We start from the raw sequence: 57,671 nt of genomic DNA on the forward strand, positions 1-57,671 counted from the left end.
GAGCCAGGATCAAACTCTCCATGACTCATTGTCTTGCTGACTGTTTCTGTTTCCCTTGACGCATTCATGACGATATAGTTTTCAAGGACCGGGTCACATCTAAATACTTTAACACGTTCATAAATCTTTGTCAATAACGTGTTCTTTACTGACCGTTCTTGTCGAACGACGAAATATATCTTAACACCGAAAAAGAAAGAATACAAGCCCATCAACAAAATATGCACAAAGAGACGCGACCTCAGAATTAAGCGCGTGTCATTTATTGGGCGAGGCTATTTGATCGCCTTGCGTCTGAGGTCACGTCATACAGCCTCACCGTAACCGCTTCAGGGTTCTTGAGGTTTGGTTATCCGTTCAAGGTCTAATGCTTCATCTAACGTCTTGGCATCTAACAAGTGCTGTTCTGAAACAACTTGACGAACAGTTTTCCCCTCTTGGAAGGCCGTTTTGGCAACAATTGCCGCTTTGTCATACCCAATATAAGGATTCAGTGCTGTGGCCAATGCTGTATTCATCTCTACATAGCTGGTTATTTTTTCGACATTGGCCTCAAGCCCTTTAAGCGCCCGATCGTTGAAGGCATCGAGTCCATTGGCCATAATTTGAATAGCTTGCAGGAGATTATAAGCAACAACGGGCATCATAACGTTCAACTCCAATTGCGCTCCAGCCACGGCCTGTTGGATGGTCAGATCGTTTCCGATGGCCTGATAACAAATCATATTCATCATTTCTGCCATGACCGGATTGACCTTCCCAGGCATAATTGACGACCCTGGCTGCACAGGTGGCAATTTAAGTTCTCCAATACCCGTACGCGGCCCCGAGCTCAGCAACCGAAGGTCGTTAGCCAGTTTACCTACGGCTGTTGCTAAGCCGCGCACCAAGCCAGACACCTGTAAAATCGCATCCATATTTTGAATAAACGTAAACATATTGTCTGGTTGATGGAATGGCAATCCGGTTTTCTCCGCAACATAAGCCGTTGCCCGGGTTTTGTATTCGGGATGCGCGTTAATGCCAGTGCCCACAGCGTTACCGCCCAGACCTATGGCATATAAGGCAGATACTCCGTCTTCTAACGCCTGACGCCAATATTTTAGTGCCCCGGCATATCCGCCAATTTCTTGCCCAAGACGCATTGGTACCGCGTCTTGCAAGTGTGTCCGTCCGGATTTCACGATATTCATCCAGAGCGCCTTTTTCGATTCTAACGTTTCTTCTGCCCGGAGAATGGCTGGAATCAAATCATGGACGATGGCTTCTGCCCCGGCGATATGTATTGCAACGTGAATCGTATCATTGGTAGACTGAGCCATGTTGACGTGGTCATTGGGATGGACCAAGCTGACATCGCCTATTTCCCCTCCCATCATCTGTTGGGCACGGTGGGCAATAACTTCGTTCGCATTCATGTTTTGGGAGGTACCGGCCCCTGCTTGATATACATCCACAACAAATTGCGCATCCCAAAGTCCACTAGCCACTTCGTCTGCGGCTTTCATAATCGCAGCAGCCCGTTCCGGTGATAATTCTCCTAATTCGCTGTTAGCCCGCGCTGCCGCCCATTTAATAATGCCCTGCGCTCTAATAAAACGCCTTGGCAAGCGAAGGCCGCTAATCGGAAAGTTTTCAATCGCTCTTTGGGTTTGTGGTCCCCAATAAGCGTCTTTGGGAACACGAACGTCCCCGAGGGAATCATGGGATAGGCGGTACTCCTCCATCGATATCGGCTCCTTTTTCAACAACTGTGTATACTTTGATATTTTACAACGCCAACCTCGCAACCGCTAATCACCTATGACAAAAGGACCCCTTGAGGGTCCTTTTGTCACAACTTTCATCCATTTATAATTCCTGCTAGCCCTTAGGGTTACTTCATCGTTAACCGCCCTGGCCCAAAGCGCCAGTAGGAGCCGCCATATCATGACTTACGATTATGATTCCTGCGAGGTGCGTTTGGTAAGAGCCTCACTTAAAAGCCACCGCATCACCTCGGACGGAGGACGGTTTAGTTCGCGGGACAATTTCTGTACTTCTCGAATTTGCCACGTATACAGGTAATAGTCTGCCCGCTTTTGGTCTGCTGCGCCTTTCATTGTGGGGCCCTCCTTATGAGCGTCTTTGATTTAAAAACGCTCGACGGATAGATCAGGTTACACTTTATAACGTCTTTTTTATAGAGAACTCGGTGACGACTTCATGAACTGCTCCACAGCCTCCAATATCGGAAAAGAGGGCTGAGCGCCTTCCTTTGTGGTGGAGAGAGCCGCAGCCGCATTAGCATAGTGAATGGCATCCGATAAAACATCATGGACGTCTAAACGTGCGGCAAGTGCCCCTAAGAAAACATCCCCTGCCCCCACCGCGTCAATGGCCTGCACAGGCAATCCCGCTTCGTAAAAGACACCCCGCGACGTCGCCCATACCAGCCCTTGATCGCCTAATTTGACAATCCCTATTTGGGCACCAAATTCCCGCAACTTCCGGCTGGCTGCCTTAGCAGAGCGCACATCATCAACAGGGATCCCGGTCAACACCGAGGCCTCCGATTGATTAGGTGCAATGATATCGACTTTAAATAACGACGCTGGAAAATGGTCTGAGGCGGGTGCAGGATCCCATAAGACCTGCGCGCCTGCCCGTTTGGCCAACAACACCGCACGCTCAATAACATCCAAAGGAATCTCTGCTTGCATGACTAAAATGTCTCGCGCCGTCAAGAGACGTTCCAGGCTAGCTAATGCTGCGGTCCCCACTTCGTAGTTTGCCCCAGGGACAACCGTAATGGCATTTTGCCCGGTGGGCTCAACCGTTATGAGAGCGAGACCCGTGCTTGCGGTTTTACTCACGCCAATACTGCTGAGGTCTACGCCATCTTGTCGTAGAATGCGCAAAGCTTGGACGGCAAAGGCATCATCGCCTACCATCCCAACAAGACGCGTTGCGGCCCCCATACGCCGTGCGGCAAGTGCCTGGTTCGCCCCCTTGCCCCCTGGAGCTGTTAACAAACTTTTAGCAATTCGGGTCTCACCTGCCACCGGAATCTTGTCGATGCGTGCAACTAAATCCAAATTAATGCTTCCTAACACCAAGACACTCATAATGGTCTCTATCCTTTACTAAAAATTATCCCAATCACTTTCACATCTGACTCCACTATTTGGGTCCATGGTATCATGGATTCTAATGAGAAGGGCGATCACTTCCATCAAGGGAGGACGAATTTTGGATCTACGTGAATGGATTGGTACGCTGCCTGGCATATATGGCGTTTTTGCAAAAAATCTTGACACCGGTAAAGTGTTCACTTTCAATGATACCAAGGTTTTCCCTTCAGCGAGCACTATTAAGGTACCCATTTTGATTGAACTTTACCGACGTGTAGAGGAAGAGCATCTCAGCCTCGACCACCTTCTTGTGATGCGTCGAGAAGACCAAGTTGGGGGTTCAGGAGTTCTCAAGGATTTATCGCCAAACACTGAGTATTCATTGCGTGACTTAGCGACGCTTATGATTACCGTATCGGATAATACGGCGACAAATCTTCTCATTGATTTTCTGACGATCGAAGCTGTCAATATCACCTTACGGCGGCTTGGTGTAACCCATACCGAGTTAGTGCGCCGCTTGCAGCGCGTGCCGGCGGAACCCTTAGACACAGTAAACCACACGACCGCTCAAGACATGGGCCTGCTGATGGAAAAGCTTGCTACAGGAACGGCTATTTCGTTAGCCGCCTCAGAACAAATGGTTTCATTGCTTAAACGCTGTCAAGGGCCCATCAGTATTACCAAGCTTACAGCCGAATCGTCTTGGGTTGGCGATTCTCCCATCGTCATCGCCCATAAAACCGGCTCTCTAGCCCAAGCTAGCCACGACGTCGGCATCGTCTATAGCCCACACTTACGTTACGTTGCCGCGCTGTTAAGCCAAGGTCACCCATATCTCTCTCTATTGGCCAATATTCAACGCATTGGCGCCAAACTTAGTGTCGCACTGCGTTAATTGGCCACATGGCGCACAAGCCAACGTACAATATCATTGCGCGTGATAATACCCGTGAGTTTGTCATCATGCAACACAAACACCCGCCGAACATTCTGCCGCAGCATCAAATCGGCAATTTCCCCGACCGGTGTGTTGAGTTGCACTGTCACCGCCCCTTTGCTCATCATTTTCTCGACGGGAAGAACCAAAAGACGATGACTATCTTCGTGCCATACCGTTTCATCAATCACCACTTGCGTAGGGCCAAACAAGGAATGGTAGATCTTCTGCGCACGTTGCTGAATGGCCCGCAAAACGTCGCCCCCCGTAATCACGCCAATGAGATGCCCTTCTTTATCGACCACCGGCAGTCCACTGATAGTGTGTTCGCGTAACAGCTCGACAGCCTCTCCGATAGTGGCCGTGGCATCAATTTTTATGACGTCCGTCGTCATCAGTTCACGAGCAATCATCGCACGTCCCTCCTCTATAACCTAGCGTTGGCTCCTTTATTCTAACCAATGTGAGAGAAGTTGTCGTGAGCCGTTGGGCGACTCAATTTCCCCCCACACCAATGACATATTTTGTGCTTTAGGATTTGGTCAGGGGCCATATTTGTGTTGTATCATGGAGAGATGACCCTGGCGGTATGACATTTTGTGATGCAGAAAGTGGTGTAGGGTAAGTGTTTTCTCGAGATCCAGCAATACCTCGTGTGTATTACGTGCTATTAACCGGAAGATTTTTCAATCTCGTTGGCAATTCGCTGGTTTTCCCTTTTCTGACGATTTATTTAGCCGAGCGGCTTCATGCCCCTCTAAGCACTGTCGGACTGGTGATGACATTTTATGGTGGAGCCCAAGTGCTCTCGGTGCTTGTAGGTGGCGTTTGGAGCGATCGATTTGGGCGGCGACGCGTTATGCTGACATCACTCACGTTGGGCGCCGCTGTCACATTTTTTATCGGGACTCTCCATAGTACGTGGACCCTTATTACCCTACTCAGCCTGATGGGATTCTTTGTGCCTTTGTTTCAGCCTGCCTCTATGGCAATGGTTGGCGACATTGTTCCGCGAGAGCAACTCAATTATGCCTATAGCCTCATGCGAATGGCCTCAAATGCGGGCATTATTGTTGGCCCCATGCTGGGCGGGCTATTGGCTGATCATTCCTTTTTTTGGATTTTCGCTCTGGACGCATTATCTATGGTCGTTTTTGCCGTTGTGGTGTTTATCGCCATACCCGAAACGCGCCCAAAGCGTGCGGATATGCACGTTCCACGTAGGGGCCTGTCTGATATCCGCCAAGATCCAGCCTTTTTACGATTCTCCAGCTTGTGGGCTTTCACCGCCCTGGTCTATTCTCAATTGTTTATGGTCGTTCCAGCCTATTTGCACTTGAATCTTGGATACCCACCCAGTGTGTTTGGCTATCTCGCCGCCGAAAACGCGGTGTTTGTGGTCCTCTTGCAGATCCCTATTACCCGGATCACGCGTCACATTCCCCACCTCTCGCTTATGGCTGCGGGCGTTCTCTTTTATGCGTTGGGATTTGGAATCATGCTTTCAGGGCGGACATTTTGGGTCTTCGCCACAGCCGTCTTCATCATTACCTTAGGCGAAAACACCATCAACCCTGCAGCCTCGGCATGGGTAGCTGAACGAGCTCCCGAACAAATCAGGGGACGGTATATGGGATTTTTCAGTCTCGCAAACCGCGCCGGCGCCGCACTCGGCCCATTAGCAGGCGGACTGCTCCTTAGCCAAGGCGCTGTCTGGTGGCTCGTCACCACAAGCCTCATTGCCCTCGTAACGGCACAAGGATATTGGCGCTTTGGCCATCACCACTTCGCGAGCAGCCCTGCCGATTAAGACTCCACGGGGGGTTTACGAAAGCCCTCTCCGACCACTTCATGCACCGTGGCGACCACGACAAAAGCCTGAGGATCTATACTGTAAACTAACTCTTTTAAGGTACTCACTTCCCCCCGCGTAACAACGACATACAAAATTTCTCGGGGTTCTTTAGTATATTCTCCGTAAGCACCAATGCGGGTGACGCCTCGGTCCATGGTCGCCAACACGCGAGCTGCGATGGTATCTGGGTCACGGCTAACAATGGTGAAAGCTCGTGCATAGCTGACACCCTCTTGCACCACATCGATGGCCCGTGATGAAATGAATAACGCAATTAACGAATACATGGCCAGCGTCGGGTTAAAGATGACACCAAAGCCCGCAATCACAAAAAAGTCGACCGCTAACATGCCTTGCCCCATCGTTAGGGGGAGAAACCGAATCAGGAGACGAGCAATCACATCACTGCCACCGGTGGTACCGCGGCCGCGAAAAACCAGCCCCAGGCCAACCCCTGACAACAATCCCCCGTACACGGTAGCTAGCAAGATGTTATGGGTGACGGCACCGAAATGCATAATTCCTACCATCAAAGACAACATAAAGGTGCCAAAGACTGTCCGTAGCCCTACCCGGTTACCCCAAAGCTTTTTACTGAGCCAAAGCAATGGCACATTCAGAACCGTCAAGGTTACCCACAAGGGAATATGCAAAACGTACAGTAAAATAATACCAATACCCGATACCCCACCATCAGATATTTTAGCGGGCACGTAAAAACTGTTAATGCCGATTGCCGTGATGGCGGTGCCAACAACAATCATACCGTAATCGAAGACAACACTCTTCTTATTGTTCATGGTGTCCCTGCTTTAACGATCAATTGATTATCCGATAACGTCACCGACTGTATGACTAATTGCACAGGTAAATGGAGTTGCGAGATTTGAAAGATCTGCAAATCAGTTAGCAAAGGCAATGCAATGCCATCGATAGAAGTGGGATGAAAAAGAATCGCTGTTTTATCCGGTGACACCGTGAGCGTTCCTTGTGTATTTAACGGCAATACCACTCCGCCCAGGGACACTTTGCCTTGAATGGTCATCACCCCTGAAGCAATCGTGACAACAGGATCACGAATGGGTCCTTCTGTGGCCAAAAAAGCCCCCAGAGCCGGCCCATCTAGCACCACCGTGACCGACATGCGCCCGGGCTTCTTGACGACCAAAGCATTGCGCTCTAGGGCGGGCACTGAAACTTCGCCATTTTGCCAGTTAACGATAGCCTGATCGACTTTCAGACCGTCAAAGGTAACCCCTTTCGCATTGACATAAACATCTTGAAAACGTCCTTGCGCGATAATCCAAAAGGGCATCGCTGTTAGGGCGATGGATGGTGCCACCCCCCCGTCCGTGCGTGCAATGGCTGCCGCCGCTTTCCCAGACACCCAACGCGGCACACCCCATTGCAATCCCGCTAAGATAATTACCAAGGCGGCTAGGACCTGAATAAATCGACTCATCAGGCATTGTCCTCAGGCTGTAGAGCCCCTTTGGCCTCTTGTTGCAAAAAGGCCTCAATAAAACCATCCAACTCCCCATTCATCACGGTTTGAGCGTTGGGCACTTCATAGCGCGTCCGGTGATCGCGCACGACGCTGTATGGCTGAAAGACGTATGTGCGAATCTGCGATCCCCACCCAATTTCGGCGTGGTTGCCTCGCAACTCCGCCATGTGTTCCTCCCACTGCCGTTCTTGCAACTCCGCCAATTTCCCTCGTAGCATTTTCATAGCGGTTTCGCGATTCGAGTGTTGGGATCGTTCTGATTGGCATCCGACCACGATACCCGTAGGCAAATGGGTAATGCGGACGGCCGAATCCGTCTTATTAATATGCTGACCCCCAGCCCCCGAAGCCCGAAACGTATCCACCTTTAAGTCTTCCGGCCTAATCTCAATGGTTGCATCATTTTCAATGTCGGGCAAAACTTCCACCGATGCAAAAGACGTATGGCGCCGACCGGAAGCATCAAAAGGAGAAATGCGAATAAGGCGGTGCACTCCCCGCTCTGGCCGTAAAAAGCCAAAGGCATTTTCACCTTGAATCTCTAGACTGACACTTTTATATCCGGCTTCTTCGCCCTCTAGCGAGTCGATGATATCTGCTTTAAACCCATGTTTTTCCGCCCAGCGCACATACATGCGCAGCAGCATGGACACCCAGTCTTGCGCCTCTGTGCCGCCTGCGCCAGCATGCAAAGAAACAATCGCATTTTCTTGATCGTAAGGTCCTCGAAGAATTAAGGTCAACTCAAATGCCCGCAAATCATCCAAGAGGGTTTGGCCTTCTTTCGCCTGACCCTTGAGCACTTCCTGATCATTTTCTTCCAAGGCGAGATCAAGCATTTCATCCCACTCGCTCACCCGCCTCGACAGACTCTGGTACTGCTCCAAAGGGCCCTTCACGTGACGCAATTGTTTCGTCACCTGTTCGGCCCTTTGCGGGTCATTCCAGAAGTCTGGCGCCAGCATTACTTGTTCAAGTCGCTCACTTTCGACTTGCCGTTCTTCGAAGTCAAAGAGACCCCCTAATGCGATCAATAATTTGGTGGATCTCGTTGCGCATGAGTTCTAAATCATCCTGTAACACCGTATGTCCCCCTCGGCTATTGCGTTTCTTGGTCGGCTCCATGGCATTTCTTATATTTCTTGCCGCTACCACACCAGCAAGGATCGTTGCGCCCTAGTTGCCGGCCCTGTCCCTCTTTGGGCGGCTTAGTACCCTGTCCTCCCTGAATGACCTGAAATGGGCGATGAGGCTCTTGATCCGTAACGGTAGCCACAGGTTCCAAGGTCGGGATAGGCTGCTGCGGAGCCAGTTGCAAATGAAACATCATGCGAATGACCTCTTCACGAATGGCTCCCAGCATGTTCTGATACATGTCATATGCTTCTTTCTTATACTCCACCAATGGATCTTGCTGGCCATAAGCCCGAAGGCCTACTCCCTCACGCAAATTATCCATGGCGTCTAGATGTTCCATCCACTTGGAGTCTACAACACGCAACAGAATCATCCGTTCGAGTTCACGGACCGCTTCCTCACCAAATTCTTGTTCCTTTTGCTCATACGCCCGAGTACCCGCCTCGACCAGCACCTGCTGCATTTCTTCTCGCTCTTTGCCTTCTAAATCCTCGACACGCACCATGCCTTCAGGCAAAAAGATCTCATGCAAGCTGTCGAGCAACGGCTGCAGCTCCCATTCATCGGGGTGGAGATTGGCAGGACAATGTACTGCCAATGCGTCATCCACGAGCTCAGACAACATATGCATGATATCCTCTCGCAGGTTCTCCTTAGACAAAATATCTTTGCGTTGTTTGTAAATGACTTCCCGCTGCAAATTCATGACGTCGTCATACTGCAAGACTTGTTTCCGCGCATCAAAGTTGCGGGCTTCCACCTTTTTCTGAGCGGATTCGATCGCGCGCGATAACATGGGGCTCTCAATGGGTTCATCTTCTTCAACGCCCAACCGGTCCATCAAATTCGACAAAGTCTGGGCAGCAAATAAACGCAAGAAATCATCTTCCAAAGAGAGATAAAAGCGCGACGAGCCTGGGTCCCCTTGACGACCCGCACGTCCCCGCAACTGGTTATCAATGCGCCGACTCTCATGCCGCTCGGTACCGATGATATGCAAGCCACCCATCTCTGCGACGCCTTCGCCTAAAACAATATCCGTCCCACGGCCTGCCATATTGGTCGCAATCGTCACAGCCCCTGCTTGGCCCGCTTGAGCAATAATTTCTGCTTCTTGCTCATGATACTTGGCATTCAAGACTGTATGCGGCACGCCCTTAGCCTTAAGCATTTCGCTCAGACGCTCAGACTTTTCAATCGATACCGTGCCCACTAATATGGGACGCCGCTCTTTATATAACGCTTCAATTTCACGGACCACAGCCCGAAACTTTGCCGCCTCTGTTTTATAAACGACATCCGGAAAATCCTTTCGAATCAATGGCTTATTCGTGGGCACCACAATCACGTCCAGCCCGTAAATCTTCCGAAATTCTTCTTCTTCAGTAATAGCGGTTCCGGTCATACCGGACAGCTTGTGATACATCCGAAAATAATTTTGAAAGGTAATGGTGGCCAAAGTTTGGGTCTCATCCTGAATCGGTACCCCTTCTTTGGCCTCAATGGCTTGGTGAAGCCCATCAGAATAGCGCCGGCCAAACATCAATCGGCCGGTGAATTCGTCCACGATGATGACTTCCCCGTCTTTGACCACATAGTCGCGGTCGCGCTTCATGAGCGCCTTGGCCCGTAAAGCTTGATTGAGGTAATGTGACAGGTCAATATTGACGTCGTCATACAAGTTGGCAACCCCCAACATACGCTCAACCTTAGCCACCCCTTCTTCCGTGGGCGCCACCGCTTTAAGCTTTTCATCAATCGTGTAATCTTTCTCTTCCCGCAAGTTGGATGCAATGCGGGCAAACTGATAGTACAAGTCGGGGGATTTATCGGCCTGCCCCGAAATAATAAGCGGGGTCCGCGCCTCATCAATCAAGATCGAGTCCACCTCGTCGACGATGGCGTAATGTAACGGCCGTTGGACCATTTCATCTACCGTGCTCACCATGTTATCCCGCAAATAGTCAAAACCAAATTCATTATTCGTGCCGTAAGTAATATCCGCCGCATAGGCCTGACGCCTTTCATCTGGCTCCATGTCATGTTGGATAAGACCAACGGTCAATCCCAAGAACTGATACAACTGGCCCATCCACTGCGCATCACGTCGAGCTAGATAATCATTAACCGTCACCACATGCACGCCTTTTCCCGCAACGGCATTGAGGTAGGCTGCCAATGTTGCGACCAGCGTCTTGCCTTCACCGGTGCGCATCTCAGCAATACGACCATCATGCAACACCATGCCCCCAATAAGCTGGACATCGAAGTGCCGCATTTTCAATACCCGTTTAGAGCCTTCTCGCACCACGGCAAAGGCTTCTGGCAGGAGTTTGTCCAAACTTTCTCCACTGCTGGCCCGTTCCTTAAATTCCGCGGTTTTGGCACGCAATTGCTCGTCAGTCAACGCTGCTATTTCAGGCTCTAGGGCATTGACCTTTGCGACCACTCCTCGGTACCGGCGCACTTCCCGTTCGCTAAACCGGTTAACGAGGTTGGACAACATTTTTAACATCGGGTAATTTCCTCCATTCAACGTAAAAGGAACCGGTGACGGTTCCTACGTCGATACCTAATAATGAATTTTATCATGAAGGGATCTACCCTTCAACCCGACTGCCCATGCCCTTGACCCCCAGCATGTTCCGTCCCGGTGTGTTTCCACCGCTGCGCCACAGCTTCTTCTTGAGCTAAGTTGCGCCCTTGACACATCTCGATAAACTTTTCGACAACAGCTGGATCGAATTGCTCGCCCGACGCTTTCTCAATTTCGGCCATAGCCATCGCATGCGGCATGGCGCGGCGATATGGCCTATCCGTCGTCATCGCATCATATGCATCGACCACGGAGATAATCCGAGCTTCCACGGCGATTTCCGTACCTTCTAGATTATCAGGATAACCCCGTCCATCCCACCGTTCGTGATGTTGACGTACAAACTCTCGCGAACAGCCCGCAAGATGCACGGCTTCAAGAAGTTGGCTTCCAATCACCGGGTGCTCTTTCATCGTCAGTTGTTCTTCCCGGTTCAACCGTCCCGCCTTACGCAGAATGCTGTCGGGCGTTCCCAGTTTCCCAATGTCGTGCAATAAACCGGCTTCATGGACCACATCCACGCGGTCTTCTGCCAGCCCCATATACGATGCTAGCATCCCCGCGTAGTGACCTACCCGGACCGAATGACCATAGGTATAGGAATCGCGCATATTAAGCCCTTCCAGTATCATGTCAATACTGCGCTTATACATGTTGTTCACATGGCGGAGGAGGGCAAGAACGTAACGCAACGTCGCTAGCGGAACAATAAATATTAGTTCACCATAAGGACCTAAATCTTGATATACCGCTGCCATCCCATAAGCGACAGGAATCATGAGCAAAAAGGTTGGAGTCGACCATTTAAAATGGGCGCGTAACATTTCCCAGATAGGCCGATGAACTCGAAGCGAAACAGCGACCATAACTAAAACCCAGTTTAACAAAAACGCAACAATTGCCGCCACCGTCAAGGGAATGCTAATTTCGAAAAAACTCAGACGAAGCAGGGAACCCCCGAATCCATAGAAGACCGCACCGGCAGCCCAACCAGATATAGCAAATTGTGCTCTATTAAATAAAATTGACGGCCATCTAACCTTACCGGTCAGTTCCCAACCATCCATCGTGAAGAAAAATCCTAACCAAGCACCCGCAGCAGGTCCTAAGATAATGGCGGCAGCGACTAAGACTGGCAATTGAACTGAAATGCTCCCATTATCACGTAACATTTTTACCCCAAATATGGAAGCAACAAGAATCGATACTGCCAATACAAAATCTATAAAACTTAAAGCCGTAAAGAACCGATGTCCTGTAACAACTAATAATATTAATCCAACGAGGCTCACGCACCCTATATAGACTTGCAATTTCCGTGGATACATTTCTCTTCACATCCCCACCTTAAGTGACGTCCATCAAAATTATTCGACCACCATTTAATGAAAACTGTAACCCGAACCGACTACAATAACATCCACTAAACTGGATACTAAGTTACGGACCAGACCCTTCATTATGGCATTTACTCCTATCGTAATTGCCTGCATGTACCGTCGCTCGAGGTAAACATGACATCTGTTCGCTTGGTCTGTAATGTTGGTCGAAAGCTATTAAATTTTTTGCCCTGAGTAGAGAAGAATCCTCCTATTAACAGCATCCAACGTGGCGCGAATAACGGTATCTTCAACGGTGTCTCTTAGCACGCCACAACCTGCTAACATTTCTTCACCTGGGTCAGCGATAGTCACTACCATCACATCCACACCGCCCACGCGTGCTTGCTCAATCCCGTTGAAAGCCAGCTGCTCAAGCTGCGCCATTGCTTTATTGACGGCATCAACTGTGGCCATTGCGACAGCCATTGGGATAGTGGCCCCTTGCCCATTTCCTTCGTAAATTTGGCCACCACGCCCCAACCGACACTGAGCGACAATGCCTAGGGAACTATGGCCCACAGAAAATCCCGCAATGGTTAATCGCGACCCCGCACGCTCTAGCTCGTCTTCCGCCTGAATCTGCACCACCGTTACGGCGTCTTCGTCAATGTCTTCGAAGCCGTAATTCCGGAGCAGGGACACCACTTCCCGGATCACATGCCGCGGCGATTTTGTGCCGTCGCTTAAAAGCTGAATCCGGATTGCACCGTTCGCGTCTTGGTAGACGCTGGCGCTAGTAATATAGGGAATCCGGAGTATGACTTGTTCATATGTCGACAATGGTTCGGCCATAACTCCTCCTTGGGCTACGCTTAATAGAATACGACACATTACCGCATTTTTCCTCTTTTGTGCGAGAAACTTTTTCATTTTCCTGTAAAAAATTTTAGGGACCTTGCGAGGGCAAGGTCCCCTTCTAGCCCAAAGTCATTAAACGGGCTCTAAAAGTCCATAATCGCCGTCTCGGCGCCGATATAACACGTTAATGCTATCAGTTTCTGCATTGCTAAAAGCAAAAAAGTCGTGACCTAATAAATCCATCTGCAACAAGGCTTCATCCAATGTCATGGGTTTAACAGGAAATGTTTTACGCCGGACCAAATCTGGCGATTCCTGAGGCTCCTGCGTCCGCACGGTGGCCGCATCGTGAACGATTTTTTTCTTCTCACGCGTTTTAAACTTGCGATATTGGCGCTCCAATTTGTCCGTAACCAAATCAATCGACGCATACATGTCGCTACCGGATTCTTCTGCCCGCAAGATCATCCCGTGAATGGGAATTGTGACTTCGACAATGTGCCGACCTTTTTCTACACCAAGCACGACATGAGCTGTAACATCTTGTGGGTGAAGAAGCTTGTCCATTTTGCCAAGCTTCTTGTCAACGTAATCCTTCAGCGCATCCGTAATCTCCACGTTTTTACCGCGAACGATAACTTCCATCGCGCAACGCCCCTTTACGGCTTTATGCCAGTCTTGGTCCCGACTGGTAAGAATATTATAGCACGATGAGACAAAAGCCCCTAAACAAGAAAAAGCTGGGAACAATCCCAGCTACTTTCTTGTCGAGTCGATTCTTAGAGGCGAACGACGTTCGCAGCCTGTGGGCCGCGGTCACCCTCTACCACATCAAATTCGACACGCTCGCCTTCGTTGAGCGTACGGAAACCTTCGCCATTAATGGCCGTGTAATGCACAAACACGTCACCGCCGTCTTCACGCTCTAAGAAACCGTACCCTTTTTCTGCGCTAAACCATTTGACACGTCCGGTCATACTAAAATATGTCCCCTTTCTAAAAGCTACCCTAAAGTCCAGAGTAACCGAGACCAATATAGCATCCTCTGCCAAAAAAGTCAAACTATATCCGCAAGAGCCGGGAGAAAATTTTCCCCATCCTTGGGGAAAATTCCCTGTGGATTATGGGGATAAGTTTGTTGATAAAAGATTTATCAAGCCTTTGGGCTGGGGATATATCCTCCAAATCCTGCATCACTGATTTTTTCAGGATATGATACGTCGCAGGGCCCAACGTCATGACCGACACACGTATAACGGCCATTGCACGAAAGCAGCCTTCCTATACCCACATTATTTAAAATAAGTGTGGTTATGCGTGGAGAAAATATTCCGAAGACCTACGAATCATGAGCTGTACGGCGAGTAACGTCCATGGGGAACAAGGCTATCATTTACGAAAACAAAAAGAAGGGTATCAGACGTGCATCGTCTCCCTCCCTTGTTATCATACTGCCTAAAAGGCTAACGGACGTTGGTGCTTTAGGAATCTTTGTTGGTTTGAGTTGGATCATAGCCCCACTTTTGAATGAATAATGCGCGGTTCTTATTAAAGTACGTTCGGTGCTTCCGCTTAGCACTACGAATCTGATTCACCGTAGAACTCACCCAATGATGAAATACCGCGTCGCTATCAAACCACGTTCGCCAATGATCGCTAGCGCGAATGCGATGGAGCATGTCGTCATCTTCAAAATAGGCCGGCCAAAATGCCTCATCAAATTCCCCAATTTCATCAAACAAACGCCGGTCACATAAAAAAGCGCTCATGGCCAGTCGACGGGTGGGTGGAGCTGGCTCCACATGGGCAGGCCGCCCACTGACCAAGATAACGTTATCCCGTTGCAAATCCGCCACCAAGCGATCGATAAAGTCATGTCCTTGAAGTTGAATATCGTCATTGAGAACTAACACATACTCCGCGCCATCCGCTAACGCTTGCCGAATGCCCCAGTTCCAACTTCTAGCAACCCCCCAGTTATCTTCACGGTTGTCGCGCAGATACAATGGAAGGCCAGCGGGAAGACTCGCTAGAGTATCAACCAGATGCGTGGCCCCCATCGTCGGAATCGTCACTGCCACCGTCGCCAAATTAAAACTCCTCCTGACCTCTTCGCGCGTCTCTTTACCGCCTCAAGTCTTTGTGTACCGCAGGCGGCTTAATAATACCAGTCCAATGATAGTAGGCTTCGACCGGCACTAATATGAGGGTCATCAACCATGCCCACAAATACTCACGAGAATTATATTCACGATCCCCCAACCAATCGGCCAAACGCTTCGGCATCCCCAACGCTAATAGTAACAGTCCCGCTGCCAAGGACCAACTGCCCCACACTACACTTAGAAGGGCTAGCAATTCTCCAGTAATAATCAGCAATTCGGTGGGCTGAAAACGTGGGATATATTGGGGAGCAGTCTCAGGATGGTTGCGAAACAATAGACCCTCAAACCGTTTCCGATTAGCTTTCGCAAAGTAAAATCGCCAATTTTCTTGTCTGGGAGGATGAATCACGATAGATGTTGGGACAAAGACAATCTCGTATCCCGCGTCAAGCACCGAAAAGGCTAGGTCGGAGTCTTCACGGTATGGCGACTTAAATCCCCCCACCTCGGCAATAACTGAGCGACGATAAAACATATTAGCCGTCATAAATTGCCGCCCAAAACGATTGCGAACCTGATGCGTAAAAATGGTCGGCTTGCCTCCGCCGCTTTCTACAGCCCCTTCAACAGCCCCCACATCAGGAGACGAAAAGGCTTGCACGCCATTTTCTAACCAGTGCCTGTCAGGCACTGCATCCGCATCGGTAAAGGCCACAATCTCACCGATAGCCTCACGCCAGCCAGCATCCCGCGCTCGGCCTGGCCCTCCATGATTGACTTCCAACAACCGCAGGGGAAACGCCGTGAGACTTTCGTAGGCTAAAATGGTCGATCGAACATCATCCGAAGAGCCATCGTCTACAATAATCACTTCGATCGGCTGAAGACTATTCGCCGTAATCGCTTCAATCGTACGCCCCACCAAGTGGGCTTGATTATAGATTGGTATAACCACGCTCACCGCAATCATGCGTTAAAATTCCTCCATGTTCTTTTACGTTACGGGTTTGCACCATTGGCGTCAATAAGATAACGACCGTCGTCCCTGAAGTTGTCCTGAAATATTCAGGACCGTCTGTATCCTGATTAGTCCCCGTTATTTTGCCCCTCCTTCAATCGCTCTTCGGTACGTTATAATGAACGACGGGCATTAGTAGGACCATTCTTGATGAGCCTTTCTGTCAACTGAGGTGACTTTTTGTGGGACCACGGCAAATTATTCGCCGTCTTCGCCAGCGATTCGGCCAACAACAGTCTTTACGCTTCTCAACATTGGTTTTAGCCGCGGGGGGGATGGTCTCTAAGGTCCTTGGTCTCGCGCGCCAATGGCTCATGGCGTTGCTATTCGGCACCTCGGCAGCCACCGATAGTTGGCTTATGGCCAGCATCATTCCGGTGCTGCTCTTCGAGATTATCGGCGGTAGCTTTAATATCGTCATGATTCCCTTGCTATCAGGGGGCGTCACGGTGGAAGAAGGCAATGAATCTACCGACGTCTTCCTCAATGAGGCGTACTCGTGGATTCTCGTGATCAGTGCCCTCATGATTGTCCTGTTAGAGATTTTTTCTCCTCAGTTGGTCCATCTGATTGCTCCTGGTTTTCGACACCGCCGGTACCACCTCACCGTATTTCTTTTGCGGCTGATGTTGCCAGCTGGACCTTTTTTGGTGTTGGGGAATTTTATGAATGGCATTTTACAATCGAAAAAGTATTTTATAGCACCGGCCCTGACTCCTGTGATTATTAACGTCGTCCGCGTCGCAACAATTATTGGACTGGGCATGATCATGGGAATAACCGGAGTGGCGATAGGATTTACCCTCGCACAAATGACCCAATTAGCCTATTTAATTCCTGCCTTAAAGCGCCATCACATCGCATTAAAACTAAGCCTGACATGGCGTCATCCTTGGACTCGCCAATATCTAAAACTGGCGACCCCAACATTTCTGGCCCATTCGGTGCAAATCGCTGGAACCATTGTCGACCGCATTTTTGCCTCGACCTTAGCTGTGGGCCGTATCGCTGGACTAAACTTTGCCGAAGTGATTAGCCAATTACCGATTGGCTTGGCCATTACCCCAGTTATCGCCCCAATTTACACCCAGTTAGCAGAACTCTTCAATCGAGCGGGAAATTCGGCTGCGTATAGAGACCTTGTGCGGCAGGGTGTGCAAGTTACACTGTTGGTCGTCTCTCCCTTCTTCTTAGCATTTGTCTTACTCCGGGTTCCCATTGTTGAAATTTTGTACCAACATGGTCGGTTTAATGAGGCCTCAACGGCGCTGACGTCTCGCCTTCTTTTGTATTGGACCCTAGGCATTCCTGGTACAGCTTTTGGAATGCTGTTTTCGCGTATTGTATTATCGCAAAAGGCCACGCGGACATCGAGCGTAGCCAGCATCATCTCCATTATCTTTAACGTGTTTGGGGACTTTCTCTTAGTACGTCCATTAGGATCCGATGGTCTCGCATTAGCCACCTCAATCGCCGCCTACGTTCGCGCTGTCGTGCTCAGCATATGGCTAATGCGCCATCACCTCAATCCCTTCGAAGGCCAGACGCGATTTCTATTCAGTTGGGTAGGAGCACTTATGGGATTTGGTCTTTTCAACCAACTCGCCATTATAGGGATCCACTATAGCCATTTGGGGGAATGGTATTTGTTGCTCCCTGTCATCGCGGCCACTTTATTCATAGCCACAGCGCTCTATATTTTTGTATTAATCCGCTTAGGCGTTTGGCCCGTTACCCCTTCATTGTTATCGCGATTTGTTAAAAGGGCCCGGTCGGTAAAACCCTAAGAAGCAACAAAGCGGCACGCGTCCGCACAGAATAAAACGGCCGCTTGACCCCTTATCTGATAAAGAAAGACAAGAGCCAAGCGGTGAGCTTAACACAAAACCGCGCCAACTGCCTTGGATTCTAGCGAAAGGAAAGACTGGACCATGCGGTATTCGGCATACCATTGGCACCCTTGCCAGATCAGACGTGTACAGTGTGGGCCTGTCCGGCTCTTTAGCCTATCACGCCTGATAAGTGCGCCGGTTGGTGAGCTAAAAGACTTCTCACCGTGACTAGCGGACTGGCAGGGGAGCGGCCTGTCATTTCCACCCAAATCACGACATCGTGGCGGCATAACTCAAGAACATGGCTTTTGTCACGTCCGGAATCCGCAATAAGCAACCATGGATATTGACGCTGCAAACGGTCAAGAATGGCCACGGTTTGGTCCGTGGATCCGCCATCGGCAATAATCAGCTCCACGGTGTTCTGATCCCACATCTCAAGACGCCATAACCCCGTCAAATCGATGACGGCTTGTTCAATCAGATGTTCTTGATTCATCACGTGCAGTACGATGCTGACAGACAGCGCTTCCACTCCTGCCGGCTGCAAAACACGCGCATAGACCCATTCAAGCACCACAACAGCTCCGTACAGCGACAGAGCCAACCCAAGCGCTCCCCACCAGGTCACCGCGATTCCCCTTTCCACATTCTGTCCCATTATACGAACAGACTGCGGAAAAGATGACCAAAAGACTAATCTGCGGGCTTGACAGCCGCGCGGTCTAGAAGGGCATCAACACGGTTCAATTGTTCCCATGGCAAAGCCACATCAGTCCGGCCAAAATGACCATACGCTGCCGTCTGAAGGTAAATCGGCCTCCTCAGGTCAAGATCTTCGATAATACCGAGCGGTCGCAGGTCAAAAACCTCGCGGACAATTTTGGCTAGGGCCACGTCCTCTAAGCGTCCGGTTCCAAAGGTATCTACCATAACCGATATAGGTTCGGCGACACCAATCGCATAAGAAATTTGAATTTCGGCGCGCTCAGCCAATCCTGCCGCGACCAAGTTTTTAGCCACCCACCTTGCCGCATACGATGCCGATCGGTCGACCTTCGTGGGATCCTTGCCAGAAAATGCCCCACCTCCATGCCTCGCATAACCGCCATAGGTATCGACAATAATCTTCCGGCCTGTTAAGCCTGAATCTCCATGGGGCCCCCCTACCACGAACCGACCGGTTGGGTTAACCAATATCCGCGTGTTAGAGAGATCCCAGTGCGGAGCAATCACCGGCCGAATCACTTCCTCGATGACCGCTTCCTGAACCATTTCAAGCGTGGCAGACGCATGATGCTGGGTCGACACCAAAATCGTATCAATACCAATCGGCTTAGCGTTCTCATAGCGTACAGTCACTTGGGTTTTGCCATCAGGCCATAGAAATGGGACGGTTTCCGTCTTGCGGACCTGCGCCAGTCGATAGCTCAGCTGATGAGCCAACGAAATAGGTGCTGGCATAAACTCCGGGGTTTCATTGCAAGCATACCCAAAGACCATGCCTTGGTCTCCTGCCCCGATTAAGGCGCGAGCATCGGCTGAGCCTTGCCGCACTTCCAATGCCTCGTTGACGCCCATGGCGATATCCGCCGATTGCTCGTCAATCGACGTCAGAATCGATACTGTATCCGCATCAAATCCCATTTTGGCACGGGTATACCCAATATTGCGGATGGTGTCTCGCACCACCCGAGGAATATCGACGTACGTCACCGTAGAAATTTCCCCGACCACTAATGCTAGTCCGGTCGTAACAACCGTTTCCGCGGCAACGCGCGCAACGGGATCCTCCGCGAGAATCCGGTCTAATATGGCGTCTGAAATTTGATCGGCAATTTTGTCCGGATGCCCCTCCGTAACCGATTCAGACGTAAACAGAAAATTGTGCCCCAACTCATGCCCTCCTTGCAAATTCCCACAATAAACAAAAAGACCCCTTCCGAGAGAAGAGGCGCTACGCTGGTATTCTCTCATCCGTCCCCGTAAGTGAGGTCGGGATTGGCACCTTGGCATGGGTAGCCGGTTGCCGGGCTTCATCGGGCCTGTCCCTCCGCCGCTCTTGATAAGAGCTTCATGGTCAATTGTCTTCCCGAGTATATAGCGTTTCCCCAAACGCTGTCAACATCCACGACACGTGGTTTAAGCGGGTCTCCCCGGGGATGGTGCCAGCTCCCATCCCCGGCATCCGGCCTATAAATAGGCTAAACCGGGCGGTTCGTTAGAAATTTCTGCCTGGTTGCCTCTCCACCCCGAAGATGACGCTCGGCCTTATTCACTTCTAGGACTTTTTTCACTTCTGTGGCTAATGCTTGATTGACTTTAGGTAATCGTTCGGTGACATCCTTGTGGACCGTGCTTTTGGATACGCCAAAAACCTTTGCAGTATCACGAACGGTTGCGCCGTTATTCAGAATATAATTTCCGATGTCCACAACACGCTGCCAGATATGGTCCTTCACATTTCCGGCCCCTTTCTCCCCCCGAACTTGGTAGAGTATATGGGCCGCAAAAAAATAAATGCCAGAGCAAATAATCCTGCTCTGGCATTTCATGGGTTCACGAGGAAGGGTGCATAAAACCTTCCGGGTTGGTTGCCATAGACCCGTGAAATACTTGGAAGTCTAAGTGAGACCCCGGTTGGCGGCTATAAATACTGCTGCCCCCTACACTCCCTACGACTTGTCCTTGCTTAATCATCTGACCCGCCTTGACACTGGCGCTGCCCAAATGTCCATAGACCGTTTCATAGTCATTGCCATCCTTCACAGTCACGGACAGTCCTTGATGATCGACATTGTCGACTTGCGTGACCACTCCACCCCAAGCCGCATGCACGGGTGTCCCCGCTTTTGCGGAAACCGTTATGCCCGGATTGTAGTACCACTCATTGAGGGCGCCCGAATACTGCCATCCAAAGGGATTGGACACGGTGCCGTTAATCGGCATCAGCAACGGGGCCGTAGTGTCGTTAAGGGCGGGAGCCTGAGCTGCTTGATGTCCACGCGCACTGGGCACGTGATGCGCGACCGGCACGGTCACTGTATGCGATGACCGGTGTGTCAGTGCAAATGTTAGAATGCCTCCCCCCACTACTGCGACTCCCCCAATGATTCCGAACATGGTGAGACGACGATTCGCCATAGTGTCTGTTCCTCCACTTTCGTATGCGCTGCTGCGCCGAGGATATTCATATCCTCTTAATTCCAGTGTGCCCAGGAACTGGTAGTTCAAACACACTCAATAAGTCACGGTCACCAAAGGCGTACCTACATCAACCTGCTCTTCGTCCCAATAGGTGTTGTAGTTCGTCGCCACTTGCAAATTGACCGCGTGCCCCTGAAGAGAGTCGTGGGAATGAATGAACGCCGTGTATCCCGCGACCGACACGTACTGAGGGGTTTGAATGCCGTTGACACGCGATGCTCCGACTGCACGAAAGGCCTGATTAACCAAGGATTCTTCCTGGCTCACCGTCAAAGGGTGAGGTAAGGTCCCCTGCAAGGTTAGGGACAGATGAACCGCGCCATAAGGGGCCAGGATGCGCCGCACGAGAGCGGTGCTTTCACTTAACCCATGAAACCCTTGACTGCCTACCCGGTCAATAACGAGATAGGTCGCGCCAGAGGCCAGACGTTCCGCGATCAGTTCGGTCTTGAAACCGGCAATGGTTGCATGGATATCGGCCTTTTGATAGTCTGCGCCCTGGGTTTGTTGCACCGTACCCGTGACGTGACTCTGCGTCGCCAGTTTGTTGACCCACTGTCTTAATGACATTCCCCGTGCTGTCCCCGCCATTTCCACCCAGCCATTGATACTAAATCCCTGTGGAGTAGCCTTTGTCGCCTGAAATGCGGTCATAAGCGGCGAAATTACGGCAGCCCTTACACTCGCCCCCATCCACACAAGAATGGCAACCGCGAGGACCCATAATCCGTTTTTCACAATGGCTTTCATGTCTTGTCCCCCTATGAAGTGTTGTCTACCAGATTGTTCCACCCCAGGGGTCAGTTCATACATGACAGAAGATGACGACGAGGACAGATGCACGGAGGGAGAGTCGCCAGTACCGTCTTTCGTAGATAATCTCGGTAAATAAATAAGCCCTTGGTCCCCCACCCCCATAGGTCACCGCACGACATAGCACCTTGTTCAGCCGAAGACTGAAATGAGACGGGAATGCTCCTCAGCCCGGTCGTGTTTAATCCCCTGCCTTCATCCCTAGTACATAAAAAAGGACTCCGCAGAGGATGTCTGCAGAGTCCTTTTGGTCCACGTTGCTTAAGCCGATGTCATACCGCCCGCACTGTGCCCAGCCAGTTTTAGACGATTTTCTGCGCGCTGCAAAGCGCGCTTAGCCCGAATCAAGTCAATATCCGGTTTGGCTTGGGCAATCGTCTCGAGCGCTCGTTGACGAGCCAACTGGGCTCGTGCTACGTCAATTTCCGAAGCGCGTTCGGCCGAATCAGCCAACACAACCGTTGTGTCATTTCCCACTTCGAGAAAGCCCCCGCCGATTGTGAACTGTTCAACATTACCCGCTTCAGGGTAGACCGTGATGATGTGAGGCACCAACGGAGTGATAATTTGCATATGATGGGCTAAAATGCCAATTTCTCCCTCGGTCGACCGGACGATAATATACGTCACAGGCCCGTCAACCACGGTGCGTTCAGGTGTCACGATTTTCAAATGATACGGTGTCGCCATAATGTCCCCCCTGCCCTAAAGGGTCTTGGCTTTCTCGACGGCCTCATCAATAGACCCCACCATGTAAAACGCCATTTCAGGGAGATCGTCATGACGCCCTTCTAAGATTTCCTTGAAGCCCCGAACGCTTTCGCGAATCGGTACATACTTTCCGGGGGTTCCGGTAAATTGTTCCGCCACAAACATCGGTTGAGACAAGAACCGCTCTAATTTCCTAGCACGAGCGACAATCAGCTTGTCATCATCGCTCAGCTCATCCATCCCCAGAATGGCAATAATGTCCTGGAGTTCCTTATAGCGCTGAAGCACAGCCTGAACACCGCGGGCCACCGCGTAGTGCTCCTCACCGACCACCTGTGGGTCTAAAATCCGTGACGTTGACGCTAACGGATCCACAGCCGGGAAAATCCCCTTCTCAGAAATACGCCGCTCCAAGTTGGTCGTGGCATCCAAGTGCGCAAATGTCGTTGCTGGAGCCGGATCGGTATAGTCGTCGGCGGGCACATATACCGCTTGAATAGAGGTAATGGAGCCCTTCTTGGTTGAGGTAATCCGCTCCTCCAAATCACCGATGTCCGTCGCTAACACCGGTTGATATCCCACCGCTGAAGGCATACGGCCGAGTAATGCCGAAACCTCAGACCCCGCTTGAATAAAGCGGAAGATGTTGTCGACGAAGAACAGCACGTCACGGCCTTCTTGGTCACGGAAGTACTCGGCCATCGTCACGCCGGACAAAGCCACGCGCATACGCACCCCGGGGGGTTCATTCATTTGACCATAGACCAAGGCAGTTTTGTCGATAACCCCAGATTCAGACATTTCGAGGTACAAGTCATTGCCTTCACGCGTGCGCTCGCCGACCCCGGCAAACACCGAAAATCCGCCGTGCTCGGTCGCAATGTTGTGAATCAACTCCATAATCAACACCGTTTTGCCTACACCAGCACCGCCAAAGAGCCCCACTTTACCTCCCTTTGGATACGGAGCCATTAAATCAATGACCTTGATCCCGGTTTCAAAAATCTCTGTAGACACCGCCTGCTCCGTAAAGCTCGGCGCTGACCGGTGAATCGGCATCGTACTTTCAACTTGAACAGGACCTTTGCCGTCGATGGGCTGGCCCAACACGTTGAACATGCGCCCTAAGGTCACATTGCCGACCGGAACACTGATAGGGTGTCCCTCGTCAATGACCCGCATGCCCCGGACTAAGCCATCGGTGGACGCCATTGCGATGCAGCTGACTCGGTTATCACCAATTTGATGAACCACTTCCAAGGCCAAATCCACGGCATCCGAGCCTGCGGTCGTTTCTGAACCCTCTTTTGCGTCCGCTACCACATGTAACGCGTTATATATGGCCGGCATGTGGCCTTGGGGAAACTCCACTTCCACTACTGGCCCCAAAATCTCTACGACCTTGCCTTCGTGTGCTGCCACCCTTGATCCTCCTATTCCAATGCTTCGGCGCCGCTAACCAACTCGGCAATCTCCCGTGTAATTGCCGCCTGACGCAAGCGGTTCCGCATCAATATCATCTGGCGAATCAACTCATCCGCATTCTTGCTGGCGGAATCCATTGCCGTCATCCGCGCCCCGTGTTCACTTGCTTTAGACTCTAAAAGAGCGCTAAAGATGACGACTTCCACGTACCGCGGAAGCAAGTCGTTAAACACCGTTTCCGGATCTGGCTCGAATACGTAGCTGCGCTCTGCGCCAGACTCCTCCGCTGGCGGTTCTTCGACAGGCAATACCCTAAGGGTACGAACCTCGTGGGTCAGTGGATTGATGAATTTGGTATACGTCAGCCACACCTCATCGACCTCACCACCAAGGTACTGCTGCAAGATTTCCCGTGCGATCGCTTGGGCCTGATGTAATGTCGGGTCATCGCCTACTCCCAAAAACTCTTGCAAAATGGGAATGTTTCGGTGGGCTAGATAGTCGCGTCCCTTACGTCCAATGGCAAAGGCCGCGGCGTTCTTCCCTCCCACTTCCTGCATCTTGGCGACAGCCTGCCGCAAAACGTTCGCGTTATATGGTCCCGCAAGTCCCCGTGCTGAGGTGATAATCACAAATCCTTTGCGCTGCACGGTGCGTGGAGCCACGAGCTTTTGAGCTCCCCCTTTGCTGACGGCCCGCCGCGTCACGGCTTGAATCTGCTCGAAATAGTCCCGCGCCTTTTTGGCCCGCAACTCGGCTTTCCGGAGCTTGGCAGCGGCCACCATTTTCATCGCCCGGGTAATCTGCTGCGTATTCTTTACGCTTTTGATTCTACGATCGACTTCTTTCAGTCCGCCCGCTGCCATTTACAACACCGCCGTTTTCTTGAATTCCTCAATGGCGTCCGTTAACCGTTGCGTCGTTTGGTCCGTAAAAGCACGATCTTTGTGCAAGGCCTCGTAAATTTCGGGATGCTTCTCATGAAGGAACCGGTGCAAACCGGCTTCGAAACTGCTCACCGATTCAACCGGTACATCATCGAGAAATCCCTTAGTCACGGCAAAAATGGACACGACCTGCTCCTCAACCGACATGGGTGAGTATTGAGGTTGCTTCAAAATTTCAACGGTCCGATTGCCCCTGGCAATCCGTGCTTGCGTAGCCTTATCTAGGTCAGAGCCAAACTGTGCAAAAGCAGCAAGCTCCCGGTACTGCGCCAAGTCCAGACGCATCGTCCCTGCCACTTGTTTCATCGCTTTAATCTGCGCCGCTGATCCTACACGCGATACAGACGATCCCACGTTAACAGCTGGCCGCACCCCGGAGAAGAACAAGTCGCTCTCCAAGAAAATCTGCCCATCAGTAATCGAGATGACGTTCGTCGGAATATATGCGGAGATATCGCCCGCTAAGGTTTCAATAATGGGCAACGCCGTCAAGCTGCCGCCCCCGTTTTCCTTATTCAGGTTAGCTGCGCGTTCCAATAAACGCGAGTGGAGATAAAACACATCACCCGGATAGGCTTCGCGGCCCGGAGGGCGCCTGAGCAACAACGACATCGCCCGGTAAGCAACGGCGTGTTTCGACAAATCGTCATAAACGATTAGCACATCCTTGCCGTTGTCGCGGAACTCCTCCGCCATCGCACAACCTGCATAAGGAGCCAAGTATTGCAACGGCGCCGCTTCAGCGGCTGAGGCGTTCACCACAATGGTATACTCCATCGCGCCACGCTCTTCCAAATTGCGAACGAGACCGGCAATCGTCGATTCTTTTTGCCCAATGCCTACATAAACACACAAAACATCTTGGCCCTTCTGGTTCAGAATCGTGTCCACCGCAATGGCCGTTTTACCCGTCTGGCGGTCACCAATAATTAATTCGCGCTGGCCCCGACCAATGGGAATCATCGAGTCGATTGCCTTAATCCCCGTCTGCAAGGGCCGGTTGACCGGTTCGCGCATAATGATGCCCGGAGCGGGATATTCCACCGGTCGTTTACGATCCGTGTGAAGCGGACCTTTGCCATCGATAGGCATCCCTAGGGCATTGACGACGCGTCCAATAAGCGCCTCTCCCACGGGCACTTCCACCATTGTACCGGTCCGTTTGACCCGGTTGCCTTCTTTAATGCCCGTGTCACTGCCTAATATCACGCAGCCAACATTGTCTTCGGCTAAGTTCAAAGCCATTCCAAAGACGCCATTTTCAAATTCCAGCATTTCTCCGGCCATACAATTGGAGAGGCCATAGATCCTGCAGATACCATCACCGACACTCAAGACGACGCCAGATTCGGAAAGCTCGGTCGCCACATCGTATTTTTCTATTTCTTCTCTGAGAATGGCACTAATTTCTTCAGGTTTAATGCTCAACGACTAACCCTCCTCCGTTTCCACGCAGACGCGCACCCAGAAGCTCCATTCGCCGCCGAAGGCTTCCATCGAGCACACGATCCCCAATTCGAATGATCGCGCCCGCCATCAGAGCAGGATTTTCATGGGCGACAATGACCACATTCCGTCCAGTGGCCCTTCCCAGCTTTTCTGCAAACATTTGCTTTTGCTCCGCACTTAAGGCGCTCGCGGTCTCGACATGCGCTTCCAAGATACCGCGGCTATCCTCGACTAAGGCCGTAAACTCGTCATAGATCGCAGGTAGAAGCTCTTGACGGTCCTTATCTACAACCACGTTTAAAAAGTGGAGAATAACAGGGGACACACGGGAACCAAAGACTCTGTGCAATGTCTCCTTCTTGGCATGATGCGACACCTGCGGATGATGAAGAAACCCTTGGAGGTCAGGATGATCGTTCAACGTGTCCACGACTTCCCGAAACTCTGTATGCACCCGCTCAACGCTCTTGGTATCGTCAGCCAAGCCGAATAAGGCTCGAGCATAAGGTCGTGCAGCGCGCGCATCTATCATTGCAGCTGCCCCGCATCCTGAAGCACCTCATCAAGGTATCGCTCTTGGTCTTTGGCATCGAGATTCCGCTCCAAGAGTTTGCCCGTGGCATGCATTACTAGGCCCGCGACTTCCGACCGAATGGTTTGCAACGCATTGTCCCGCTCGCGCTGAATTTCTTCAAGGGCGGTACGTTGACGGTAACTTGCCTCGCGCTGAGCCGCTTCTACAATCTTTTTGGCTTCTTCTTCCCCTTCACGACGCGCCTGAGCAATCAAGGTCTTGGCATCTTCCCGCGCCTGCTTTAACAGAGATTCCCGCTCGCTGGCAAATTTCTCGGCTTCCTCTCGCAAAGCATCCGCATCATGAATTTGCTTGCCAATGTTTTCCCGGCGCTTTTGCATGGCTGCTAGAAGGGGCTTGTATACATACAGGCGCATGAGAATGAGCAAAATGACCCATTGCAGCACGCCAGCAATCATATTGCCCAATGTTAACGATGTGCTGGACACAGTTTAACTCCCCTTTTGTGGCAATCTCAGCGTTCCTACGGCTCCGGGACTAACCAATCTTGGTAAAGACGAACAGCACGAAGGTAATAACTGGCCATGCTTCCACCAAGGCCACACCAACCAATGCCCATGTCAAAAGACGACCTAGTGCTTCCGGCTGCCGCCCGACACCTTCGACCATCCGTCCCATAACCAAACCGTTACCAATACCCGCGCCGATGGCGCCACCTGCCGCTGCTAGTGCTCCAATGAACAACAAAATATCATGTGAACTCACGCGTTATTCCTCCTTGAGCTTTTTCCGCTGTAATCTTCTGTTTGTGTTCTTGCCTGGACTTAATGCTCGTTGCTCGCTTGAATACTCATATAAGCCACCATCAAAATCGTGAAAATCAACGCTTGAATCAAAGAAATCACCAGACTGAAAATGAGCCAGGCGGTTCCCACCACCACAACGACTATCCAGCCGGCCCAGTCGTGGGGTAAATTCGTCGTCATGCGGAGCACTAATTCTCCTGCCAAAATGTTTCCGAACAACCGAAAAGCCAAGCTCACCGGCATGACAAGCTGCTCAAGCGCATTGACGATAAAGCCAAATACCGGGATAGGCCGCCAAAACCAGCCGACCAAAAATCCTCCCAGGCCTTTGTATTTGATCCCAGACCATTGAATGAGAAGAAAGATCACAATCGCCAGCCCAGCAGGCATACTCAAAAAGGCCGTTGGCGAATGAATCCAGCGGGTCCCCCCGATTCCGGGCAAGGGCAATAACCCCACAATGTTGGCAACCACTAAAAGAAGGAACAGGGTTAGGGCTAACAACGTTAAATTGGGCGCCAACTCTTTGGGCGCCATCTGCTCCACTAACTCCTGAAAAGTTTCCAATGCACTTTCCAAGAGATTTTGTGCCCCGCTCGGCACAGCAGAGGTCACATTGCGCACGGCCGCTAAACCAAACGCAAGGACAACTAGCATGGCCAAAAGACCGGTGTAAAACGGCGGCCATTCAAATTGTGTCAATGAAAAAACCATCAATTCACCCCCTTGTGCCGCGACCTGAATATCGCCCAGATCAGATATATCGCATAAGGCACAAAGATCCCGAGCAACGACCAGCCTACACTGAGAGTCGTGTAATGCTGAATGACGTAAAAAAACACCCCAAGCAGTATCAACCGTGAAAAGAGCCGCAAATTAATGCTAGTCAACGCTGCACGCTGGTTTAACTTTGCCCAGAGCGGCAAGCGCAGGCCGAGCCCCACCAAGTCCACAATGCCGGGAAGTATCCCCGCTGCCATACTGAAGAAAATGATGCGATTTGGGACAAGCACTCCGATGAGCACGAGGCAACCCGCAAGGCTTAGAGACGCTGCAGCCGATCTCCGCCAGAGCATTGAAAATTCTTTCACTTTAGCAAGACCCGGGCCAAGCGATAAACTCCCCACATTCCAGATCCCATTCCGAGTAATACTCCTAGGATGGTAAACAGCGGACCTGTATGCAGCAGTCCATCCAGCCACCGACCAAGAAGCAGTCCGATGATTACGGCAGCGACCAGTTGAAGCGACAGAGTCATTGCAATACCCAGTCCACGGGTTGCGGTCAATGGACGTTTGCCATTCTTCTCTGATCCCGTCGTTATTCACCCTCTTCTCGATCATTCCCGTTGAAAGTTTGCCCATAATCGGCATAATTATGAAAACCTACCAGGCAGACTCCCAACATGTGCCTTGGCTGAAGAGATTGTTCCGCGCAAATCACTGCAGGGTCTCTACCGCCAATACGGACTGAATTTCGGGAAGTTCACGGCAGTCTGCACACTCGACAGATACCAACATGGGTATGAAGGTGAAAACCCTCACAATCGATAAGTATAGTCCAGGGCAAAAAACCCGTCAATAGACTCAGGCGGGCTATCTCCCCTTGAAACCCCATGGACCGACATCAATCCGGCACAGTCCCAAATTGACGGTCGCCGGCATCTCCTAATCCCGGAATAATATATCCGAGTTCGTTTAGACGCTCATCCAATTGAGCCGTATAGACCCGAACATCCGGATGACACTCTTCAAGCTTTTTGACACCCTCTGGGGCGCTGATAATACTAACAACACGGATGTTGCGAGCGCCTTCCGCCTTAAGATAGTCAAGAGCATCGACGGCCGATCCCCCCGTCGCTAGCATGGGGTCCAATAAAATGACCGGATGGTCGTGATACGATGCGGGAAAGTTGCTGTAATACCGAATAGGCTTCAAGGTGCGGTGGTCACGGTACATGCCCAAATGGGACACCACCGTGTCTGGTACAACATCACGAAAGCCTTCCACCATTCCGAGTCCCGCCCTAAGCACCGGAACGAGCACCAACATTTTCTGTACCCTATATCCTGTCGTTTCCGCCAAAGGTGTCCTCACCGATATGGGAGTCAGTTCCAAGTCCTGCAAGGCGGGAAATGCCAACAACCGCGTTAAGGCCGTCAAATGTTGCCGAAAAGCATCTGTTCCTGTCTCTTGGCGGCGCAAGATGGAAATATGGACTTTGACAAGTGGATGGTCCACAACAATCAGCATAAATGGCTCCTTCATGTCAGCACATACCACGTCACGCTAGCCTATATCATCCCAACATATCCGGCGTACGGGTACTGACCATAATCGGCGGCCCAGGCTAAGACCTGTGGCCGCCCCTATGAGGCGAGTCCTCGCGATTACATGCCAGGGTGCTCGATTTGTTCAATTTTCTGCAGACGACGAATATGGCGGCCGCCGTCAAAGGCCGTGGTTAGCCAAACGTCAAGCACTTCTTGCGCCAACTCAGGAGCAATCAGGCGTCCTCCCATCGTCAAAACGTTCGCGTCATTGTGCTGGCGTGACAGCCGCGCGGAGACCACATCATTGGCTACAGCAGCCCGTACGCCGGCGGTTTTATTGGCAACAATCGCCATCCCTAAACCACTGCCACAGATTAACAATCCGCGCTCGACGTCACCCGCCGCGACNACCTTATTCGCATAATCCGGGTAATCCACCGAATCCGGTCCAAATGTCCCGAAATCTTCAACATCCCAGCCTTGATCAATGAGGTGATTGACCAAAATTTCCTTTAACGGCCATCCTGCATGATCCGCTCCGACCGCAATCCGCATGCTTTATTCCCCCGTTTCTGCCTTGGCGCAATAATCCTGCCCGAGTTTCTCTTTAAGACGGGCAAGGAGACGATAAAGACGCCATGCTAAAGAATCATAATACACTTGGTTGGTACCTAGCGGGTCAGTTATTTCTCCGCCCTCGCCTAAAAATTGTGGTAACACGAATGTCTTGTCGGCCCATTTTGGGCGCAGTCGGCGCACGGTTTGCGCTTGGGACGTTGTCATGGTCAAAATTAAGTAATAGTCCTCGTCAAGATTAGACACATCGCGAGAACGGTGGCGGCTCAGATCACCCCCATAGGGCTTGACCGCCTCCTGAGCAAATTCTTCGGCCGCTTGACCTGGCCAGGCCGCTACACCTGCAGAGCTGGCGGGCCAACACTCTATATCCATCGCCCGCCATAGCGCTTCGGCCATGGCACTGCGACACGTATTGCCCGTGCAGACAAAAAGAATATTCCTTTGTGTCTTCGGCATTACTCCTCCACCTGCCTCGATGCAGCCTTCCCTAAACGATTCGCCACCGCCAAACCCACACCAGCCGTATCTTTAGGCCATATCACCACAATCGCACCGGGATGCATGTCATCCAATTCCCGGAAGCCGGTAAAAAGTCCATGCGCTACCGTGTTAACATCCTGCCCAATTGGACGAAAAGCTTGCGCCGGATAAGCCTGCCACCGTAATGGGGCTAAAAGAGCAAGCGTCGAAAACTCCTGGCGCAAATGATCGAGTTCTTGGCCAATGCGCTGATCATCTCTCATATTAAGCCAAATGACCGGAGCTTGGGGAGCGTAATGTCGATATTTCATTCCCGGCGCACGGTGAGTCGTCTCCGGTCCCGCGAGCAATACCGGTTGGCCTAAAACCTTCTCCAAACGATCACGCCCTATGAATCCCGGGCGCAGAAGAACTGGCGGGTCCACAGCACAATCAACTATGGTTGATTCCAGCCCCACCATACTATCGCCGCCATCAATGATATAAGGAACCCGGCCTTGGAGGTCCCTTAGCACATCCGTAGCCCGCGTGGGACTGGGGCGGCCCGACCGATTGGCGCTGGGCGCAGCAATCGGCGCCTTCAAGCCGTCAATCAGGGCGCGTGCAACCGGATGGTTAGGAGCCCTGACCGCCACGGTCGGCAAGCCTCCCCGCACCACCTCAGACACGCGCTTGTCCGCTTCGAGAACAAGGGTCAAGGGCCCCGGCCAAAAAGCATGGACTAACCGCTTGGCACACTCCGGCAAAGGCCCAGGCACCAACTCACGCAGCTGGTTTTCATCAAGCACGTGGACGATTAAGGGATTGTCGACGGGCCGTCCCTTAGCTTCGAAAATTTTACGGCATGCCTGAGGGTCTTGTGCATTGGCTCCCAACCCATATACGGTCTCAGTAGGGAAAGCCACGACCTCTCCTGCTTTGAGCGCCTCTATCGCTGGTGCTAGCCGATCCTCAGGCAAGATCACAGTCTGCAATGGCCATTACCCCTTTTCACCCCAATAGCATGACATAAATTATCCCTAAAACCAAGGTCACAGCAAATACGCTAAGACCAAACGGGAGATACCGCCTAAATTCCAAACGGTAACCCCGTTCCTCCGCCATACCTTGAGCCACCACGTTGGCCGATGCCCCAATAATCGTGGCATTACCGCCAATCGCAGCCCCCAGAGCCAATGCGGCCCACAATTCCACCCCATATTCAGGATGCATCTGCCCTAGGCGTTGAACCAATGGTATCATTGCCGCGACTAGTGGGACGTTATCCAACAACGCCGAGAACAGCGCACTGCCCACTAAAATTGTGAGGGGCATCCACTGTCCCAACGGATGCTGCGCCAAAAATTTGGCTAAATGGGCAATTACGCCGCCATGTTCAAGTGCCCCAACAAGAATGAAAATGCCAATAAAAAAACCTAAAGTTCCCCAATCGACTTGATTCCAAATCCGCACACTCTTTCCAATACTAGCTAGCATGCCTAAGGCGGCTCCAGCCATCGCGATAGTGCCAGCCGCAAGATGCCACTCTCTTTGTAGCACAAATGCCACGAGCACCCCCGCCAATATCGTCAGCAAAAGTCCCCGACGTGATTCAAGCGGAAACTCCTGCAGCCTGCGAGGTCCGTCCATCTCGGCTGGCAAGGGATTTGATGAAAATGTCATGAAATAAGGTACGATCGCCGCCAATCCGACTAATAGCAAAATGGCCGGAGGGGTCAACAGCCGAGCAAATTGATTAAAAGACAGGTGAGCGGCCGTCCCAATCAAAATATTGGGTGGATCGCCAATGAGTGTGGCTAAGCCTCCCAAGTTGGATGCGGCCACCATGATCATCAGAAAAGGCACGGGATCAAAATCCATCTCGTTGGCTGCTCCGAAGAGGGCTGGAGACAGTAGCAAAATCGTTGTCACGTTATCAAGAAACGCAGAAATAAACGCCGTCAACACGAAAAAGATCCAAAGCAGTCGCACCGGGCGCCCACGCGCGAGCCGTCGGGCTACGCGACCGACTTGGTAAAACAAACCGGCTTCGCCTAACAAGCCGACCAACACCATCATGCCCGTAAGCAGCCCCACGGTGTTGAAATTAATGAACGAAACAGCTTCCGCCACCGTAATAACCCGGGTAACGATTAACAATAACGCTACGCCTAAAGCGGCCCAAGCCCGGTGAAACCAATCGCCAATTAAAAAAATATATAAAAGCAGCAGCGCCACCAAAGAGATTTGCGCTTCTGTCACGAAAGGCTCCCCCTTCCGGGGTTATTTCTCTTTAGGCGGTATGTCTTCTGGGTGCTCTTGCATCCATGCCTCCCAGGCATTGAACCCCCCACCGAGCTTATGTACTTTATGATAACCCTGCTCCTCTAAGACTTCCGCGGCGTAATCGCTGCCGCCTTTACCCAGTTGACAATACACCACCACATCCGCTTCCGGATCCCAGTGCCACTCCTTGTCTTCCAGATCGGTAACGGGAACATGATAAGCGCCAGGAATAGCCCCCACTTGACCCAACCGGACATCAATCACGACAACCGGATGTTGGGGCTTAGCATTTTTCAATAGTTGCGCTAAGTCAGAGGCACTAATGGTGTCAGCCATAGGTACTTCACGCCTTTCTTTCCGCACATATGATACGGTCAATGCCTGCTAAATCCTTCTCCCGCTCCAGCACGGTGAATTGTTGATCCCTCAAGAGTTCCTCTACCGCATCCGCCTGACCCGCACCGATTTCTAAGTACACACGGCCTTTCATTGCCAACTTAGTGGGAAGCTGGCGAATGAGCCTTTTAATCACCGCGAGTCCTTGCTCAGGGGCATATAGGGCGCAAGCCGGTTCGTACTGTAGCTCGGGCTCCAATTCGCCCGCTTGATCGATATCAACATACGGCAAATTCGCCACAACGACTGTTAGAGGCCCTGCAACCTCATCCAGTAAATCGCCGTAAATCCATTGAATCTCTGTCCGAGTCGCAATGCGGTGCGCGTTGTCTTGTGCCACTGCCAACGCACTAGAGCTAATGTCTACCCCCATAATATGCCACTTTGGGTCTCCATAATACGCCAAAGCTAACGCTACCGCCCCACTTCCCGTGCCCACATCAACAATCCTTTGGGTCGTTTTGGCCGTATCCCGGAGTACCCGCTCGACTAAATGCTCTGTTTCCGGCCGAGGAATTAAGACGCGGGAATCGACCATAAGGTCTAAACCCATAAACTCTCTTCGACCCACAATGTAATGATATGGGACGCGTTGACAACGCTGGTCAATCGCTTCCTCAAAATGCGCACGCATCGAAGGGGTCACCCGTTCCTGGCCAGACAACCAGCGTACCAAGGGTACCCCGGAGGCCTGACACCAAAGACTTTGGGCTTCCCGGTAAGAGACTTCAACCCCTGCGCTGGCCAAACGCGCAGCGCCACGTGTCACCAACGTTCGCCACGAAGGCGTGTCCGTCATGATCCCTCCTGGAGCCTCTCTTCTTGTTCTTGGGCCTGCAGCGCCTCAATAATCTCCTCAATATCACCATCTAGCACGTCATCCAAACGGTGCAGAGTCACTCCCACACGGTGATCCGTCACGCGCCCTTGAGGAAAGTTATAAGTTCTTATGCGTTCAGACCGGTCGCCTGTCCCCACTTGCTGTCGGCGCTCATCGGCAATCTCGCGGGCCTGCGTACTGTCGTACAAATTCTTGAGCCGCGCGCGCAGCACCGTCATCGCTTTGTCGCGGTTCTTCAATTGGGACTTTTCATCCTGGCAGGTTACCACTATGCCCGTCGGCAAATGCGTAATTCGCACCGCTGATTCCGTTTTATTGACGTGCTGCCCACCCGCTCCACTTGCGCGCATGGTATCAATCCGCAATTCCTCCGGATCAATATGCACCTCAACCTCTTCCACCTCAGGCAGAACAGCAACAGTCACCGTGGAGGTATGAATCCGTCCACCCGCCTCAGTCACTGGCACACGTTGCACGCGGTGCACACCCCGCTCAAATTTTAAATGACTGTAGGCACCATGACCTTGGATCATAAAAATGATTTCTTTAAACCCACCAATATCGGTTTCGTTGACGGAAAGCAATTCCGTCTTCCACCCATGGCGCTCGGCATAACGCGAGTACACTCGAAACAGCTCTGCCGCAAATAGCGCCGCCTCTTCACCCCCGGCGCCCGCCCGAATTTCCATGATGACATTTTTGGCGTCATTGGGGTCTTTAGGAGTCAGCAGTGCCTGAATGTGATGTTCAAGGCGATCAAGCCGAGCCCGAACCTGAGCTAATTCGTCTTGAATCCAGTCCTGGTCCCCCGAATCTTCTCGTGCCATTTCTTTAAGGGTCTCAATTTCCTCTGTTAACCCTAAATACTCATCATATCGATTCACAAGCTCTTGCCATTCCGACAGTTCTTGCGAATATTTTCGGAGCAACACCGGATCCGAAGCGACCTGCGGATCCGACAAGACATCTTGCACCTCGTGATAATGCGCGCGGGCTGCGTCTAGCCGCCCCCGGGTCGTATCGTCCATGACTCCACCTTCTCTTGACCATTTTATTAAACGTTGTCGCATAAAAAAACAGAGCCACCGGCTCTGTTTTGACTTACTTCATACCGTAACGCTTCTTGAAGCGTTCGACCCGTCCGCCAGTGTCGACGATCCGCTGCTTTCCAGTATAAAGAGGATGGCACTGCCCACAAATTTCGATCCGTAAATTACTCTTGGTTGACCCGACGTGATAGACGGCACCGCAAGCACACGTTACGGTCGTCTTCTGATATGTCGGATGAATTCCTTCCTTCATGCTCTCACCTTCTTCCCGGCCCTTCCAAAACGCATTGGGTATTTTAACAAATTCCGTCGATGAATACAAGACATGCCGCAAGTTACGGCGCTTCGCGGTACGTCGGCAGGGTCATGGTAATGACGGTGCCCCCTGCTGGGTTATTCGAGGCGGTGACCGTCCCCCGGTGCTGCTGCATCACATCATGCACTATGGACAGCCCTAATCCACTTGATCCTTGCCGCGCTTTATCTCCGGTCACGAAACGCTCGAACACATGATCCAACATCTCAGGGGGAATGCCTGGCCCTTGGTCGGTAACAGAGACCGCGATGGTCGCACCATCACTGCTTAACACGGAATCAATCAGTATGGGGGTGGCCCTTGGTGCCCACTTCGCCGCATTATCAATGATATTAATCAGTGCTTCCACTAAGTAATCCTCAATCGCCAGAATTTCTGCGTCATCGCGCTGGCGCCAGACTAAGGGATGTTGAGTCTCTTGGGCCAATGGCGCCACCCGGTCCAGTGTCGTTTGGATCCAAACCGAGACGCGCACCAGGCTTTTATCGCCAACGCCACTTTGGATCCGGGTAGCCGCCAAGAGACGATCAACCAGGCGCTTAAGACGCAATGTCTCATCCCACGCGATATCGACAGCCCGTTTCAAACCTTCGCCCTCAACCATTCCGTCGCGAATGGCTTCAAGAAACCCGCGAATCGATGTCAATGGGGTCCGCAAGTCGTGGGCCACGTGGGCCAACAACGTATCCCTGACTTCTGCTTCTTTTCTTAATTGGTGCATCTGTGAGGTTATACGGTCCGCCATGCGGTTAAACTCCTGGGCCAGCTCCCGCACCTCTTGTGCGCCCTGCTCTTGAGCATGCACCTCATGCGCATTATCCCGCCCCATCTGTGACACGGTCTCCCGTAGAGCTAATAAAGGCTGGGCCAACCGTTTAGAAAACCCATAGGCTAAAATTGCGGCCATCACAATCGCGGCGATTTCACCTAATAGTAACAGCCCCGTAAGGGATCGCGCCGTATGGTTCGAGTTACTAAGCGGCGCTTCCAGAAACACCGCGCCATAAATGTGGCCATGCGCAATCACCGGCACACCGGCGGTGGCCTCCGCTACATGATTCGGTCCTTCTAACACCCCTTGAAACTGCTGTCCATCTTCCAACACCCGAACCAGAATGGCTTCTGACCACGGGGCCGCCGGCAACCGCTTATTTCCCGTTTCCAAGAGAATCTGACCGGTATCATCCAAGACAAACACGCGATCGTTCAACGTGCCTTGCAAGACACTCACCAAATAGGCCGCTTCTGGCCCATACAGAGTCCCCGTAAAGTATCCTTGCATGACCCCTGATATACTTTGCCCACGAGTCGCCAAATCTCTGACTTGGGCTCCGACCAAATAATTGCGAAACGTAATGTTGGAAATCCCTAAGGCGATAGCCAGCACCATAATCGTCACGGCAACATGACTAAAAATCAGCCGAGACGACAAACTCCGCCCAAATTTTGAATTCCACCGCCAGCGCACTTAAGCTTCACGCTCGTGGGGTTTAAACCGATATCCCTGGCCCCACACCGTTTCGACATATTGATAGTCCGCTGCCGCCTTCAGCAATTTCTGGCGCAACCGGGTAATATGCACGTCTACCGTGCGCCCATCGCCTTCAAAGTCGAACCCCCAGACGCGGTCAAGCAGTTGGTCACGGCTAAAGACCTGTTGAGGATGTTGAGCCAAGAACCACAACAGATCAAATTCACGCGGCGTCAATGTCAACACTTCTCCTCCCGCCGTGGCCAACCGCTGCTGTGCATCTAGCATTAATCCTGGAAAACGAAGAATTTCCGTCTCTCCGGGTCCTTGTGGTGTCTGGGTACGTCGTAAGACTGCCCGCACCCGTGCCACTAACTCTTTAGGACTAAAGGGTTTAATAAGGTAGTCATCCGCCCCTTGTTCTAATCCTGCGATCCGGTCTTCTTCATCCCCTACGGCCGTTAACATGACGACCGGCAGCCACACTTGTCGCTCCCGAATCGCTTTGAGCACCCCAAAGCCATCCAATCCGGGCAGCATGATATCGAGGACCACCAAGTCCACCGGATGTTCTTCAAGTTTTTTTAAGGCTGTAAGCCCGTCCGCCGCTTCAATAATCTCGAAGTCCGCGCTTTGCAAATATAGTCGACACAGCTCGCGGATATGGTCCTCATCATCCACTAACAAAATGACGGGCTTCTTGTCCGCAGCGTCCATGTTAATTGGAGCCTCCTTGCATCGCGGCAAACATGCGGAAGAATTCGGCATTAGACTTCGTTCGGCGCAAATTCTGCAGAAGCAATTCCGTCGCCTCGACATCTTTCAGATTATGAGTGGCCTTACGAACCATCCACACCACTTCTAACTCTTCCGGAGTCAAGAGCAAGTCTTCACGACGTGTACCCGAACGTTTGATATCGACAGCCGGGAACGTCCGACGTTCGGCCAATTTCCGATCGAGATGCAGTTCCATATTGCCTGTGCCTTTAAATTCTTCATAAATCACGTCATCCATGCGCGAGCCCGTATCCACCAACGCGGTGGCTAAAATCGTGAGACTCCCGCCTTCTTCCACTTTCCGTGCAGCCCCAAAGAATCGCTTCGGCTTGTGTAAAGCCGCTGGATCCATTCCACCGGACAATGTCCGACCCGATGCTGGAAGCGTGAGGTTGTAAGCTCTTGCCAAGCGGGTGATCGAGTCGAGGAAAATAACCACGTCGCGTCCCATTTCTACGATGCGTTTGGCGCGTTCCAAGACCATTTCGGCAACCCGTATATGATCTTCCGGGGGCTCATCAAAGGTTGAACTGGCCACCTCCGCACGCACGGAGCGTTGCATATCGGTGACTTCCTCTGGGCGTTCGTCAATCAGCAGGACCATCAGATGCGTCTCCGGACTATTGACGGCAATGGCATTGGCAAGCTTCTTAAGCAGAACCGTTTTTCCCGCCTTGGGCGGTGCCACAATCAAGCCGCGCTGTCCTTTCCCAATCGGCGAAATGATATCGACAAGACGCGTGGCCAACTCTTCGCGGGTTGTTTCCAAATAAAACCGCGACTGGGGAAAGATTGGCGTAAGGCCATTGAAATCCGGACGTTCTGACGCCTTTTCCGGCGACATCCCGTTAACCGCTTCCACTCGGAGCAATGCGAAATATCGCTCGCCATCTTTCGGGGGACGAGCTTGACCCGACACTTTGTCACCCGCACGCAAGTCAAAACGCCGAATTTGAGAGGCCGATACATAAACATCTTCCCGGGAACGCTGAAAGTCCGTTGGCCGTAAAAATCCGTAGTCACCAATAACATCGAGCAGACCTTCTGCAAAAATAAAGCCATCTTTGTGTGTACGCGCCCGCAATATTTCCCAAATGAGTTCCCCTTTACGGTAAGACCGAAAGTTTTCCACATTTAAGGAACGGGCCAGCTTATACAAATCCAACAGCGTCATCGCATCTAGTTGCGCCATCGACAATTGATTTTCGCGGGTCGGACGCGGTAAATCACGACGCGGCGCGCCTTGTTGCGTTCCCGAAGGTCCAGGCCGTTTGGACATATCGCGTCCACCGGAGGGTGCAGGACGCGGAGCCCCGTTGTTTGTGTTCCCCGCATTAAACGCAGGATTTTTATCCCGTACGCCGGGACGATCCTGCCCACCTGGTTGAACAGGTGGCGGCGTGGGAGACGCGGCCGGACCCGTTTTTACAGACACCGATTGCGCCGGTGGCGCGATGACGGCCGGAACAGCCGGCAACGCAGGAGCCGAAGCGAGGGAAGGATCAGGACGAGGGGTGTCAGAACTCGTGGTGGTCGGTGTGGTTGCTGCTGGTATCGTCACCTCTGGCGATGGTGGCAAGGCGGCTGGAGCTGCCAACTCCGTTTCTGGCGGCTTCGCAGGTTCTACTGGCGTAGCAGGAGCCGCTACCGTTTGTTCAGGAGAAACATCGGTCGACTCGGCAACGCGTTCCATAGTCTTTTTCGAACGCCGCTTAGGCTTCTTAACCTCAGGGCTTTCACCGGTTTCGGCTCCCTCTGACTCGCCGGCCATTTGTGTTGCCGTCTGAACAGGAAGAGCCTCTTCCGTCTGGGCCTTTTGCGATTTACGCCGCGACCTGCGGGGCTTCTCGTCCGAGACCGGTTCGACACCTTGCTCAGCAGTGACTTGAGATTCGGTAGAGAGCTCGGTTTTTTTCTTACGCCCTCTCTTTTTAGGTGTTGCCACGGATGCAGTCTCTACCGCATCCTCCGCTGCCACCGACGACGATTGTTCTGCAGGCGTTGCAGACTGGGCAGCCTCTACATTCTTCGTCCGCGAAGTTCGCCGACGCTTGGGCTTCGTCTCTTCGACTGCCATGCCCTCTTGAGTTCCTTCACCAACCATGAATCACTGTATCCTCCCTGCCATCTCTTTTGGCTTACGATTTCTCGGCAATGCGATGAACGGCCGTAATATAGCGAATAGTTCCAGAGCGTGAGCGCATCACCACCGAATGGGTAGTGCAAATGCCTGGTGCATACGTCACCCCTTTAAGCAAATCCCCCGTGGTAATACCTGTGGCCACGTAGATGGCATCATCCCCTTTGACGAGATCATCCACAGTTAAGATGTGATGTGCATCGCGCACGCCCATACTGTGCAACCTGTCCAACTGGGTGTCATCTTCGGGAATCAGCCGCGCTTCCATGACACCCCCTAAAGACTTGACCGCGGCGGCCGCAATGACACCCTCAGGGGCTCCACCACTTCCCACCAGCATATCGACGCCCGAACCAGGTAAGCACGCGGCAACGGCCGGAGACACATCTCCATCCGTAATAAGCTTGACCCGCGCTCCCGCAGCACGAATCCGCCGGATCGTTTCTTCATGCCGCTCCCGGTCCAACAAGACAACGGTTAAATCGCTGACGTCGCGATGGGTTTTAGCCGCCAAAGCTTTTAAGTTGTCTTCAATAGGGGCATCGAGATGGATGACCCCCACCCCTGCGGCGCCTGCCACAATTTTTTCCATATACATGTCGGGTGCATGCAAAAGGTGGCCTTCCGGGGCGACTGCCATGACTGCTATGGCTCCTGCCGTTCCTTTGGCCACCAAATTTGTTCCTTCTAGCGGATCCACCGCAATATCCACGGCATCTCCATCTCCAGCCCCAACCTTCTCGCCTATATACAACATCGGCGCTTCATCCATTTCGCCTTCGCCAATAACGACAGTTCCGCGAATATGCACGGTGTCCAGCATCGATCGCATGGCATCCACGGCCAACTGGTCTGCTCCATTTTTATCGCCACGTCCGATTAAGTGACCCGACGCTATTGCTGCTGCTTCGGTCACCCGCACAAACTCCAGCGCCAATTCGCGCTCCATTGTATGCCTCCATTGTCAAAAGATTTTCTCAAGCCATTGGGAAACGCCAAGAAGAAACGATTTTTTCGCCTCGCGAAGAGAGTTGTTTTACAAGTTCTGTGGTCCGGAATACAAAGGTAGCTGGGCTAAGGGCTTACATCCGGAAAAGGCCTTCCTAAAATCGGTCTTATTGTAACCATTATTTTAGAAATTAGCCATAAAAATTTTAAGATGCGGCTGTATGCTATCACAAACGAGGGGAATTTAGCAAGAACCAAGTTAATCGCTGGGGAACGCTTCAGTCACCGCGGCGGCAATTTCCATCACGATCTCCCGAAATGTTGCTAATCGAAACGGCTTTGCTAAAAACCGGGCTCCATAGGGCAACCGCGATTCAATACTAAAGTCTCCTGACATCACGACAAGACGAGCGGTGGGATACATCCGCACCAGATAGTCTAGCAAATGAGTGGCAGGTAAATCGGGCAAGGTCCAATCCATTACAATGATATCCGGGGCCATAGCCAAATTTTCTGACAAGTATATCACATCTTGAGCTGTCGCGAAGGCGCGAGGACAGACATTCACCTCATCAAGGCACGAAACAAGCAAATCCAGCAATGCCTGATTATCATCAATGAGCCAAATATGCATTAGTAAACCCATCCCTTAGGTTCCTAGTTAATTACAACTATATTCCAAATGATTCGGTTTTCACAGTAATATTCCTATTTATTCCAAATAAAATCGGCGGTTGACTGATGCCGTTATTCCCACCACAAAACGTCGTAGGGTTACGCAATTTTGGTAACGGTTTTGTAACAAGTCCCGGGTACACTACTTTCAAACAAAGCCCGAAGAAAATCGTGTCTTGGGTCTTGATTACATACAAAAGGAGATGATTCCTGTGCGTCCTATTACGCGGACCGTTACCGCAGCCGTAGTCGGCTTCGCCGTCGGCGCAGGCGCTGTAAGCGGAGGCCTTTTTGCCTATAACCAACTCAACCCATCGCACCCGCTAGCCAAAGCGGCGAATCAGCCCCCATTTGCTACCGTGGCATCTTACACACCCCCGACATTGCCGCTCGGCCCTGACACCATATCCAATGTGGTGAAACGGGATGGAGATGCGGTCGTCAAAATCGTGGCCACAGTGCCTGAGTCGACGTCTATTTCGTCTTCACCCTATTTTAACCCATTTTTTGGATCTTTGTTTGGCAATAGTTTGCCATCCACAACTCAAGTGCAAACGGACATTGGATCCGGCTTTTTCATCAACAGTCAAGGCGATTTGGTTACGAATGATCATGTCATTCACAACGCCAACAAAATACAAGTGTACGTGCCAGGGTATACAAAACCCTTTACCGCAACACGCGTCGGCACCGACTATCAAGCGGACTTGGCGGTGTTGAAAATCTCGGCGCCTAAGCCTTTGCCATACTTAGTCCTTGGCAATTCGAACAAAACCCCGGTCGGAGCCTGGGCCATTGCCATCGGCAATCCCTATGATTTAAGCCATACGGTGACGGTAGGCGTCATCAGTGCCAAGGGCCGTCCGTTGACGATCGGCAATCGCAACTACCGTAATTTGTTGCAAACATCAGCCGCGATTAACCCGGGCAACAGCGGCGGGCCTTTATTAAACCTAGCAGGGCAAGTCGTGGGCATCAATACCGCGGTCTCCACGCAAGGTCAAGGCATTGGCTTTGCTATCCCCACCTCGACCGTAGAGCAGGTATTGCCCCAGTTGATGAAATATGGCCATGTGAGCCAACCATGGGTAGGCGTGTTTATTGCGACCGACTCTTCAGCCATGGCTAAACAATACAGCTTACCAACCAGCAAAGGGGTTGTCATTGCCTACGTAGAACCCGGCTCTCCCGCCGCGTCGGCCGGCCTCTCAGCAGGAGAAGTCATTACGCAGTTCAACGGGCAAACCGTGACGACCGCCACGCAGCTAAAGAACTTGGTAAGTAAAACCAAAGTGGGACAAAACGTCGCGATCACGGTCAATGACCAAGGAAAGACCATCACCAAAACCGTTACCATCGGCCAAGAACCCAATCGCGCGATCACCCCACCTTCTACGGGATTTAATTTTTAAGGACATCGCCCTTGGTCTTATTCGGCCAAGGGCTTCTCCATTTCTAAACGCGTTACCGTATATCCTTCTCGTTCATAAAGCTTGACCGCATCGTGGTTTTCCGCAGTAACATATAAACGCGCCACCTTAATGCCTTGTTTTAAGACAAACGCCTGGGCAGTATCCATCAACAGCTTGCCCAAGCCGCGGCGCCGGTACGCCTCTTGGAGGTAGACTTGATCCACCGAACCATATGTGCCTTGTAAATCCATACGTATGGCCACCCAAACAAATCCTGCAAAATCCAACCCATCTTCAAGCACAAAAATCCCATTTTCAAAGGGACGTTTAGCAGCCGCCCGCAACCTTTGCGCCTGTTCTGCTAAAAAAGCCGGGGTACAGACAAATCGGGGAAAATTGATTTTATATAAGTCACACTGTGCGTTTAAAACAGCCCGGTAGTCCTGCTGGGGACGGTAGGGACGAATCTGCAATGCCCTCGCCTCGCTTCGTTTTCGCCTTCATTTTATGAAATATTTCGCGCTCGGTGCACAAAATTCCTTCTCATAACAAAAGCCAGCTCCATTTTCTTTGGAGCTGGCCATGGTTCGAATTTAGTAGATGTTAATCCCGTGCGGTCCGTGTGCCAATAATCCAGTACAACACACCCGCCACGATGAAGCTGACGTAATAGGAGATATCGCCTAAATGGGGATAGCGGTTGGCAAAGGCCCCAACATACAACGCCTGATTGAAAAAGGGAATGGAAACCACGATAGCGATAAGCCATGCCCAAAATCCGGGGCGAATGACACGCCTGGGATCATAAAACATATCGGTGTGATAACGTCCGCGCCGCACCACAAAGAAATCCACAAGGACCACCGCTGTCCATGGCGCCAACCAATACGCCAAAAGAAATAAGAAGTTTTCAAAGTCCAAGTAGTAGGAATTACGCGCAATCCACGCCAAAATTCCACCCAGCAACCCCACGAGAATAGCCGCTACCCAACGTTTGAGTGGGATGTTAATCACCAAAGCCGATAAGGAACCTGAATAGATGTTGAGCACATCCGCGGTCACCGTTCCGATAATGACCGCAAACAATGCGACCGGTACCATCCAATGCGGTTGAATACCTGATAAGAGCGAAATTGGATCAGCGCCTGCCGCCGCTTTGGGGAAAATCGTCGCCAAAGCCACGCCAACCAATTCTAACCATACGCCGGCGATAAAGTTTGCCGAAGCCGCGTTAAAAAACACATGGGAAGGGGGAGTCGTTGATGGTAAATAGCGCGTATAGTCGGAGCCAAATACCGTCCACCCTAGCAAATACGACAACGCTAATCCGACGGCTTCGATAATCCCACCGCCGAGTCCGGTGTATTGCCCTAAAACTGACTTGGCATTAAACGGCAATGCATAGTTCGCATGGGCAAAAGCAAAAATCGAAACCCCTACGAAGACAAGGGTCAGCAGTATCGCCATAAACCGTTCTACGGCGTGAATCATGTTGTGACCGTAGACGGCAACAATGACCTGAATTAAGACCATCACCAACAAGGCGACAAAAAAATCCGTATGAAACAGCGCTTCAAAGGCAAAAGCACCAAGAACCGTATTGACGGCAAACCACATTACTCCCGCAATGGCGTTCAAAGCCCCCGGCAAAAAATTGCCAAAAAACCCAAATGGCGCCCGGGAATGAACCATTTGAGGCACGCCCAACCGCGGTCCAAAGGTGGACACTAATCCTAACAAGGTCACGCCCAAAATATTGCCAATAATAAGTCCCAACGCAGCTTGACCAAAACTAAGTCCAAATAGGCTCACCGCAGCCGTTCCCGTAGTCAATGTCGCCAGCTCGACATTGGCACCAAACCACAGCGTAAACACCGAAGACACATGCCCGTGCCGCTCGGTCTCCTCAACATGTTCAATCCCTTTCGGTTCAATCCGAACCACTTCTGTCCCGTACTGAGTTCCTTGCGCACTGCGTTCCGCCATTGTCCACCTCCGCCTATATCTTGCGTCATATGATTCCGAACGATAACAGACGAATTTTATATAAACGTTCGGAATAAGTCAATGCATAGCTTTGTGCACAATTCCCATTTCATGAAGCGATTTGTCCCTACGGCTGTTGACGATAGCCCTTGGAATTTGTTCTACTGCAACATGCATTCATCTTTCATGGAACAAAGAGGAGATGTCGTGAAAGCTTATACCCATGTTTTAGGAGGCGTCAGCGCCGCCTTAATTGTCATGCGTCTGCCAGTTCCCCACCCTGTCACGTGGATGGCCGCATCCGTTGTGGGAAGTCTATTACCCGATTGGGATCTGCCGCAATCTGTTGTAGGCCGCTTGATTCCCTGGCCTGCCGTATCCGCTTCCAGAGGACGCGGTCGCCCACCCCGCCTCGGTCGCGCTTTTTGGCCACATCCCATCTGGCACCGACACCAAGCCCACTCGGTCCTCGGCGTCGCAGTCGTTAGCATCTTGGCATCATTGCTCCTCGCGATGGTTGCCACCATCCTCCCGCATGCCCGCATTGCATGGCCATGGGTGACGTGGGGATTGTTTTGCGGAGGATTAAGCCATTTAGCTCTAGATGGATTCAATGACGAACGGCAATGGTGGCTATGGCCTTTGACAAAACACGGTTTTCGTTGGCCACTGCATGCGGGTGTGCGCTACATCGATCATCTTACAGCGGGCCTTTTACTGTTCGCTATATTCATACTGGCAGCCCCCATGGCCCACCAATGGGGGATTCATGGCCCATGGTCACGTTAAATCCGGTCGTCATCTGCCATAGACGCATATCGTCACAAGCGGTATGATTGACCGCATGAAGTCCTGGTATTTTGACAAGAAAGGATCATGCTGATGTCATCCACGATTAATCCAACAGTCTTTCGGGAATACGATATCCGAGGTTTGGTGGATATTGATTTTACCCCAGACGACGTCAAAGTCTTAGGGCAAGCCTTCGGCACCTACCTTCTACGCAACCACACCTCCCAGGCCCTACTAGGATGGGACTCACGAAGCTCATCTCCCGCGTTTCGGGACGCTATAACCGAAGGCCTCTTATCCACGGGTGTTGACGTCATCGATATCGGAGAAGTAACCACTCCGATCTTTTATTTTGCCCGCGTCCACTTTAATATTGACGGGGGGGTCATGATTACCGCGTCGCACAACCCCGCCGAATATAATGGTTTTAAATTGGCCCACGGTCCCGCCACCCTCTATGGAGATGAAATACAAGAAGTGCGCCGCATTTTGGAGGCTGGCGACTTCATCCAAGGCACCGGAAAGCGCACAACAGCCAATCCGGTTCCTGCCTATCTATCCATGCTTAAAGAAAAAATCCAATTAGGCCCCAAGCCTTTACGGGTCGTCGTCGACTGCGGAAATGGAACGCCGAGCTTGTTTGCAAAAGATGTAATGCAAGCCTTTGGTGTCAATGCTGAGTGCCTGTATTGCGAAACCGATCCTACGTTCCCGCATCATCATCCGGATCCCGTTGTCGCCAAAAATTTGACGGACTTGATTGCCAAAGTTAAGGAAACCGAAGCCGATTTAGGCGTGGCATTTGATGGCGACGGCGACCGGATAGGCGTGGTGGACAATACGGGACAAATTATTTGGGGCGATCGCCTGATGATCTTGTATTGGCGTGAAATCTTAGCACGCCATCCCCGTGCCCGTGCCATTGTCGAAGTCAAATGTTCGCAGACGTTAGTCGATGAAATTACACGTTTAGGGGGGCAACCGGAATTTTTCAAGACCGGCCACTCCCTCATTAAAGCGCGCATGCGGGAAATCGGTGCTGTCTTTACCGGCGAGATGTCTGGCCATATGTTTTTCGCTGATGAATATTACGGGTTTGACGATGCCTTCTATGCCGCCGGACGCCTGTTCCGCATTTTATCTCACAGTCCCCAGTCGCTATCCGAGCTCTTAGCAGACGTTCCCTTGAAGCCCGCAACCCCAGAAGTGCGGATTGATTGTCCCGATGATAAAAAATCGGAAGTGGTCTCGACACTGCGCGCCCTCTATCAAAACCGAACAGACGTCAGCGTGATTGATATTGATGGATTGCGTGTCAATTTCCCTCATGGTTGGGGTTTAATTCGCGCATCCAATACCCAACCCGCCCTCGTCGCTCGCGCAGAAGCCGATACAGACCAGCATCTGGAAGAAATTACGAAAGACTTAGAATCACAACTTCGCGCTTTCCCGTATCTTCATGAGATTAATTGGGCTGGCGAATAATCCCATCGTCTCTTCCAGTCCGTTCCCTTTGCTCTAAGGGAACGGATTTTTTTGTGCCCTTTTAGAGGATTTCCGCTTCTTATGTCGAATTTTGTCGAATTGAAAAGGGGGATGACGATGCGTCGCTGGATTGCTCCGCTTATTCAGGGAATATTTTGGATCGCTGTGCCATTTTGGACCATTACCGCGTTAGCAGACGGATTAGCTCATAGCCTTTTTCAACAGCCGCGCCTGCTCTCAGGGGGAGATGACCTTGGCCTTTTAGCGTTGGGTTTGGGGTTCGCAAGCTTTTCATTGACTCGGCGCAAGGCTATTGCCTTGCTAGTCTTGTCCGCTTCTCTGGCAATTGACCTGGTCCCGTGGGCCTTCGCCATTCTGATGGTGGTGGCACTCCTCTATGCACGGTATCATCAGCGGCACCCTTCAGGCCCATTGACGACATTAGGGCGCGTCGTCCCCTGGCATGTCCCCATTCAACTTGATCTGTCTGACCGCTACATGCATTTACACGTCATAGGCCCGACGGGCTCCGGTAAGTCTTCAAGCATACTCATGCCCTTGATTGAACAAGATTTGCGCGCCAGACGGGCTATCACCTTAATCGAGCCCAAAGGAGACTTAAGTTACACAGCCTATCAAGCCGCTTTGCGTCATCACGCCACGGTGATTTACTTTGATCCGCATCGTGCCGACTGCGCACATTATAACCCTTTAAGCGGACCCGCCGACGTGGCCGCTGAAGGATTGTCTTGGGCTCTAAATCAGATAACGGAAGCAGGGCATCCTTTTTACGCGGTGACATCCCGGGTGCTTTTGATGTACAGTGTGATGGCAGTTAAAGAGACATTGGGCGAGCAAGCAGACCTCACCCATGTGTTAGACTTCTTGCGTATGGAAGCCTTTCGCGAAGATATCCTAAGGCAATCCCACGACCTGCGTGTCTTAGCGTATTTTCGCGAGCAGTTAAAGCAAATAGGAGCTCGCACGGCCCAAGAACAGCGCCAAGGCCTCTTAAATCGTCTGGAATTGCTGCTAGTCAATCCTGATATCCGCCGCGTCCTCACGGGTTCTGGCCACTTTGATTGGGACACCGTCCTACGTGATGAAATTTCAGTCATTTGCCCCTTGTCTCTGGCACGGCTAGGCGAATCCGCCAAAGTCATCGGGACTTTGCTATGGCATGGTCTTGCTATGGCCACGTACCGCCGTCTCAAAGCGGGAACAGTTCCGCCATATTTTCTGTACCTCGACGAATTTCACCAATATGTCACCCCCGACCTCAGCGACTACTTGGCTTTAGCTCGCGGCTATTCCGTCGGTTTAGTGCTTGCGCACCAAGATATGGGTCAGCTTTCTCCCCCATTACAAGAAGCGTTGTTGGCCAACGCCCGCCAACGTATGGTGTTAGGAGGCATTCACGCCCATGATGCCGCGATATTTTCGCAGTTGGCCGCGCCCTATCCGCTCCCGCCCACTCTGCGGTATTTGCCTAGAGGCCGAGCCTATGCCCAGCTTACAAAGCACGGACGATTAACACGTCCTTTGCTATTGCAATTGCCCCACATCCCTTTGTCGGAAGAGGTCTTGCCGCATGAATAATCCCCTCACATGGCCATTGGTGCTGGAGACTACCGGCTATCTGTCTTCAAACCAAGCACAGCACTATTTTGACCTAGCCCTCGTGGGCAACGACTGGCCTGCCGATTGCATTCTTTGGAACGATGCGCTATGGACGCGTGCACAGTTTCAACGCGGAGCTCACGCGAAGCACCGCGAACTCATTACGGAAAGCTTTATCCGTCTTTATCCGGTTATCACTCATTGGCAAACCGGGGGCACCCCGTTTGGCTTATTCCCTGATGCTATGATTCGCATGTCCCCCGATGACCTCCCGATTTTAATTGAAGTGGACACAGGTAAAGAAACCGCCAAACAATGGCAATCGAAACTCGCCATGTACAGACTTGAAGCTTTTGCCAATCCCCCGTTCGGCTTATGGGTCATTGCCGCGGGAGGACCACGACGCATCAACCATCTCACCACCTGGGTCAATGACGCGAACTTACCCCTCTCATGGCAAGTCAGCCCGGTTCTCCAATTGCCTGAACCCTTCTGCGTACGCGACAAGGCGCCCATTCCTCCGCGTCTTGCCGCATTGAGTGAACACCCTCGCTACCGTATGTGGCCGGAAGGAACAGAGTTGACGGCCCCCCAAGCGCAGATCCTGTTACGTCAAGGCGCTCAAATTCACGCCAAAGAAATCACCGCCTTGGGCCCATTGTATTATCTGACCTTCTTGTAAAGACCTCAGCGTGTCGAAAAATTATCTCCCTTCAGGGGCAGGATTTTGTCAAGCGTTTGGAGAATTTGAAGAAGCATACGCGGCATTTACGCCGCATTGTCCGTTAATGGCAGCAAGGAGGCGTTTTGGGGAATGCAAATCAAAGGAGACCGCCGCGGATTGCGACTTTTAGCGACAGGATTCACCACGGAAGCGGCACTTATCGAGGATTTAGCCCACACACTGGAAACACGCCAGGAATTTCTAGGGACCACGGGAATCTTTTTGGAAGTAGGAGCGATGGATTTAACCCCATCACTGTTTGAGCAAGTCGCCCAAACCTTTGCCCGCTTCCCAGCCCTGACATTAAAAGGCATTCAGCAGTCTGATACCGCCGTCGTGATTTCGCTAGAGGAAAAGAAGCCGGTTCCGGTGCCACGGATTGTGCGCCATACCATCCGCTCGGGACAACAAATCATGCATACAGGAGACGTGATTATCGTAGGCGATGTCAATCCCGGCGCTACCATTATTGCCTCCGGTGATGTGATGGTTTTTGGTTGGCTACGTGGCACTGTCTATGCCGGACAGCCTCAAGACCGCACCGCAGGGATCTTTGCGCTGAGAATGCAGCCAACCCAAATTAAAATTGGTGACATTATGGCCCTAGGCGATGGGCGCGGGGAGGAGCCAGAATTTGCTCATGTTGAAGAAGGCGCCATCGTCGTACAGCATTGGGCGGATGTGAAACTCCCGGACATCGTCACACAAGAACCGCGGACCCGGCGTGGCACTGAAAAAATTTCACGACTCATTAATAGCTAGCATGACGGCAAATCCAATCGTGTAAGGCATCACGCGTGGATAAAAAATAGAGCTCAGACCAAGGAATTTGAGAAATCGCGAACGGACGCACGTTTAAGGACTCCACAAGCACGTGGGGCCTCTCGTCCGTTATAACGCCTTGGTAGACAATGGTTACTGCCCCAGGGGACGCTTCTCGGTATACGCCCGTTAACGACAATTCTTGGGGAGCCGTAATCCCTAGCTCTTCATGAATTTCCCGGCGCACTGCCTGCCTTGGGGTCTCATCCTCTTCGATATATCCACCAGGCATTGTCCAGTGTCCAAAACCGGGCTGGAGTGCTCGCTTCACTAAGACGATATCACCGCTACGCGTACATAACAGAGCCGCAACCCCTAATCTCACCATGCCATAAGCGACCAACCCGCACTGGGGACACACAAAGCGTACATGTCCGGCCAAGGACATCTTGCGCAACCGTCCTTGACAATTGCCACAATACTTGGGCGTCATAGGACTATTTTCTCTTCATTCATTTGGCTTCCCCCTAGCAATTTGGTACGATAGACATATAACGAAGGGCAGGATCCGACACATGGCCAAATACCGACAATCCAAAATCAAAAGGCAACATCATGTTGTCCGCGAATTGGAGCCTGGTTTGCGCTTTTTGTCCTCTCTGCCGTCGGTCGACGGAGTCATTCCCGGAACCATTAGCCCCAAATCGGGTGGACAAATGGGCTACTCTTTTCAGTACTTTACCCCAAGCGGATTGAAACTAATCGGACGCTCAAGCGGCGCCGCGCAAGAAATTTTCGTGATTAGCGCCCGGCCCCACGACGTTTTGCAAGAACTGCAAGACCATGGTTTTTTGCCAAAACCCGGCTAAGATTTGGCGGGCAAGGCTAATGCCTTGCCTTTGTTATTGCGTCTTTGGCATAATATCGGAAAGACGGGAGGCACATGATGGCAGCGCATGAGGAACTTTTACAAACAGCATTACGAGAACGAGGACTGCGCGTCACCCCTGACCGTCTCCATGTTTTCCGCTTGTTGGAAGCCAGTCCTTTACCCCTATCGATTCCGGCGCTGGTGGAAGAAATTCACGACACGGGAATGAATCAAACGACGGTCTACCGTATTTTAGAACTCTTTACGGCGATGGGCGTCGTGCACCCTGTGCTGATTGGCCATGGTTCGGTCGGTTACGAATTAATTCCGCCTTTCCGCCACCACCATCATCACCTCGTATGCATTGGCTGCAACGAGGTCATTGATTTGTATAATTGCCAACTCGAGCATCGTCTCGACGAGATTGTGAAGCCCTATCAATATAAAATCCTCTATCACGATATCGAAATCCACGGCTTATGTCCCAAATGTCAAGCCAAAGAGGCCGAAGACCCGGGGCCTAGCGCACATTGAGAAAATGATGGGGGCGCAGAAGTGGGCGCAACAAGGCAGTTGCTAAGGCTAAGCCGAGTCCTAGCGCTGCGGCCGCAAACACGGCCGTCAATCCAAAATGCAATCCGGCATTGAAGTTGTTTTTGAGAAACGCGACCATACTCTCGTACACTAAATAGCCTGGTACGAAAGAAATAATCGCGGGAACTACAAAGATGGTGACCGGCTTTTTCTTCCATAGGGCGGCCAATTCTGCCAAGCTGCCTACGACAAAGGCCCCGGCAAAGTCACCCAACAACCCCGCTCCGGGCATCAGATGCACGGCCATGGACGCCGCCCACGCGATAGCTCCTATCACACCGGAAATCCACAGCAAAGAGGCGCGGACCTGATAAAGGAACCCAAAGGCGATCGTGGTCAACCCCGCAAATAGCGATTGCGCAATCATGGCCACCGCCCGCCCATATTCAAGTAGATATAAAGCGTCAAACTCGCCCCTGCCGCCACTGAACCACCTATGAGCAAGGCCTCCAAGAGGCGACTAACCGCCGACACCAAATCCCCGGCAATGCCGTCACGAACAGCTGTTGTAAACAAAAGACCAGGCGTTAAGACCATAATACCGCCCACTAAAATAGCCCCAGGCTGAAATTCGCCAAATCGTGCTAAAAACAATGCCGGCAAGGTTGCCACCACTGCGGCCATCATGTCCCCCAAGTTCGCTGGAATCTGCGTATGACTGATGCCCCGCCGTGTCATCTGCGTGAGTGCCCCACTGACCGCAGCCGGCAGAACATCCACTAAATGGCCCCCCATTAACTGACTGATCAACCCCGCCGCAATCGCCGCAAACACAATCGTAGCCCAGGGGGGATACACCGCCAATTGTCTGGCGGCCTCAAGCCGCTGCCGAAATTCGGCCAAGGGCACCGGATTTTTCGCAACATCCCGCGAAATTTGGTTAATCTCTGCTACAACGGCTAAATTCACCGAGCGATGCTGAATGCGTTTCACTAGGCTTTGGCCATCGGGTCCCGCAACAAAAAGAGCCGTGGGCATGGCCACGACATCCACCGGAGCAATATGATATGCATTGGCCAGCCGTGCCATGGTATCCTCGACACGCGCCACTTCCGCTCCACTTGTCAACATCGCTAAACCCGCTTCAACGATCACCTCGAGAGCGTCTAAAGGCACTGGATGCGGATTCCGTGACAGGTCGTTCGATTGAGTCATGTGACGACAACGCCTCCCGCGTCCGAAAAACCCAGACGTTTGACAAGACAAAGCCAATCACGGTGCCAAAGGGAATAGCAATCAAGTCGGCAATAATGTAATTGATGCCTTGCCCTAGGACCACGCGGTAAATGGCCGTCTGTACCACTAAGCCACCCGCCGACACCAAATTATAGCGTAAAAACCCATGCAGATGAACTGACGCCTTAAAAGTAAACCAAGCATTCAAAACGTAATTGGTGATAATCGACGCTTCCACGGCTAGGACGTACGTTACCGTCGCTTGGTGCGGCCACAGATGATGTAAGACCGCTAGAACTCCTAAATTAACCCCGACCCCGCTCGCCCCAATAATCCCGTAGCGGATAAAGCGCTCAATCATCACCCGATATTTCGCTATGCGCATCGGCACGTTACCGGAGACGCTCATCAGCAGGACGCCGGTCGCCTTCTAAACCGCTTTCCAAGCGCAATTTGCCGACCATCCATAGAGCCTCTGCAAAAATAGCCGGAGACATCTTGCTTTTGCCTTCCCGGCGCTCTTCAAAAATAATGGGCATTTCGGCCACCTTAAATCCTGACCGCACCGCCCGGTATGTCATCTCAATTTGAAATCCATAGCCTGTTGATTCAATTGACTCCAAATTGATGGCCTCAAGAACCCGCCGACTAAAGCACTTGAATCCACCCGTTAAATCCTTAATGTTTACCCCGAGAACGAGACCCGCGTACAGTGAGCCGCCCCGAGAAATCAAACGCCGATACCATGGCCACCGAGTCGCTCCGCCGCCCGGCACATACCGTGAACCCAGCACAACATCCGCTTTTTCCTGAATCATGGTCTGAATGAATGCGGGCAAATACTGTGGGTTATGGGAAAAGTCCGCATCCATCTCGAACAGATAATCATAACCCTTGTTCAAGCCATACCGAAAGCCTGCCAGATACGCGGTCGCTAGTCCTAGCTTGCCTTGACGATGAATCACTTCCACCCGATTAGGATAGACCGTTTTCAGATGATCCGCTAACAATCCGGTACCGTCTGGTGACCCATCATCGATGACGAGCACATCAAACATCTCGCCCTGTTCCATAATCGATTCCATGAGCGGTCCTAGATTGCCTAATTCGTTGTAAGTGGGAAGAATCACTAAGGCACGCATGCATTAGCCTCCTCGTCTTTATGCGATCCAATGCCACGTTGCAAAGATCAGAAAAAATGTCGCTTGCAACATGGGAAAAACCCAATAAAAAAACCGTTGCCAACTCTCGCTCCTCGCTAGTATGCCCATCATCACGAACCCCGGAAACAAAATCAACACGAGTCGCGACATAGACAGCAAGGGACTCTGGCCGTTAATATCCGGAGCCGAGATATCAATAAGTAATAGAATGCCCCAATACGCTAGCCAGTCCACCGGAAACTTTTTCAACCACGCCAATGCCCATAATACAATAAATCCGAGCGCGGCACACAGGTCTATCATACTGAGGATTGTGTCCGGCTGCAATGGACTACCATTCCAGATCGTCTTAAAAGCTAAAATAATGCCCACCCACGGCCAAGAAATTTTTCGACCCCAATATCCTTGCGCTGCAATAAACGCGAGCGGTGAGCCAAAATCTCGCCATTGATACACCATATAAGCGATAATGCCAGCAGGAACCAAGAGCACACTCCATAAGGCTTTACGAATCGTCCACCCATAGCTTTGATAATATGACCACAGCAGAGGAATCACCGTAAATGCCCCTTCGTTGCGTGTCAATCCCGCCAACAACCCAAAAATCCCCGCCGCATAAAATTTTTTCCGGTATGCCAGCCAAAAGACCGCGGTGCTGAAAAACATGTAGATGCCCTCAGTGTACCCTGCGGACATAAAAAAGGCGGTGGGAAACATCACCGCAATCCACACCGAGCGTTTGGCAACGTCAGCCCCAAACACATCGCGGACCAATGCATAAAAAACAAAGGTAAATCCCACTAACCCCATGTTAGAGACAATGAGGGCAGTATCATAAACCGAGAGAAAAGTGATCCAATGCACCAGAGCTATCAAAAACGGGTACATCGGGAAAAATGCCAGGGCTTGAAACCAATAGCCATGCATGGCTATTCCTGTATACCACAAAGCGTCCCAGCGAATGCCCATTAAGACCACGGGATTCGCTGAAACGTTATATTGCGGACTATAATATTTCCATGGCAATCGGGCCAATCCGACCCATCCCGCCAAAATTAACGCAATCCGACTAAATATGAGCAGTTCGATCAGTTCGCGCGCCGTTTTGGCATCGGGCCCCCATGAGGTGACCCATGCACGAACCCGGCTAAAGTTCATGAGGACAACGAATAGGCTTGAGCCTCAAACTGACGCTCCAACACCGTACCAACCCATTGATTTTGAATCGGCAGGTCTAACGCCTTGGCCATTTGTTCCGCCGTTTGCCCGGCCAACCCAAAGCGCATTTTTTGGACACCCCAAGCCCGCGCTTCAATCCATAAATAATTCAACAGCTCGCGCGTATAACGCCCTTGACTCTTGAAATATTTGATATCAATAGCGTCGTTGTTGCGCACACGGTACACCGCAATGGAGTCCACAGCCAAGCGCGCGTCTTGAGGCGCCACCGCAATGCCACCTTCCTCAAACTGATTCTCCAGATCCTCTATAGTCAGAGACTCGGGCACGTACATATCTTTCCCCACCCAAAGAGCACCCGGAAACTGTTGCATAAAGTCCTTGACGCGGTCTTTATCCACCGCCCAGGCCGGGCCCGCATCATGCGGCGGCACGTCAGGAGCTTGAAATCCTTGAAACTCGCCAACGATCCATTGTCCGCTATTTTTAAAGCCAAAATCTTCTTGGAGCACAGTACTCCATAACGTGTCATCTTCTTTAATTAAAGCACGCACAATATGCGCTCCAGCTTTTTGCGCTTCCTTCAGTTGGAAGGCTGCAAATTCCTTATATAGATCCCGGTCTTGCTGGGGGGGTGCCATTCGCACGCTGCCAAGATATCCCTCGTGCCTTTTTGGAAATGTAATGACCGCCGTCCCGACAATAACGTCGTCTTCTAGAGCGAGATATAACCCACCTTGTGCCTGTGTCAAATAGGTGTTGACCTGTTCCGACAAATCATCATGAACCCCTTGCAAAAACTGCTCAACCTTCGCCTGGTCATTTACCGAGGCACGGACATACCTTAACAAACGTGGCCCTCCCTTTCACACCATGTCCTCATTGTAGCGTCTTGGGACATGGACTTCAACCACTTAGGGATTTCCTGGCAAACGATGGTTCAGTTTAATAATATACCATGCCAGATTACGCGCTTGCGAGGGGCTTAATATGCCGGGGTTGGTAGCTGGCATCCGACTCTGAATAAATTGTGCAAGCGCTGACGTATTGGCATATTTCGTGACGGTCACCCCATCGTTAAGAACCGGCGCTCCTCCAGCCCCATCTCCCCCAGGTCCATGGCAAGTTTGGCACAATGACGCAAAAAGCTCTTGGCCTTCCTGAGCCTCTTGCTGCGCCATCACGACATGCGTCGTGACTTGAGTCTCGTCATAGAGCCCAACGCCGGAGGCGGCGATAAGCAAACCCGCTCCCAAAAACGTTATCCAACGCTTAGTCATCCTCAGCATCCTCCTTGAACGCCATGCATGGCACTTTTGGCTGCTAAGTGTTCAGGCCAACCGCTTGATAACCAGCGCAGATAAAGGTTCAGCGCCTGCAAGCGAGGGCTAGAAGCGGGAAGGGGGGCCGTGTGAGTCATCCGCAGGCACTGATTAATTTGGGCATCCAACGTACGAATGTGTCCCGCTCTCACCAACGGAAACGAGGCTGCCGCGCCAAGCAGACTCGGGATCAAATGCC

The 57,671-nt window shown here is 51.7% G+C and carries 66 protein-coding genes, 1 pseudogene and 1 riboswitch (1 of these 68 running past the window's edge); of the genes and pseudogenes, 11 read left to right on the forward strand and 56 right to left on the reverse strand.

Annotated features, from left to right (window positions below):
- The 4 genes from CO251_RS17665 to rbsK form a co-directional block, all read right to left on the reverse strand.
- The coding region (locus tag CO251_RS17665) for a hypothetical protein (protein WP_207654685.1) at positions 1–227 on the reverse strand (227 nt) is incomplete at its 3' end.
- 102 nt (positions 228–329) lie between these two features.
- Entirely contained in the window at positions 330–1,727 is a 1,398-nt protein-coding gene (locus CO251_RS12545) for an aspartate ammonia-lyase (protein ID WP_103376163.1), read from the reverse strand.
- A gap of 213 nt (positions 1,728–1,940) precedes the next feature.
- The gene (locus CO251_RS17535; protein ID WP_173677110.1) at positions 1,941–2,102 is read right to left on the reverse strand and encodes a hypothetical protein; all 162 of its coding nucleotides are present in this window, start codon (positions 2,100–2,102) and stop codon (positions 1,941–1,943) included.
- A gap of 78 nt (positions 2,103–2,180) precedes the next feature.
- The gene (rbsK, locus tag CO251_RS12550; RefSeq protein WP_103376164.1) at positions 2,181–3,107 is read right to left on the reverse strand and encodes a ribokinase; all 927 of its coding nucleotides are present in this window, start codon (positions 3,105–3,107) and stop codon (positions 2,181–2,183) included.
- Positions 3,108–3,231: 124 nt separating this feature from the next.
- On the opposite strand from rbsK, the gene CO251_RS12555 reads away from it, so the two are divergent.
- On the forward strand, positions 3,232–4,011 hold the full coding sequence (locus CO251_RS12555) for a serine hydrolase (RefSeq protein WP_158246337.1): 780 nt from the start codon (positions 3,232–3,234) through the stop codon (positions 4,009–4,011).
- Here the strand turns inward: CO251_RS12555 and CO251_RS12560 are convergent.
- On the reverse strand, positions 4,008–4,466 hold the full coding sequence (locus CO251_RS12560) for a CBS domain-containing protein (protein ID WP_103376166.1): 459 nt from the start codon (positions 4,464–4,466) through the stop codon (positions 4,008–4,010). The two genes, CO251_RS12555 and CO251_RS12560, sit on opposite strands and share 4 nt — an antisense overlap.
- 212 nt (positions 4,467–4,678) lie before the next feature.
- Here CO251_RS12560 and CO251_RS12565 point away from each other — a divergent pair, with 212 nt between their 5' ends.
- A complete protein-coding gene (locus CO251_RS12565; RefSeq protein WP_103376167.1) occupies positions 4,679–5,863 on the forward strand; it encodes an MFS transporter in 1,185 nt (394 codons plus the stop codon).
- Here the strand turns inward: CO251_RS12565 and CO251_RS12570 are convergent.
- From CO251_RS12570 to CO251_RS12620, 10 genes are all read right to left on the reverse strand, one after another.
- The gene (locus CO251_RS12570) at positions 5,860–6,708 is read right to left on the reverse strand and encodes a YitT family protein (protein WP_103376168.1); all 849 of its coding nucleotides are present in this window, start codon (positions 6,706–6,708) and stop codon (positions 5,860–5,862) included. The two genes, CO251_RS12565 and CO251_RS12570, sit on opposite strands and share 4 nt — an antisense overlap.
- On the reverse strand, positions 6,705–7,370 hold the full coding sequence (locus CO251_RS12575) for an LmeA family phospholipid-binding protein (protein ID WP_103376169.1): 666 nt from the start codon (positions 7,368–7,370) through the stop codon (positions 6,705–6,707). The genes CO251_RS12570 and CO251_RS12575 overlap by 4 nt, the downstream gene beginning before the upstream one ends.
- Complete coding sequence (gene prfB / locus CO251_RS12580; RefSeq protein ID WP_103376170.1) at positions 7,370–8,449, reverse strand: peptide chain release factor 2; 1,080 nt, start codon at positions 8,447–8,449, stop codon at positions 7,370–7,372. The genes CO251_RS12575 and prfB overlap by 1 nt, the downstream gene beginning before the upstream one ends.
- A gap of 65 nt (positions 8,450–8,514) precedes the next feature.
- A complete protein-coding gene (secA, locus tag CO251_RS12585) occupies positions 8,515–11,067 on the reverse strand; it encodes a preprotein translocase subunit SecA (RefSeq protein ID WP_103376171.1) in 2,553 nt (850 codons plus the stop codon).
- A 92-nt stretch (positions 11,068–11,159) separates the two neighbouring features.
- The gene (locus CO251_RS12590; RefSeq protein WP_103376172.1) at positions 11,160–12,476 is read right to left on the reverse strand and encodes an HD-GYP domain-containing protein; all 1,317 of its coding nucleotides are present in this window, start codon (positions 12,474–12,476) and stop codon (positions 11,160–11,162) included.
- 228 nt (positions 12,477–12,704) lie between these two features.
- Complete coding sequence (locus tag CO251_RS12595) at positions 12,705–13,322, reverse strand: hypothetical protein (RefSeq protein WP_103376173.1); 618 nt, start codon at positions 13,320–13,322, stop codon at positions 12,705–12,707.
- A 138-nt stretch (positions 13,323–13,460) separates the two neighbouring features.
- Positions 13,461–13,973 (reverse strand): ribosome hibernation-promoting factor, HPF/YfiA family, encoded by a 513-nt coding sequence (gene hpf, locus CO251_RS12600; RefSeq protein ID WP_103376174.1) that lies wholly within the window; start codon positions 13,971–13,973, stop codon positions 13,461–13,463.
- 134 nt (positions 13,974–14,107) lie between these two features.
- Positions 14,108–14,305 (reverse strand): cold shock domain-containing protein, encoded by a 198-nt coding sequence (locus CO251_RS12605; protein WP_026040771.1) that lies wholly within the window; start codon positions 14,303–14,305, stop codon positions 14,108–14,110.
- Positions 14,306–14,809: 504 nt separating this feature from the next.
- A complete protein-coding gene (locus CO251_RS12615) occupies positions 14,810–15,409 on the reverse strand; it encodes a glycosyltransferase family 2 protein (RefSeq protein ID WP_242968607.1) in 600 nt (199 codons plus the stop codon).
- Positions 15,410–15,452: 43 nt separating this feature from the next.
- Complete coding sequence (locus CO251_RS12620) at positions 15,453–16,403, reverse strand: glycosyltransferase family 2 protein (protein WP_103376177.1); 951 nt, start codon at positions 16,401–16,403, stop codon at positions 15,453–15,455.
- A 230-nt stretch (positions 16,404–16,633) separates the two neighbouring features.
- Here CO251_RS12620 and murJ point away from each other — a divergent pair, with 230 nt between their 5' ends.
- Positions 16,634–18,238 (forward strand): murein biosynthesis integral membrane protein MurJ, encoded by a 1,605-nt coding sequence (gene murJ / locus CO251_RS12625; RefSeq protein WP_103376178.1) that lies wholly within the window; start codon positions 16,634–16,636, stop codon positions 18,236–18,238.
- Positions 18,239–18,452: 214 nt separating this feature from the next.
- Here murJ and CO251_RS12630 read toward each other — a convergent pair whose 3' ends face one another.
- The 30 genes and pseudogenes from CO251_RS12630 to CO251_RS12770 all read right to left on the reverse strand — a co-directional run bounded on the left by CO251_RS12630 (position 18,453) and on the right by CO251_RS12770 (position 42,345).
- A complete protein-coding gene (locus CO251_RS12630; RefSeq protein WP_103376179.1) occupies positions 18,453–18,914 on the reverse strand; it encodes a glycosyltransferase in 462 nt (153 codons plus the stop codon).
- A gap of 65 nt (positions 18,915–18,979) precedes the next feature.
- A complete protein-coding gene (gene metK, locus CO251_RS12635; RefSeq protein WP_103376180.1) occupies positions 18,980–20,179 on the reverse strand; it encodes a methionine adenosyltransferase in 1,200 nt (399 codons plus the stop codon).
- A gap of 74 nt (positions 20,180–20,253) precedes the next feature.
- Positions 20,254–20,355: riboswitch (SAM riboswitch) on the reverse strand.
- 132 nt (positions 20,356–20,487) lie between these two features.
- The gene (spoIIID, locus tag CO251_RS12640; protein WP_103376338.1) at positions 20,488–20,745 is read right to left on the reverse strand and encodes a sporulation transcriptional regulator SpoIIID; all 258 of its coding nucleotides are present in this window, start codon (positions 20,743–20,745) and stop codon (positions 20,488–20,490) included.
- A 97-nt stretch (positions 20,746–20,842) separates the two neighbouring features.
- On the reverse strand, positions 20,843–21,427 hold the full coding sequence (locus tag CO251_RS12645; protein ID WP_103376181.1) for a M23 family metallopeptidase: 585 nt from the start codon (positions 21,425–21,427) through the stop codon (positions 20,843–20,845).
- Between the two features lie 96 nt (positions 21,428–21,523).
- On the reverse strand, positions 21,524–22,240 hold the full coding sequence (locus CO251_RS12650; protein WP_158246338.1) for a YwmB family TATA-box binding protein: 717 nt from the start codon (positions 22,238–22,240) through the stop codon (positions 21,524–21,526).
- A 324-nt stretch (positions 22,241–22,564) separates the two neighbouring features.
- Positions 22,565–22,993: an ATP synthase F1 subunit epsilon gene (gene atpC / locus CO251_RS12655; RefSeq protein WP_103376183.1), complete on the reverse strand. Its 429-nt coding sequence runs from the start codon at positions 22,991–22,993 to the stop codon at positions 22,565–22,567.
- A gap of 15 nt (positions 22,994–23,008) precedes the next feature.
- Positions 23,009–24,436, reverse strand: a complete 1,428-nt coding sequence (gene atpD / locus CO251_RS12660) for a F0F1 ATP synthase subunit beta (protein WP_103376184.1) — start codon at positions 24,434–24,436, stop codon at positions 23,009–23,011.
- 11 nt (positions 24,437–24,447) lie between these two features.
- Positions 24,448–25,305: an ATP synthase F1 subunit gamma gene (gene atpG, locus CO251_RS12665; protein ID WP_103376185.1), complete on the reverse strand. Its 858-nt coding sequence runs from the start codon at positions 25,303–25,305 to the stop codon at positions 24,448–24,450.
- Entirely contained in the window at positions 25,306–26,814 is a 1,509-nt protein-coding gene (gene atpA / locus CO251_RS12670; RefSeq protein WP_103376186.1) for a F0F1 ATP synthase subunit alpha, read from the reverse strand.
- Positions 26,804–27,367, reverse strand: a complete 564-nt coding sequence (gene atpH, locus CO251_RS12675) for an ATP synthase F1 subunit delta (RefSeq protein ID WP_103376187.1) — start codon at positions 27,365–27,367, stop codon at positions 26,804–26,806. The genes atpA and atpH overlap by 11 nt, the downstream gene beginning before the upstream one ends.
- Positions 27,364–27,858: a F0F1 ATP synthase subunit B gene (gene atpF, locus CO251_RS12680; RefSeq protein ID WP_103376188.1), complete on the reverse strand. Its 495-nt coding sequence runs from the start codon at positions 27,856–27,858 to the stop codon at positions 27,364–27,366. The genes atpH and atpF overlap by 4 nt, the downstream gene beginning before the upstream one ends.
- Positions 27,859–27,907: 49 nt before the next feature.
- Positions 27,908–28,135 carry an ATP synthase F0 subunit C gene (gene atpE / locus CO251_RS12685; RefSeq protein ID WP_037912202.1) on the reverse strand — a complete coding sequence of 76 codons (228 nt, stop codon included), beginning with the start codon at positions 28,133–28,135 and terminating at the stop codon, positions 27,908–27,910.
- Between the two features lie 59 nt (positions 28,136–28,194).
- Entirely contained in the window at positions 28,195–28,890 is a 696-nt protein-coding gene (gene atpB / locus CO251_RS12690; protein ID WP_103376189.1) for a F0F1 ATP synthase subunit A, read from the reverse strand.
- Positions 28,890–29,201, reverse strand: coding sequence for a hypothetical protein (locus CO251_RS12695; protein WP_242968593.1), 312 nt, complete (start codon positions 29,199–29,201; stop codon positions 28,890–28,892). The genes atpB and CO251_RS12695 overlap by 1 nt, the downstream gene beginning before the upstream one ends.
- A 62-nt stretch (positions 29,202–29,263) precedes the next feature.
- The gene (locus tag CO251_RS12700) at positions 29,264–29,464 is read right to left on the reverse strand and encodes an AtpZ/AtpI family protein (protein ID WP_242968594.1); all 201 of its coding nucleotides are present in this window, start codon (positions 29,462–29,464) and stop codon (positions 29,264–29,266) included.
- 338 nt (positions 29,465–29,802) lie between these two features.
- Entirely contained in the window at positions 29,803–30,429 is a 627-nt protein-coding gene (gene upp / locus CO251_RS12705) for a uracil phosphoribosyltransferase (protein ID WP_103376191.1), read from the reverse strand.
- A gap of 137 nt (positions 30,430–30,566) precedes the next feature.
- On the reverse strand, positions 30,567–30,857 hold a 291-nt coding region (locus CO251_RS12710; protein WP_242968595.1), incomplete at its 5' end, for an RpiB/LacA/LacB family sugar-phosphate isomerase.
- Between the two features lies 1 nt (position 30,858).
- Positions 30,859–31,004 (reverse strand): annotated as a pseudogene (locus CO251_RS17795) (RpiB/LacA/LacB family sugar-phosphate isomerase); the annotation flags it as partial.
- A gap of 3 nt (positions 31,005–31,007) precedes the next feature.
- The gene (locus CO251_RS12715) at positions 31,008–31,484 is read right to left on the reverse strand and encodes a protein tyrosine phosphatase (RefSeq protein ID WP_103376193.1); all 477 of its coding nucleotides are present in this window, start codon (positions 31,482–31,484) and stop codon (positions 31,008–31,010) included.
- Entirely contained in the window at positions 31,484–32,473 is a 990-nt protein-coding gene (locus CO251_RS12720; RefSeq protein WP_242968608.1) for an L-threonylcarbamoyladenylate synthase, read from the reverse strand. Before CO251_RS12720 ends, CO251_RS12715 begins: the two co-directional genes overlap by 1 nt.
- A gap of 25 nt (positions 32,474–32,498) precedes the next feature.
- Positions 32,499–33,749, reverse strand: a complete 1,251-nt coding sequence (locus tag CO251_RS12725) for an SLC13 family permease (RefSeq protein ID WP_103376195.1) — start codon at positions 33,747–33,749, stop codon at positions 32,499–32,501.
- Positions 33,750–33,770: 21 nt separating this feature from the next.
- Positions 33,771–34,109 (reverse strand): rhodanese-like domain-containing protein, encoded by a 339-nt coding sequence (locus CO251_RS12730; protein WP_103376196.1) that lies wholly within the window; start codon positions 34,107–34,109, stop codon positions 33,771–33,773.
- Positions 34,110–34,116: 7 nt separating this feature from the next.
- A complete protein-coding gene (gene prmC, locus CO251_RS12735) occupies positions 34,117–34,968 on the reverse strand; it encodes a peptide chain release factor N(5)-glutamine methyltransferase (protein ID WP_103376197.1) in 852 nt (283 codons plus the stop codon).
- Entirely contained in the window at positions 34,965–36,038 is a 1,074-nt protein-coding gene (prfA, locus tag CO251_RS12740) for a peptide chain release factor 1 (protein ID WP_103376198.1), read from the reverse strand. Before prfA ends, prmC begins: the two co-directional genes overlap by 4 nt.
- 73 nt (positions 36,039–36,111) lie before the next feature.
- A complete protein-coding gene (gene rpmE / locus CO251_RS12745; protein WP_103376199.1) occupies positions 36,112–36,312 on the reverse strand; it encodes a 50S ribosomal protein L31 in 201 nt (66 codons plus the stop codon).
- A gap of 82 nt (positions 36,313–36,394) precedes the next feature.
- Positions 36,395–37,843 (reverse strand): HAMP domain-containing sensor histidine kinase, encoded by a 1,449-nt coding sequence (locus CO251_RS12750; RefSeq protein ID WP_242968596.1) that lies wholly within the window; start codon positions 37,841–37,843, stop codon positions 36,395–36,397.
- Positions 37,844–38,563 (reverse strand): response regulator transcription factor, encoded by a 720-nt coding sequence (locus CO251_RS12755; RefSeq protein WP_103376200.1) that lies wholly within the window; start codon positions 38,561–38,563, stop codon positions 37,844–37,846.
- Position 38,564: 1 nt separating this feature from the next.
- The gene (gene rho / locus CO251_RS12760; protein ID WP_103376201.1) at positions 38,565–40,727 is read right to left on the reverse strand and encodes a transcription termination factor Rho; all 2,163 of its coding nucleotides are present in this window, start codon (positions 40,725–40,727) and stop codon (positions 38,565–38,567) included.
- Between the two features lie 34 nt (positions 40,728–40,761).
- A complete protein-coding gene (gene glpX / locus CO251_RS12765) occupies positions 40,762–41,712 on the reverse strand; it encodes a class II fructose-bisphosphatase (protein ID WP_103376202.1) in 951 nt (316 codons plus the stop codon).
- A gap of 258 nt (positions 41,713–41,970) precedes the next feature.
- A complete protein-coding gene (locus CO251_RS12770; RefSeq protein WP_158246339.1) occupies positions 41,971–42,345 on the reverse strand; it encodes a response regulator in 375 nt (124 codons plus the stop codon).
- Between the two features lie 253 nt (positions 42,346–42,598).
- Between CO251_RS12770 and CO251_RS12775 the strand changes: the two genes are divergently transcribed.
- The gene (locus tag CO251_RS12775) at positions 42,599–43,798 is read left to right on the forward strand and encodes a S1C family serine protease (RefSeq protein WP_103376204.1); all 1,200 of its coding nucleotides are present in this window, start codon (positions 42,599–42,601) and stop codon (positions 43,796–43,798) included.
- Between the two features lie 17 nt (positions 43,799–43,815).
- On the opposite strand, the gene CO251_RS12780 is transcribed toward CO251_RS12775, so the two are convergent.
- Together CO251_RS12780 and CO251_RS12785 are read right to left on the reverse strand one after the other, a co-directional pair.
- A complete protein-coding gene (locus tag CO251_RS12780) occupies positions 43,816–44,271 on the reverse strand; it encodes a GNAT family N-acetyltransferase (protein ID WP_103376205.1) in 456 nt (151 codons plus the stop codon).
- Between the two features lie 130 nt (positions 44,272–44,401).
- Positions 44,402–45,784, reverse strand: a complete 1,383-nt coding sequence (locus CO251_RS12785; RefSeq protein WP_103376206.1) for a cytosine permease — start codon at positions 45,782–45,784, stop codon at positions 44,402–44,404.
- Positions 45,785–45,991: 207 nt separating this feature from the next.
- On the opposite strand from CO251_RS12785, the gene CO251_RS12790 reads away from it, so the two are divergent.
- From CO251_RS12790 to minC, 5 genes are all read left to right on the forward strand, one after another.
- Positions 45,992–46,573, forward strand: coding sequence for a metal-dependent hydrolase (locus CO251_RS12790; protein WP_158246340.1), 582 nt, complete (start codon positions 45,992–45,994; stop codon positions 46,571–46,573).
- 93 nt (positions 46,574–46,666) lie between these two features.
- Complete coding sequence (locus tag CO251_RS12795) at positions 46,667–48,061, forward strand: phosphomannomutase/phosphoglucomutase (RefSeq protein WP_173677111.1); 1,395 nt, start codon at positions 46,667–46,669, stop codon at positions 48,059–48,061.
- A gap of 117 nt (positions 48,062–48,178) precedes the next feature.
- Entirely contained in the window at positions 48,179–49,660 is a 1,482-nt protein-coding gene (locus CO251_RS12800; RefSeq protein ID WP_158246341.1) for a type IV secretory system conjugative DNA transfer family protein, read from the forward strand.
- The gene (locus CO251_RS12805) at positions 49,653–50,363 is read left to right on the forward strand and encodes a hypothetical protein (RefSeq protein ID WP_103376209.1); all 711 of its coding nucleotides are present in this window, start codon (positions 49,653–49,655) and stop codon (positions 50,361–50,363) included. Before CO251_RS12800 ends, CO251_RS12805 begins: the two co-directional genes overlap by 8 nt.
- A gap of 132 nt (positions 50,364–50,495) precedes the next feature.
- Positions 50,496–51,167 (forward strand): septum site-determining protein MinC, encoded by a 672-nt coding sequence (gene minC / locus CO251_RS12810; protein ID WP_103376210.1) that lies wholly within the window; start codon positions 50,496–50,498, stop codon positions 51,165–51,167.
- Here the strand turns inward: minC and CO251_RS12815 are convergent.
- Positions 51,157–51,660, reverse strand: coding sequence for an NUDIX hydrolase (locus CO251_RS12815; RefSeq protein ID WP_103376211.1), 504 nt, complete (start codon positions 51,658–51,660; stop codon positions 51,157–51,159). The genes minC and CO251_RS12815 overlap by 11 nt on opposite strands.
- Before the next feature lie 82 nt (positions 51,661–51,742).
- On the opposite strand from CO251_RS12815, the gene CO251_RS12820 reads away from it, so the two are divergent.
- Both CO251_RS12820 and CO251_RS12825 read left to right on the forward strand, forming a co-directional pair.
- Positions 51,743–52,036, forward strand: coding sequence for a DUF2103 domain-containing protein (locus tag CO251_RS12820; RefSeq protein ID WP_103376212.1), 294 nt, complete (start codon positions 51,743–51,745; stop codon positions 52,034–52,036).
- A 74-nt stretch (positions 52,037–52,110) separates the two neighbouring features.
- Positions 52,111–52,572, forward strand: a complete 462-nt coding sequence (locus tag CO251_RS12825; protein ID WP_103376213.1) for a Fur family transcriptional regulator — start codon at positions 52,111–52,113, stop codon at positions 52,570–52,572.
- Here CO251_RS12825 and CO251_RS12830 read toward each other — a convergent pair.
- The 8 genes from CO251_RS12830 to CO251_RS12865 form a co-directional block, all read right to left on the reverse strand.
- Positions 52,559–52,999 carry a threonine/serine exporter family protein gene (locus tag CO251_RS12830; protein WP_173677112.1) on the reverse strand — a complete coding sequence of 147 codons (441 nt, stop codon included), beginning with the start codon at positions 52,997–52,999 and terminating at the stop codon, positions 52,559–52,561. The two genes, CO251_RS12825 and CO251_RS12830, sit on opposite strands and share 14 nt — an antisense overlap.
- Complete coding sequence (locus tag CO251_RS12835; protein WP_103376214.1) at positions 52,996–53,787, reverse strand: threonine/serine exporter family protein; 792 nt, start codon at positions 53,785–53,787, stop codon at positions 52,996–52,998. The genes CO251_RS12830 and CO251_RS12835 overlap by 4 nt, the downstream gene beginning before the upstream one ends.
- The gene (locus tag CO251_RS12840) at positions 53,717–54,193 is read right to left on the reverse strand and encodes a GtrA family protein (RefSeq protein ID WP_242968610.1); all 477 of its coding nucleotides are present in this window, start codon (positions 54,191–54,193) and stop codon (positions 53,717–53,719) included. The genes CO251_RS12835 and CO251_RS12840 overlap by 71 nt, the downstream gene beginning before the upstream one ends.
- 7 nt (positions 54,194–54,200) lie before the next feature.
- On the reverse strand, positions 54,201–54,950 hold the full coding sequence (locus CO251_RS12845) for a polyprenol monophosphomannose synthase (RefSeq protein ID WP_103376216.1): 750 nt from the start codon (positions 54,948–54,950) through the stop codon (positions 54,201–54,203).
- 18 nt (positions 54,951–54,968) lie between these two features.
- Positions 54,969–56,129, reverse strand: coding sequence for a hypothetical protein (locus CO251_RS12850; RefSeq protein ID WP_103376217.1), 1,161 nt, complete (start codon positions 56,127–56,129; stop codon positions 54,969–54,971).
- Entirely contained in the window at positions 56,126–57,001 is an 876-nt protein-coding gene (locus tag CO251_RS12855; protein WP_103376218.1) for an N-acetyltransferase, read from the reverse strand. Before CO251_RS12855 ends, CO251_RS12850 begins: the two co-directional genes overlap by 4 nt.
- 63 nt (positions 57,002–57,064) lie before the next feature.
- Positions 57,065–57,430, reverse strand: a complete 366-nt coding sequence (locus CO251_RS12860) for a c-type cytochrome (RefSeq protein WP_103376219.1) — start codon at positions 57,428–57,430, stop codon at positions 57,065–57,067.
- Positions 57,431–57,432: 2 nt separating this feature from the next.
- Positions 57,433–57,671, reverse strand: partial view of a PQQ-binding-like beta-propeller repeat protein gene (locus CO251_RS12865; protein ID WP_103376220.1) — the 3' portion only. The gene runs 1,453 nt beyond the window's last position; 239 of the gene's 1,692 nt are visible here — the last part of the coding sequence; its start codon lies off the right edge, out of view; its stop codon occupies positions 57,433–57,435.

Source organism: Sulfobacillus sp. hq2, assembly GCF_002903155.1.
GTDB classification, from domain to species: domain Bacteria; phylum Bacillota; class Sulfobacillia; order Sulfobacillales; family Sulfobacillaceae; genus Sulfobacillus; species Sulfobacillus thermotolerans.

Coding starts and splice junctions, on each gene's coding strand:
- CO251_RS12545 (WP_103376163.1), bottom strand. CDS start 1,727: ATGGAGGAGTACCGCCTATCCCATGATTCCCTCGGGGACGTTCGTGTT.
- CO251_RS17535 (WP_173677110.1), bottom strand. CDS start 2,102: ATGAAAGGCGCAGCAGACCAAAAGCGGGCAGACTATTACCTGTATACG.
- rbsK (WP_103376164.1), bottom strand. CDS start 3,107: ATGAGTGTCTTGGTGTTAGGAAGCATTAATTTGGATTTAGTTGCACGC.
- CO251_RS12560 (WP_103376166.1), bottom strand. CDS start 4,466: ATGATTGCTCGTGAACTGATGACGACGGACGTCATAAAAATTGATGCC.
- CO251_RS12570 (WP_103376168.1), bottom strand. CDS start 6,708: ATGAACAATAAGAAGAGTGTTGTCTTCGATTACGGTATGATTGTTGTT.
- CO251_RS12575 (WP_103376169.1), bottom strand. CDS start 7,370: ATGAGTCGATTTATTCAGGTCCTAGCCGCCTTGGTAATTATCTTAGCG.
- secA (WP_103376171.1), bottom strand. CDS start 11,067: ATGTTAAAAATGTTGTCCAACCTCGTTAACCGGTTTAGCGAACGGGAA.
- CO251_RS12590 (WP_103376172.1), bottom strand. CDS start 12,476: ATGTATCCACGGAAATTGCAAGTCTATATAGGGTGCGTGAGCCTCGTT.
- CO251_RS12595 (WP_103376173.1), bottom strand. CDS start 13,322: ATGGCCGAACCATTGTCGACATATGAACAAGTCATACTCCGGATTCCC.
- hpf (WP_103376174.1), bottom strand. CDS start 13,973: ATGGAAGTTATCGTTCGCGGTAAAAACGTGGAGATTACGGATGCGCTG.
- CO251_RS12605 (WP_026040771.1), bottom strand. CDS start 14,305: ATGACCGGACGTGTCAAATGGTTTAGCGCAGAAAAAGGGTACGGTTTC.
- CO251_RS12620 (WP_103376177.1), bottom strand. CDS start 16,403: ATGATTGCGGTGAGCGTGGTTATACCAATCTATAATCAAGCCCACTTG.
- CO251_RS12645 (WP_103376181.1), bottom strand. CDS start 21,427: ATGGCGAATCGTCGTCTCACCATGTTCGGAATCATTGGGGGAGTCGCA.
- CO251_RS12650 (WP_158246338.1), bottom strand. CDS start 22,240: ATGAAAGCCATTGTGAAAAACGGATTATGGGTCCTCGCGGTTGCCATT.
- atpC (WP_103376183.1), bottom strand. CDS start 22,993: ATGGCGACACCGTATCATTTGAAAATCGTGACACCTGAACGCACCGTG.
- atpG (WP_103376185.1), bottom strand. CDS start 25,305: ATGGCAGCGGGCGGACTGAAAGAAGTCGATCGTAGAATCAAAAGCGTA.
- atpH (WP_103376187.1), bottom strand. CDS start 27,367: ATGATAGATGCGCGCGCTGCACGACCTTATGCTCGAGCCTTATTCGGC.
- atpB (WP_103376189.1), bottom strand. CDS start 28,890: ATGGTTTTTTCATTGACACAATTTGAATGGCCGCCGTTTTACACCGGT.
- upp (WP_103376191.1), bottom strand. CDS start 30,429: ATGCTGATTGTTGTGGACCATCCACTTGTCAAAGTCCATATTTCCATC.
- CO251_RS12715 (WP_103376193.1), bottom strand. CDS start 31,484: ATGCCGAAGACACAAAGGAATATTCTTTTTGTCTGCACGGGCAATACG.
- CO251_RS12730 (WP_103376196.1), bottom strand. CDS start 34,109: ATGGCTGACACCATTAGTGCCTCTGACTTAGCGCAACTATTGAAAAAT.
- prmC (WP_103376197.1), bottom strand. CDS start 34,968: ATGACGGACACGCCTTCGTGGCGAACGTTGGTGACACGTGGCGCTGCG.
- prfA (WP_103376198.1), bottom strand. CDS start 36,038: ATGGACGATACGACCCGGGGGCGGCTAGACGCAGCCCGCGCGCATTAT.
- rpmE (WP_103376199.1), bottom strand. CDS start 36,312: ATGAAGGAAGGAATTCATCCGACATATCAGAAGACGACCGTAACGTGT.
- CO251_RS12755 (WP_103376200.1), bottom strand. CDS start 38,563: ATGGACGCTGCGGACAAGAAGCCCGTCATTTTGTTAGTGGATGATGAG.
- rho (WP_103376201.1), bottom strand. CDS start 40,727: ATGGTTGGTGAAGGAACTCAAGAGGGCATGGCAGTCGAAGAGACGAAG.
- glpX (WP_103376202.1), bottom strand. CDS start 41,712: ATGGAGCGCGAATTGGCGCTGGAGTTTGTGCGGGTGACCGAAGCAGCA.
- CO251_RS12770 (WP_158246339.1), bottom strand. CDS start 42,345: ATGCATATTTGGCTCATTGATGATAATCAGGCATTGCTGGATTTGCTT.
- CO251_RS12785 (WP_103376206.1), bottom strand. CDS start 45,784: ATGGCGGAACGCAGTGCGCAAGGAACTCAGTACGGGACAGAAGTGGTT.
- CO251_RS12795 (WP_173677111.1), top strand. CDS start 46,667: ATGTCATCCACGATTAATCCAACAGTCTTTCGGGAATACGATATCCGA.
- CO251_RS12800 (WP_158246341.1), top strand. CDS start 48,179: ATGCGTCGCTGGATTGCTCCGCTTATTCAGGGAATATTTTGGATCGCT.
- CO251_RS12805 (WP_103376209.1), top strand. CDS start 49,653: ATGAATAATCCCCTCACATGGCCATTGGTGCTGGAGACTACCGGCTAT.
- minC (WP_103376210.1), top strand. CDS start 50,496: ATGCAAATCAAAGGAGACCGCCGCGGATTGCGACTTTTAGCGACAGGA.
- CO251_RS12815 (WP_103376211.1), bottom strand. CDS start 51,660: ATGACGCCCAAGTATTGTGGCAATTGTCAAGGACGGTTGCGCAAGATG.
- CO251_RS12820 (WP_103376212.1), top strand. CDS start 51,743: ATGGCCAAATACCGACAATCCAAAATCAAAAGGCAACATCATGTTGTC.
- CO251_RS12825 (WP_103376213.1), top strand. CDS start 52,111: ATGATGGCAGCGCATGAGGAACTTTTACAAACAGCATTACGAGAACGA.
- CO251_RS12830 (WP_173677112.1), bottom strand. CDS start 52,999: ATGATTGCGCAATCGCTATTTGCGGGGTTGACCACGATCGCCTTTGGG.
- CO251_RS12835 (WP_103376214.1), bottom strand. CDS start 53,787: ATGACTCAATCGAACGACCTGTCACGGAATCCGCATCCAGTGCCTTTA.
- CO251_RS12840 (WP_242968610.1), bottom strand. CDS start 54,193: ATGCGCATAGCGAAATATCGGGTGATGATTGAGCGCTTTATCCGCTAC.
- CO251_RS12845 (WP_103376216.1), bottom strand. CDS start 54,950: ATGCGTGCCTTAGTGATTCTTCCCACTTACAACGAATTAGGCAATCTA.
- CO251_RS12850 (WP_103376217.1), bottom strand. CDS start 56,129: ATGAACTTTAGCCGGGTTCGTGCATGGGTCACCTCATGGGGGCCCGAT.
- CO251_RS12860 (WP_103376219.1), bottom strand. CDS start 57,430: ATGACTAAGCGTTGGATAACGTTTTTGGGAGCGGGTTTGCTTATCGCC.